The organism is Kitasatospora sp. GAS204B (genome assembly GCF_029892155.1).
Lineage (GTDB): Bacteria > Actinomycetota > Actinomycetes > Streptomycetales > Streptomycetaceae > Kitasatospora.
The window spans coordinates 279,585-325,163 of sequence record NZ_JARZAG010000007.1 but is presented as its reverse complement, the minus strand read 5'-3'; the positions used below and the strand labels follow the sequence as shown (position 1 = coordinate 325,163).

Genomic DNA, 45,579 nt, shown 5'->3' with positions numbered 1-45,579 from the left:
GGCTCCCAGTAGACGACTGGGTTGATAGGCCGGATGTGGAAGCCTCGTAAGGGGTGGAGCTGACCGGTACTAATAGGCCGAGGGCTTGTCCTCAGTTGCTCGCGTCCACTGTGTTGTTCTGAAACAACGACCCCGTTCCTGGCCAGGGACGGTGCGGTCGATGTGTTTCATAGTGTTTCGGTGGTCATAGCGTGAGGGAAACGCCCGGTTACATTCCGAACCCGGAAGCTAAGCCTCATAGCGCCGATGGTACTGCAGGGGGGACCCTGTGGGAGAGTAGGACGCCGCCGAACAATTCTTCTAGAGAAGCCCTCTTCCTTCGGGAAGGGGGCTTCTCTGCGTTTACCAACCAAACATCTGCTACAGCTGGCGAACTATCCGCCCCAGGGCCGGCCGCTCCCGATAGAGCGCGAGCGCGATGTCGACGAGTGGGATCCGGGGGAGTCCCGCGACGTCCGCGAGTGGAATCCAGGCGGCCAGATCGGTCGAGCCGTCCGCCTCGTTCCGCAGTTCACCACCGGCGATCCGGCCCTGGTAGATGATCCGCAGCCCCTGGAAGTCGCGTGGCGACGGGCCGTTCACCGGATCCGGCGGGTAGATCACCTGGTGCGAGTCGACGCCGAGCAGCCGTTCCAGCTCGACCAGGTAGCCGGTCTCCTCCTCGACCTCGCGGATGGCCGCGTCGTACGGGTCCTCGCCGTGGTCCAGTCCGCCGCCGGGCAGCGTCCACAGCCGCTCACCGTCGTGCGACACCCAGCGCGCGAGCAGGATCCGCTCGTTCTCGATACAGACCGCGTAGGCCGCAGGACGGAATCTTCGTCTGGCATCTGATGACATGTGAGGCAGCGTAGGGTCCGAATCATGGAGATCGCCACGAACATCACCTCCGCTGACACCCTCACCCCCGAGCAGCTCTCCGCTGTGCGGGCCGTGCTGCGAGCCGCCGCCGAGCTGGACGGGCGGGAGGCCGTTTCCGAGGCCGGTCGGCTCCGGCTGCGGACGACGGACCCGCGTCCGGGGATCCGGCACCTGGTGCTGACCGCCGCCGGTGCCCCGGCCGGATACGCACAACTCGAAGGAGCACAGGGGTCGTCGCCCACCACGGTCGAGTTCGCCGTCAGCCCTGACCGGCGCGGGCAGGGCCTGGGACGGCAACTGGCCGACGCCGTCCTCGCGGAAGCCGGCAAGGCCGGCGAAGGCGATGCGCGGCCGGCCGTCGACTTCTGGGCGCACGGCGGCCACCCCGCCGCGCGTCGGCTCGCCGAGCGGTACGGCGCGGAGCTGGTCCGCGAGCTGCGGCAGATGCGCCGCACCGGGCCGGCTCCCGCCGAGGTGCCCTTCCCCGCCGGGGTCACGCTGCGGACCTTCCGTCCCGGCGTGGACGACGAGGCCTGGCTGCGGCTCAACGCGCTCGCCTTCGCCCACCATCCCGAGCAGGGCTCCTGGACCGCGGGTGACCTCGCCGAGCGGATCGCCGAGCCGTGGTTCGACCCGAACGGTTTCTTCCTCGCGGTGCGCGCGGCGGAGTCCGGCGAGGAGCGGGTGGTCGGTTTCCACTGGACCAAGGTGCACCCGGCCACCGCCACCGAGCCCGAGCTGGGCGAGGTCTACGTGGTCGGCGTGGACCCGGCCGAGCAGGGCAACGGCCTGGGCCGGGCACTGACCGCGGCCGGTCTGCGGCATCTCGCGCAGGACCGCGGCCTGCCGACCGTGCTGCTTTACGTCGACGCCGACAACACGGCCGCCGTGCGGGTCTACGAACGAGTCGGATTCACCGTCCACGAGGTAGACCTGATGTATCGGGTCACCGAAGGCAAGCAGGTGGGGTAGCAGGCCGCAGGGCCGACCGCCTCAGCTTTCCTCCTGGCCATGCGGTGTTTACCGTGGATTCAATTGCCGCCGCGAAGATCACAGGATGACGTCCGTAGTGTCTCGCTCTCGCAGCGTGGGCCACATCGCCGGGGCCGGTCGGCTATCGACCGCCCCGAGCGGTCGGCTCCGTCCGCCGTGTCCGGCGGAGAGCGCAGCGGCTGAGTCGATCAGATGCCCGGATGTCCGTCGCTGGAGGAGCTGGAAACCATGACCGTCCCCCGCCCGGTCGCGGCCGAAGAGCCCGCAGCGTCCGACCCGTCAGGAGTGCCCACGATGCCCGAGTCCGCTGGTGTGCCGACGCCGTCCCGCCTGACCAAGGCGCTGGGGGTGGCCCTCGACCAGTTTCCCGACGCGTCCGGTGCCGACGAGCTGGAGGAGTTGCCGCAGGGCCGTTTCCTGGATCGGGAGCGCAGCTGGCTGGCGTTCAACGAGCGGGTGCTGGAACTCGCGGAGGACCCGGAGATCCCGCTGCTGGAGCGGACCAAGTTCCTGGCGATCTTCGCCAGCAACCTGGACGAGTTCTTCATGGTCCGGGTGGCCGGCCTCAAGCGTCGGATCGCCACTGGGGTCGCCCAGCGCAGCGCGTCGGGGCTGCAGCCGCGCGAGGTGCTCGATCTGATCTGGACCAGGTCGCGTGAGCTGATGGCGCGGCACGCGGCCGCGTTCCAGCAGGAGGTGCTGCCGGATCTGGCGGCCGAGGGCATCGAGCTGGTGCGCTGGGCGGAGCTGACCGACAAGGAGCAGGCCCGGCTGCACACCCTGTTCCGGGCGCAGATCTTCCCGGTGCTCACGCCGCTGGCGGTGGACCCGGCGCATCCGTTCCCGTACATATCGGGCCTGAGCCTGAATCTGGCGGTGGTGGTGCGCAACCCGGTCTCGGGTCACAAGCACTTCGCCCGGGTGAAGGTTCCGCAGTCGCTGATGCGCTTCCTGGAGGCCTCGCCGCAGCGGTACGTGCCGCTGGAGGACGTGATGGGCGCCCACCTGGAGGAGCTGTTCCCCGGGATGGAGGTGCTGGCCCACCACGCCTTCCGGGTGACCCGCAACGAGGATCTCGAGGTGGAGGAGGACGACACCGAGAACATCCTCAAGGCGCTGGAGAAGGAGCTCATGCGCCGCCGGTTCGGCCCGCCGGTCCGCCTCGAGGTGGAGGAGTCGATCGACCCCTATATCCTCGACCTGCTGGTGCGCGAGCTGAACATCACCGAGGCCGAGGTGTTCCCGCTGCCCGGGCCGCTGGACCTGACCGGGCTGTTCGGGATCGCCGGGCTGGACCGCCCGGAGCTGAAGTACTCCAAGTTCGTGGCCGGCACCGCGCGCGGGCTGACCGATGTCGAGTCGGCCTCGCAGCCGGACATCTTCGCCGCGATGCGCGAGCGCGACGTGCTGCTGCACCACCCGTACGACAGCTTCTCCACCTCGGTGCAGGCCTTCCTGGAGCAGGCCGCGGCCGACCCGCACGTGCTGGCGATCAAGCAGACGCTGTACCGCACCTCGGGCGACTCGCCGATCGTGGACGCGCTGATCGACGCGGCCGAGTCCGGCAAGCAGGTGCTGGTGCTGGTGGAGATCAAGGCGCGCTTCGACGAGCAGGCCAACATCAAGTGGGCCCGCAAGCTGGAGGAGGCGGGCTGCCATGTGGTGTACGGGCTGATCGGCCTGAAGACGCACTCCAAGCTCTCGCTGGTGGTGCGCCAGGAGGGCGAGACGCTGCGCCGCTACGCGCACGTCGGCACCGGCAACTACCACCCGAAGACGGCCAGGCTCTACGAGGACCTGGGGTTGTTGACGGCGGACCCGCAGGTCGGCGCCGACCTCTCCGACCTCTTCAACCGGCTCTCCGGCTACTCGCGCCGCGAGTCCTACCGGCGCCTGCTGACCGCGCCGCGCGGCCTGCGGGACGGGCTGATCGCGCGGATCCAGAACGAGGTCGCGGGCCACCACGAGGGCCGGCCGGCCTACGTGAAGCTGAAGCTGAACTCGATCGTCGACGAGCAGGTGATCGACGCGCTCTACCGGGCCGCGCAGGCGGGGGTGCCGGTGGACGTCCTGGTGCGCGGGATCTGTGCGATCCGTCCGGGAGTGGCCGGGCTGAGCGAGAACATCCGGGTGCGCAGCATCCTGGGGCGCTTCCTGGAGCACTCCCGGATCTTCGTCTTCGGCAACGGCGGCGACCCCGAAGTCTGGTTCGGCAGTGCGGATATGATGCACCGTAACCTGGACCGGCGGATCGAGGCGCTGGTGCGGGTGGCCGATCCGGCCCACCGCGCGGAGCTGTCCGGGCTGATCGACCTCGGCATGGCGGACGACACCGCGTCCTGGCATCTGGGGCCGGACGGGATCTGGTCCAGACGCAGCCATGACGCCGACGGTCACCGGCTGCGGGACATCCAGGAACTGCTCATCGATTCGCGCCAGCGGCGCCGGAGCGTCACCAGTTCGCTCTGACCATCCGACTGCTCCTGATCATCCGTCGCCTGCCCTGGGGGAACGGGGAGTACCCACGACATGACTGACGCGCCCATGACGACCTCGGCGTCCACCGCGACCGCCGAGGAGGTTCTCTCCCGCTATCTCACCGAGCAGGCGGGGCTGTTCCTGCGCGCCCTGCCGCAGGCCGTGGGGGAGGCGGGGGCCCGGCCCGGCGCGCTGCCCTCGTTGAACTCGTCCGGCACCAGTGCCGGGACCGGCGAGCTGCTGCGCGCGGTGCGGCGGGTCGGCGGCGCGCTGCACACCTTCGGGGTGCTCTTCGAGCCCGGCTGGGCGCAGGAGTCGCGCACCGAGCTGCGCTGGCTGCTGGGTCTGCTGGCCCAGGAGCCGGCCTTCGTGCGCAGATCGGCCCGCCTGCTGGCGGCGCTCGACACGCTCAGCGCCACCGGGCTCGGTGGCGAGTCGCGCGGCCCGGGGATGCTGGCCGGGCACCAGGGGGCGCCGAAGGCGCGGGCGCTGCTGGACCGGCAGCTGACCCTGGCCAGGACCCGGGCGCACAGTTCGGTGCTGCAGGAGCTGCGCTCGTCGCGGCTGCACGCGCTGGCGGATCGGATGACCTTGCTGGTGGGGGAGGTGCCGTTGCTGGCGCCGGCGCGCGGCCGGGCCGGCGAGGTGCTGCCGGCACAGGCGGCGGGGGCGTTCGGTGCGCTGGGGCAGGTGGTGCAGGCGCTGCCGCTGCACCGGGCGGCGACCGCGTACCAGGGGGACGCGCTGCACCGGTTGGCGGTGACTCCCGCGGTGATTCCAGCGGTGACCTCCGGGGTGACTCCCGCGATGGAGGCGTCGGTGCCGGTCCAGGGGCGGACGGGCGGCGCCGGAGACGCGGACGGGGCCCTGGCGGCGGACGACGCGCCGTGGCACCGGGTGCGGGTGCTGGTGAAGCGGGCCCGGTACGCGCTGGAGGTGTGCGGGCGGCCGGGACTCGAACTGGACGTGCTGGACCAGGTGCTGGACCGGCACCAGGAGGCGGCGGACGCGGCGGTGACGGTGGCCACGGCGGCGCGCACGCCGCGGATCACCCCGGCGACGGCGTACGTGCTGGGGGTGGTGCATGCTGATCAGCGATTGGAGGTCGAGGCGGCCAGGTACGCCTTCGGTCAGCAGTGGCCGACCCTCCCGCACCACGGATGGCATGAATGGGCGAGCGCCTGAGGGCGGAGCGGCAGCCGGATCCCCGCCGGGCGGACCCGAGGACGTCGGCGTCGGCCGAGCCGGGCGGGTCGTTGGCCCGTCGGCAGCTGCGGGAGGCGAAGAAGCACGGGCCGCGGACCGGCTCCGGGCACACGGTGGCGCCTGACTCGGCGGCGGCGGACGGTTCTGTGTCCGGGCCCGGGCCCGGCGGCGGTTCGGCGGGCCGGGTCGGCACGGTGCTGGCGGCGGGCGCGGTGCTGTGGCGGCCAGGTGGGCCGCGGCGGGACGGTTCGGGGGAGCGCAAGCCGCGGATCGCCTTGATCCACCGGCCCAAGTACGACGACTGGAGCCTGCCGAAGGGCAAGTTGCGGGCGGGCGAGACGCCGTGGCAGGCGGCGCTGCGCGAGGTGGAGGAGGAGACCGGGCTGGTCTGCCGGCTGCTGGCGCCGTTGCCCGCGCAGTACTACCTGGCGCAGGGGCGGCCCAAGGAGGTGCGGTACTGGGCGGCGGTGCCGGTGCGCGGGGAGTTCCGGCCGAACCGGGAGGTGGACCGGATGAAGTGGCTGAAGCCGGCCAAGGCGCGGGCCAAGCTGACCCATGCCCGGGACCGGGAGCTGATCGACGCGCTGCTCGCCCAGCTCGGGTGGCCGGCGGGCTGACCCGTCGCCGGTGTCGGCTGACGCACCATCAGCAACGCCGGATGTTCGCCCCGGTGACGACTGGCAGCCAGTTGATCACGTGTCTTGGTCTTATCCTTGCCGTGATGCAACCGTGACTACCAGCCCATGTTTCCTGGCATCCGTCCGAGGTTCACTCTCCGTTCATTTGCGACCGGCTGACGTGTCACCTGGTCCGCTTAGCTTCGGTCCTACCGGAGGGCCAGCGAGGCCCCGGACCAACAGCAAGGCCCGCAGGTCCGAACGTCGGATACGCGCGGGTTGTGCCAAAGAAAGGGACACCCCTGTGAAGCTCCAGCGGAACGGCCGCACCAAGGCCCTCGCGATCGGTGCCGTGGCGCTCGTCAGCACGCTGTCGCTCGCGGCCTGCGGCTCCGACAACAACAGTGCCAAGACCACCTCCTCCGCCTCGGGCGCCTCCAGCGCCGCGGCGATCACCTGTGCCTCGAAGCAGGCCCCGCTGCAGGGCGCCGGCTCGACCGCCCAGGGCAACGCGGTCGACGTCTGGAAGGCCGCCTACGGCACGGCCTGCTCCGGCACCCAGGTCAGCTACAACGGTGTCGGCTCCGGCGCCGGTGTCGCGCAGTTCAACCAGGGCAAGGTCGCCTTCGCGGGCTCGGACTTCGCGCTGAAGGCCACCGACGTCGCCGCCTCCAAGGCGGTCTGCCAGAACGGTGGCCAGGCCATCGACCTGCCGATGGTGGCCGGTCTGGTCACCCTGGTCTACAACGTCGACGGTGTGAACAACCTGATCCTGGACGGCCCGACCTCCGCCAAGATCTTCGACGGTCAGATCACCAAGTGGAACGACCCGGCGATCGCCGCGCTCAACCCGGGCGTGACCCTGCCGGCCGACGCGATCCAGACCTTCCACCGGTCGGACGACTCGGGCACCAGCTACAACCTGACCTCGTACTTCGCGAAGACCTCGGGCGGCGCCTGGTCCTACCCGGCCAGCAAGACCTGGGCGGGCAAGGGCGGCCAGTCGGCCACCGGCAGCGCCGGTGTCGCGGCCCAGATCAAGCAGGTCAAGGACTCGATCGGCTACGTCGAGCTGTCCTACGCGCAGAACAACAGCCTGAAGACCGCCAGCATCAACACCGGTGCCGCCAAGGCCGTCGACGCCACCGCCGCCAACGCCGCCATCACGCTGGGCAACTCCACCGTGGTCGGCACCGGCAACGACCTGGCGCTGCAGCTCGACTACGGCACCAAGGCCGACAACGCCTACCCGATCGTCCTGGTGACCTACGAGATCGCCTGCGACAAGGGCAACGCCCCGGCCACCCTGGACAGCCTGAAGTCCTTCTTCACCTACATCGCCAGCAACGGCGGCCAGCAGGCCATCGCCGACAAGGGCTACGTCCCGCTGCCGACCCCGGTCGCCAGCAAGGTGCAGGCCGCCATCGGCAACCTGAGCTGATCCGCTCCACAGCTTGACCGGTCGGCGGTCCCATGACGGGGGGACGGGATCGCCGACCGGATGTCTCCACCGCACCACCTCACCACCGATTCGTCCGGGGCACCGCCGCCATGGTGCCGCCCGCCCGCCGGGCAGCACCGCCAGACCGGAGTTAGAACTTCATGACTTCCTCCCCACCGCCCGACTTCTCCGAGAAGTCCGGGCCCCCCGCTTCCACCGGGGTCCGTCCACCCGCTTCCACCGGCCGATCCGGGCAGAGCTCCCTCAAGGGCAACAGCCGCCTGGGCGACAGCGTGTTCTTCGGCCTCTCGGCCGGCTCCGGGATCCTGCTGCTGGTCATCATGGCCGCGATCGCGGGCTTCCTGCTGTTCCGCAGCGGGATCGCGATCAGCAAGGACCACACGAACTTCCTCACCACCTTCGGCTGGGACCCCGACAACATCCTGAAGCCCAGCTTCGGTATCGCGGTCCTGGCCTTCGGCACGATCGTCAGCGCGGCCATCGCGATGCTGATCGCGGTCCCGATCGCGACCGGCATCGCGCTGTTCATCTCGCACTACGCGCCGCGCCGGATCGCCCAGCCGTTCGCCTACCTGGTGGACCTGCTGGCCGCGGTGCCCAGCATCATCTACGGCCTGTGGGGCGCGCTCTTCCTGGTGCCGCACCTGAACGGGCTGATGAGCTGGCTGAACGAGTACCTCGGCTGGACCTACATCTTCAAGACCACCGACCCCGGCGCCCCGGCCCGCAGCCTGTTCACCGTGGGGATCCTGCTGGCGATCATGGTCCTGCCGATCATCACCGCGGTCAGCCGCGAGGTGTTCCGCCAGGTCCCGCGGGCCCACGAGGAGGCCGCGCTGGCCCTCGGCGCGACCCGCTGGGAGATGATCCGCACCGCCGTCCTGCCGTTCGGCCGTCCCGGCATCATCTCGGCCTCCATGCTGGGCCTGGGCCGCGCGCTCGGCGAGACGATCGCGGTGGCCACGGTGCTCTCCTCCAGCAGCGTGCTGTCGCTGCACATCCTGGACGCGGGCGGTGGCACCTTCGCGCAGAACATCGCGCTGAAGTTCGGCGAGGCCGGCCCGCTCGGCAAGGACGCGCTGATGGCCGCCGGCATGGTGCTGTTCGTGATCACGCTGCTGGTGAACGGTGCGGCACGGCTGATCATCGCCCGCCGCAAGGAGTACTCGGGAGCCAACGCATGACCACCGCGCCTTCCGTAGCGGACCGCACGCCGGTCCCCCAGCTCAACCACACGCTCACCGCGGCCCGGCTGCCGCGCTGGGCCCCGGCCGGGGTCGCGGCGCTGTCCATCGTGCTCGGCTGCGCGATCGGCGCCGGCGCCGGTCTGGCCAGCCACCTGCAGTGGGGGCTGCTCGCCGCCCTGCTCTTCGTGGCGATCAGCTTCGGGCTCGCGGCCCGGGTCGAGGGCGTCCGGCAGGCCAAGGACCGGATCGCCACCTCGCTGATCTGGGTGGCCTTCATCCTGGCGGTCATCCCGCTGGTCTCGCTGATGGTCTACACGATCCAGCAGGGCGCCGGCGTGGTGAACGGCGACTTCCTGACTCACTCCATGCGTGGTGTGGTGGCCTCCTCGGGCCCCGGCGGCGGTATCTACCACGCGCTGCTCGGCACCCTGCAGCAGATCGGCCTGGCCACCGCGATCGCCGCCCCGATCGGCCTGCTCACCGCGGTCTACCTGGTCGAGTACGGCCGCGGGCCGCTGGCCAAGATCGTCACCTTCTTCGTCGACGTGATGACGGGTATCCCGTCCATCGTCGCCGGTCTGTTCATCCTCTCCGTCTGGAACATCGGGCTCGGCTTCCAGTACTCCGGCTTCTCGGGCAGCCTCGCGCTGGCGATCCTGATGATGCCGGTGGTCGTCCGGTCCACCGAGGAGATGCTCAAGCTCGTCCCGAACGAGCTGCGCGAGGCCTCGTACGCGCTCGGTGTGCCGAAGTGGAAGACCATCCTGCGGATCGTCCTCCCGACCGCCATCGGTGGCATCACCACCGGCGTGATGCTGGCGATCGCCCGCATCGCCGGTGAGACCGCTCCGGTCATGATGCTGGTGGGCGTCTGGGACTCGATCAACAGCAATCCGTTCGTCGGACCGCAGGAGTCGTTGCCGGTCTTCATCTGGCAGCAGTACTCCCAGGTCAACAACCAGTACGGGTACGCCCGTGCCTGGGGTGCCGCGCTGGTGCTGATCGCTCTGGTGATGGGTCTCAACCTGATCGCCCGGGGCATCGCAAGCTGGCGCTCGCCCAAGGCCGGGCGCTGACCGACCGACTGACGTACGAACAGACGAGAGAAGAAGAAAGATCATGGCTAAGCGCATCGACGTCAGCGGACTGTCGGCCTACTACGGCGGAACCAAGGCCATCGAGGACATCTCGATGACCGTCGAGCCCCGCTCGGTGACGGCGTTCATCGGCCCCTCCGGCTGCGGCAAGTCCACCTTCCTGCGCACCCTCAACCGGATGCACGAGGTGATCCCGGGCGCCCGGGTCGAGGGCAAGGTCCTGCTGGACGACGAGAACCTCTACGGTGCCGGCGTCGACCCGGTGGCGGTGCGGCGCACCGTCGGAATGGTCTTCCAGCGGCCGAACCCGTTCCCGACCATGTCGATCTACGAGAACGTGGTCGCCGGGCTCAAGCTCGCGGGTGTGAAGAAGAAGGCCGTGCTGGACGGCGTGGTGGAGAGCTCGCTCAAGGGCGCCAACCTGTGGAACGAGGTCAAGGACCGGCTGAACAAGCCGGGCGCCGGCCTCTCCGGTGGCCAGCAGCAGCGGCTCTGCATCGCCCGCGCGATCGCGGTCGAGCCGCAGGTGCTGCTGATGGACGAGCCCTGCTCCGCGCTGGACCCGATCTCCACGCTGGCGATCGAGGACCTGATCGGCGAGCTCAAGGAGCGGTTCACGATCGTCATCGTGACCCACAACATGCAGCAGGCGGCCCGTGTCTCCGACCGCACCGCCTTCTTCAACCTGGCCGGCGTGGGCCAGCCGGGCAAGCTGATCGAGCTGGACGACACCCAGCGGATCTTCTCGAACCCGTCGGTGCAGGCGACCGAGGACTACATCTCCGGCCGCTTCGGCTAGACCGTCCGGTCGGATCGAGCTGCTCCACGGCGCTGCATGGCGGTGCCGCCGCGGAGTATGAGAGGGCCCGCCCCCCGGGAAGTGGGGGGCGGGCCCTCGTCTTTTCGTTCTGCTGTCTTTCGCTCTGCGGTCTTTTCGTTCTGCGCGTCAGCTGACGATCGCCCAGGTGACGCCGTAGACGGCCGCGGCGACCAGGGCCGCGGCCGGCATGGTGATGAACCAGCCCAGCACGATGTTCTTGGCCACGCCCCAGCGCACCGCGCGGATCCGCTTGGTCGCGCCGACACCCATGATCGAGGCGGTGATCACGTGGGTGGTGGAGATCGGCGCCTTGAAGACGTAGGACGTGATGTACATGATCGTCGCCGAGGTGGACTCGGCGGCGAAGCCCTGTGGCGGGTCCAGCTCGATGATCTTGCGGCCCAGGGTCCGCATGATCCGCCAGCCGCCCGCGTAGGTGCCCAGCGACAGCATGGCGGCGCAGGAGAGCTTGACCCAGATCGGAATGCCGTTGCCGCTCTGGTGACCCGAGATGGTCAGCGCCAGCACCACGACGCCCATCGTCTTCTGGGCGTCCTGCAGACCGTGGGCCAGCGCCATCGCGGCGGCCGAGGCGGTCTGCGCGACCCGGAAGTTGCGCTTGGCCTTGTGCGGGTTGGCGCGGCGGAAGAGCCAGAGGATGCCCAGCATCACCAGGTAGCCGGCCAGCAGGCCGACGATCGGCGAGACCACCATCGGGATGATCACCTTGTCGACCACCCCGCTCCAGATCACCCCGGTGCCGGCGGCCAGCGCCGCCCCGACCAGGCCGCCGAAGAGCGCGTGCGAGGAGGAGGACGGCAGGCCGAAGTACCAGGTGACCAGGTTCCAGGCGATCGCGCCGACCAGCGCGCCGAAGAGGACCGTCATCCCCTGGCTGCCCTGCGGGGTGTCGATCAGCCCCTTGGAGACGGTCTGCGCCACGCCGCTGCCGAGGAAGGCACCGGCCAGGTTCATCACCGCGGCCATCGCCAGCGCGGCCTTCGGGGTCAGTGCCCGGGTGGAGACCGAGGTGGCGATCGCGTTCGCCGAGTCGTGGAAGCCGTTGGTGTAGGTGAAGAAGAAGGCGACGCCGACGACGCAGATGAGTGCTGCCATGTCCACGCTGGTCAGGACTCCTTGACCGCGATGGTCTCCACCGTGTTGGCGACATGCTCGAACGCGTCGGCGGCCTCCTCCAGCACGTCGACCACCTGCTTCAGCTTGAGCACCTCGATCGCCTCGTACTGGCCGCTGAACAGGTGGGCCAGCAGCTTGCGGTGGATCTGGTCCGCCTGGTTCTCCAGCCGGTTGATCTCGATCCAGTACTCGTTCAGCCCGGACATGCTGCGCAGGTTCGGCATCGCCGCGGCGGTCAGCTCGGCGGCCCGGGCCAGCACCTCGATCTGCTGCTCGACACCCGCGGGCAGGGTCTGGATGTCGTAGAGGACGACCAGGTCGACGGCCTCCTCCATGAAGTCCATGATGTCGTCCAGCGAGGAGGCCAGGCTGTAGATGTCCTCACGGTCGAACGGCGTGATGAACGAGGAGTTGAGCTGGTGGAAGATCGCGTGGGTGGTGTCGTCCCCGGCGTGCTCGGCGGCGCGCATGCGCTCGACGATCTCCGCCCGGGACGAGACGTCTGAGCCCAGCAGTTCCAGCAGGAGCTTCGATCCGACGACCAGGTTCTCCGCGGCTGCGGCGAACATGTCGTAGAAGCTCGTCTCCTTCGGGGTCAGGCTAAAACGCACGGAAATCTCCGATGAGCGGGGAGTGGACTGAATGATGCTAGGTGCTCTGCGTCGGCATTGTGCAAACGGGGTGTGCGGCGGGGAACCGGATACTCCTCTTCCGGCCACTGGCCGAGCGGTACCCGTTCGGGCCCCGTACGTCGGCGGGCGGTCGTGAGGTCTCAGTCTGACGGAAGCTCGAAGGGATTGCCCCCGGCTTCGGCCCGGTGATCGTGATCCGCCGCCCGGACGGGGTAACCCCATGGGCGGCCGCGGTGCGGGACACTGGGGTCTGTCTGACAATTCCCGTCGGGCGCGGACGAGAACGGGGCAGGCCCGATGACCACCAGCAGCAGCACGGACGGCAGCGCCGTCGCGGCCGGCAACCACGGCCCGCACGGGTACAGCTCGCACAAGGCGGACCATCTCAAGCGGCTGCGCCGGATCGAGGGTCAGGCCCGGGGGCTGCAACGGATGGTGGAGGAGGACGTCTACTGCATCGACATCCTCACCCAGGTCTCGGCCAGCACCAAGGCGCTGCAGTCCTTCGCGCTGGCGCTGCTGGAGGAGCACATCAAGCACTGCGTGGCGGCCGCCGTCGAGGAGGGCGGCCCGGCGATGGACGAGAAGGTGGCCGAGGCGATGGCGGCGATCAGTCGGCTGCTGCGGAGCTGACCGGGGCGCCGCCGTGGCCGGCCGCGGCCTCGGGCGCCCGGCTCGGGTGCAGCAGCACCTCGTCGATCCGGGCGGTGGGCAGCCGGTCGCCGGCGCTGGCCGTCGCCGCGATCATCAGCTCGCCGGCCAGCTCGATCTCGTCGAGGGCCGCGCTCTCGTGGCCGCCTGTGCGATCCGCGCGATCCGCCCGATCTGTTCGATCCGCTCGATCCGCCGAGGACGACATCCTGCACCACCCCTTCACCACCCGTACGCCGGGGCGGCAGCCACCCTCCCCCGGCCTTCGGCCGGGAGGCGCCCCCATCCAGCCTAGAGAGTGCCGGGCCCGGTCCCCATGGCACGGACGGGCCATCTCTGTCGCCGAAACGGGTGGCTGCCGGCGCGGAGCCGAGGTGGCCGTCACTTCGTCGGCGAGCCGGACTCCGTCATCTCGACCACGTCGGCGGCGGGCGGCTCGCTGAGCTGGACCGGCTTGCCGAAGTCGCTGAAGGTCAGTGAGGAGGTGACCTTCACCTGGTCCTTGGCGTCCTTGGAGCCGGCCACCCCGGCGAAGGTGAAGAACTCGGTCACCTTGTTCAGCCGCCCCTGGGCGTCCAGCCAGGCCTCGAACGGGACGTCCTTGACGGTGAAGGTGGCGGCCGCCATCCGCAGGCCGTACGCCCCCTGGCCGCCGGTGGCGTCGGCGGCCTTCGCCAGGTCGAGAGTGCCCTTGTAGTGCTTGAGCGGCACGCCGTTCAGCGTCTCGTCGCCGACCACCGAGGCCTGCTGGACACCGCGCAGGGCCGCGGCGGCGGTGGCCGGGTCGGTGGCGCCGTTGCTGATCAGGTTGCCGTCGGCGAGCTGGCGCACGTCCAGCTTGACCCACTTGCCCGCAGGCACCTTGGCGCCGCTGTTCTGCAGGAAGACGATGCCCGGCTCGACCACCTCGACCACCTTGCCGGTGGTGGCCGCCCCGGGCGGCACCTGCACCTCCAGGCGGCCGATCCGCTTGCCGTAGTCGTACGAGCCGCTGCCGGAGAAGTCGGCCTGCTTCGCGCCCGACTCGGTGGTCAGCTGGGTGGCGGCCTGCACCGAGCCGGTCCGCCCGGTGATGTCGGCGGCGTTGCGCACGGCCGTCAGCGGGTCGTCGGCGAGCTTGTCGGCCACCGGGCTCTGGCTCGCCGTCCCGGCGGGGCTCGCGTCGGCGGAGCCGCCGGAGGCGCCGCCGCAGGCCGACAGCGTGGCGGCCAGCAGGGCGGCGGCCGCCACCGGGCCGAGCAGGCGGGCGGAGCGGGCCGCCGTCGTGCTGAACGTCGGTGTGCTGTTCGTCGTCGTGCTGTTCGTCGTCATGGTGATCTCAACCCCCAGGGTGATCCGGTCCCCGACGGGCCGGACGACCGGCGGGCCGCCGCCCCTGGGTGGGCGGGGCCGGTACTGGCGAAAACGACCGGCCGTCGCGCGGGTTACGGCAGTGACGGCGCGCGGCGGCCGGTGCGCGCCGGGGATAGGGGTCGGGAGTTACCGTTAACAACGTGTATACGGAGCCGTCGGCCCACGCCGACTCCCGCGATGAACACGAAGACGGGCCCGCCGCGCACCGGGTGGCGGTCGCCGAGCGAGGGTCCTTCGCGTACGCCTCCTGTGACTGCGGCTGGTTCGCGCCGGCCCGGCGCTCGCGCGATCGGGCGCGGCGGGACGCGGGCGAGCATCAGGCGGGGGCGGGCTCGGCGTAGCGTTCGCCGCGGGGCGCCGGCCGGGGCCGGATCAGGCGGCGAGATCGGAATCGGCGGTGGTGGCGCGTTCCGGGCCGGGCAGCGGGCGATCGAGCGCCCGGGCGCCGCGCCGACGGCGCCCGCCGCGCGGGTTGCCGTACGGGCCGGCCGTGATCAGCGGCGCGGCCGCCGTGCGGGCCAGCGCGTGGCACAGCGGCACCAGGACGGCCATCGCCAGCGGGGCCAGCAGCAGCACCACGGCGGTGGCGAGGGCGTAGCCGCCCAGCACGTCGGTCGGATAGTGCACGCCCATGAAGATCCGGCAGAAGCCCTGCAGCGCCGCCAAGGTGCCGGCCAGTGCCCCCAGCCGCCGGTCGACCAGGAAGAGCGCCACGGCCACCGCCATCGACATGGTGGCGTGGTCACTGACGAAGGAGTGGGTGCCGGCCTTGCCGGCCACCAGCACGTCCAGGCCCGGGTGGTTCAGGAACGGGCGGGGCCGGTTCACGATGGCGGCGATCGGCAGGTTGGCCAGTTCGGCCAGGGCCACCGCGAGCGGGACCCAGAGCACCCCGGCCACCGCCGCGGGCGCGGCCGGCCGGTGGCGGGCCCGCAGCCAGGCGACGGCGCACAGGGTGAACAGGCCGAGCAGGATGCCGTACTCGCCGATCCAGGAGACCAGGCCGTCGAGCCAGCCGGGGGAGGCCTTGGCCCAGCCGTTGACGGTGTAGAGCAGTTCGAGGTCCGGGTTGCTGGTGTCGGCAAGCAGCGTCGACACGCCGTACCTCCTGTGCGCCGCGTGGTCGGTGGGTGGCCCTGTGCATAACGAGCCGGGCGGAGCACAGCGTTCCATGGCAGGCGGGTGTTACGGAAACTTGACGTGAGCCGGGCGGATCTGGTGGGCCGTCAGGCGGCCTTCCCCGGCCTGGTGGTGCTGGCGCCGGTGGGCAGGGCGGCCGCGGCGGCGGGTGGCGCGGGGTTCGAAGCGGGGGCGCCGGGCGGCGGAGTGGTCGGGGTGGCGGTCGACTGGGCCGGGCCGTTCGCGCCGGGGTCGGAGCCGCCGGTGATGTTGCCGTTGCCGTTGTTGTCGCGGACCGGTACGGCGGCGGCGCCGTCCTGGGTGACCCGGGTGGCGCCGATGTACTCCTTCTGATCGATGGAGTCGTAGCGGATCACCGCGCCGGTGTGCGGGGCGTTGATCATGTAGCCGCCGCCGACGTAGATGCCGACGTGGTGGATGGTGCGCGGGTCGCTCAGGTCGGTGGCGAAGAAGACCAGGTCGCCGGGGCGCAGTTGGTCGCGCGAGGGGTGCGGTCCGGCGTACCACTGGTCGTTGGCCACCCGGGGCAGCGTGATGCCGACCGAGGCGTAGGCGGCCACGGTCAGGCCGGAGCAGTCGAACTCGTAGTTCTGCGAGGCGAGTCCGTCGCCGCCCCACAGGTAGGGCGTGCCGAGCTTGGTCTGGGCGAAGTAGATCGCGCCGGAGGCCTGCGGGGAGACGGCGACCGTGCTGGTGGGTGCGGTGAAGCTGGCCTCCAGCGCCTTGATCGAGCGGACGTACCCCTGGGTCTCGGTGTAGCCGGGCACCCCGCCGGCGCTGATCACCGCGTAGGGGCCGGCGTTGTAGGCGGCGAGCAGGTTGGCCTGCGGGTCGCCGGGGACGTTGGCGGTGTCCTTGGCCAGCGCGCAGTCGTAGTTGGCGGCCGAGGCGATGGCGTCCGCCGGGTTCCAGATGTCGACCTTGCCGTCACCGTCGCCGTCCACTCCGTAGATCGCCCAGGTGCTCGGCAGGAACTGGGCCAGGCCAAGCGCCCCGGCACCACTGCGGGCTGACGGATCGAAGCCGCTCTCCTGGTAGAGCTGGGCGGCCAGCATCGGCGGGGAGATCTGCGGGCACTTGCCGCCGGCCTGCTGGATCAGGCCCTGATAGGCGGCCGGAACGGTCCCCGGGGCGAGCGCCAGGCCCGAGCCGCCGGCCTGCACGGTGCCGCCGGCGGCGTATGTTCCGACGCCGACCAGCAGCAGGAAGCCGAATGCAACAGCTCCCCCCGCGATCGCCGCGCGACCGCCTTTCCGGAGTACCATCAGCACCATCCCGATGCAGTGTCAGAGTGCTTGTGCCCCAGTGGATCCTGGGCCGGAGCCTCCGGCGCGACACGGGCCCGCATATGCCCCCCGCACGCGCCAGGGCGATCGGCCGACACCCCTGCCAGTCTTCTGCAAGGCGTTGCTCGGCGCAATCATCGGAGATACAAAGAGTGAGCGCTATCCTTCGTACGGTGGACATACTGACGTACATGTCCCGAGCCGCGCGACCAATCTGCAAGAAGTAGCCAAGTCGACATCAGATCCGGCCAAGAATAGGCCTCAGCCCTTCGCGCTCCTGAGGTGATGGGCCTTCAATTGCCTGATCGGGCGGTGAGACAGGAATGCACGTGAGTGACACAGCGAGCAGTGTGGGTGGCGTCGTGAACGGATACGCGGGGGGCTTGCTGGCAGACCCGAGCCCGAGTCCGGCCCCGAAGGGCAGCATCGACACCATCATCGGGGGAATCGCCCCGGACTGGGGCCCGTTCTCCACCCTCGGTTCGGAGGCCCGGATCATGGTGGAGGTCGTGATGGCGGTCGCCATTCTGGCCTGCCTGGCGATCGCGGTCTGGGGGGCGGCGAAGCAGCGGATCGGAGCCACCGCGATGCGCGACACCTTCAGCGCCGAGCAGGGCAAGGGGCTGATCATCGCCGGCCTGACCGGCGTGTTCATCATCGGATCCCTGGGCACTCTGTTCACCATTGTGTACGGCATGTCCATCTGACGGTCAGACAGTCATACCGGAAGTCTTCCGACAGTCGTACCGGTAACCGTGCCGGTCGGTCAGAATCGGAGAGTCAGAACTGGACGGCCGACCTGCGGTCAGCCAGGTCGGCCGCCGCCGGGTGTCCCGGAACGTAACGCTGGAGCCCACCGCCGGCTCCCCTGTCCCAGGAGGGCCGCCGTGCCGTTGCCCGACGACCAGCCGCACACCCGTACGCGGCTGCCGGTCGGCGAACAGTCCTCCCCGTATCCGGCGGGCCGTCAGCCCCGGCCGCTGCGCACCCTGCTGACGGTGCTGCTGGTGGTCACCCTGCTGGTGGTCGCGATCGCCATCGCCAACCGCGGCAAGCCCGACCCCTCGGCGAGCGGCGGCCACCAGGCCCCCCCGCCGCCCGGGGCGAGCGCGCCCACCGCGCCCAGCGGCACCCAGCCGGTCAGCACCACCAGCAACGGGATCGCCACCGGCTACCCCGACACCGAACAGGGCGCCCAGTCGGCGGCGGCCAACTACGCGGTCGCGCTGGGCAGCACCGACATGTTCCGGGCCGACGGACGGCGCGGCGTGTTCGCCACCATCGCCGACCCGGCCACCGCCGACGCGCTGCGCGGCCGGCTGGACCAGCAGCTCACCGCGGCCGTGCTGAGCGGCTACGGCCTGGACGCCCAGGGCCAGCCGCCCAAGGGGCTCACCTTCGTCAGCCGCACGGTGCCGATCGGCACCCACACGGACGGCTACACGGCCGACAGCACCAAGGCGATGGTCTGGTGCACGGGGTTGGAGGGGCTGGCCGGGACCTCCTCGACCAAGCCGGTGTCCGCGAACTGGTTCACGCTCACGCTGAGCCTGCGCTGGACCGGCGGCGACTGGAAGCTCACCGACTTCGCCACCCAGAACGGCCCCGCTCCCGTCCCAGCCGACCAACAGGCCGCCAGTGCCGACGAGATCACCGGCGCCGTCCAGCAGTTCGGAGGCTTCCGCTATGCCCGCTGACGGTCTGCAAGGCTCCCTCCTGCGCCGGACCGGGCGGCTGGGGAGCGCGGTGCTGCTGGTGCAGCTGGGCGGGCTGCTGCTGGCGCAGCGCGCCTTCGCGGCGCCGTCGCCTTCGGGGGCGGCCTCGGGGAGCCCCAGCCCGGCGCCCTCGCCCTCCAACGGCAACTGCCCCAACCTGCCGATGGCCGGCGATGGGATCCTGTGTGCCAACAGCCCTGGTGGCTCGCTCCCCGGCACCTCCACCGTGGGCTCCGTCACCGACCCCCTCGGCTCGCTCGCCAAGGGCTGCGCCCAGGCCGCCGCCTGGGTGGTGCGCAGCCTGTCCGGCCAGATAGACGGCACCACCCAGGTCGACTTCACCAACGCCAGCTTCCTGCAGCAGTACGCCGTGGTCTTCGCCGGCGCCACCGTGGTCACCCTGGTGCTGTGGCTGCTCGCGGTGACCAAGCGCGCGGTGCGCGGGGTGCCGCTGACCCAGGCCTTCTCGGAGGCGATCGGCTTCCTCTGGCTGACCGTGGTGGCCTCCGCCTTCACCCCGCTGATCCTCTACACCGTGACCGGCGCCACCGACAGCCTGACCGCCGCCATCGCCTCGGGGACCAAGTCGGACACCAAGGGCTATCTCGGCGGGCTCGCCGACACCCTGGAGCACGGCACGATCGGCGGCGGTCCGCTGATCCTGATCCTGGTCTCGCTGGTCGCGGTGCTGGCCGCCGCGGTGCTCTGGATCGAACTGCTGATCCGGGCCGCGATGCTCTACGTGGGAGCGCTGCTGGGCACCGCGGTCTACGCCGGCCTGGTGGACAAGCAGTTGTGGAAGCACGTGCGCCGCTGGGCGGGCCTGATGGCCGCGATCGACCTCGCCAAACCGGTGATCGTGATCATCCTGGGCCTGGCCAGCGCGGTGGCCAGTGGCGCCGGAGCCTCGGACGACTTCGCCCGGGTGCTCTCGGGCCTGGCGATCCTCTTCCTGTCGATCTTCGCCAGCACCGCCATCTACCGCTTCGTGCCCGGCTTCGGTGACGAGATGGTGCACCTGCGCCAGGCCCGGGCGAGCGCGGTGTCGGCCGGCTCGGCGATGATCAACGGTCCGGCCAACCTGGTGAAGCAGGGCATCTCGACGCACGGCTCGCGCGGCGGCGCCGAGGGAGGGGGCGGCGGGGGTGGTGGCGCCGGTGGCGGCTCGGCCGCGGCCGGGATCGCCGCGCACGCCTCGCGCACCCCGGCGCCACCGGCCCAGCCGCCCGCCCAGGCCCCAGCACAGAACCCAGCGAAGGGAGGGTGACGCACCTTGAGCAGCGAGCTCGGCCAGTACGGGGGGCAGTACGCCCAGAGTTATGTCCACCAGCGCCGCACCTATCTGATCGGCAAGGCCCGACCGAACGCGCCGATCGGGCGCAACCGGGAGTCGGGGGAGATCCTGCTGATCATCTTCGGCGCCTTCCTGGGCATGCTCTGGGGCCTGCTGATGCCGATCCTGGCGCTGCGGATCGCCGGCCTGGTCGGCTTCCCGCTGCTGGCGATCGCCGCCGTCTACGTCCCCTACCGGCGCCGGACCTTCTACAAGTGGGTCGAGATCAACCGCAGCTACCGGCGCACCGTGCGCAGCGGGCGGGCCGTGTGGCAGTCCACCGCGATGGACGCCGGCACCCGTCTTGACGGCCGCGAGATCGAGGTCGGCCCGCCGCCGGGGGTGGGCCGGCTGCGCTGGCTGAGCGCGCCGTTCGGGCCGGACGAGGTCGCGGTGCTGATGCACCTGGAGCGGCGCACGGTCACCGCCGCGATCGAGATCGAGGGCCCGGGCGTGGGCCTGCGCGACTCCGAGGACCAGGAGGCGCTGGTCGACCGCTTCGGCACGCTGCTCAAGCATGTCGCCAACGGGGACGGGTTCGTGACCCGGCTGCAGATCCTGGCCCGCACCCTGCCCGCCGATCCGGACGCGCACGCCAAGGACGTCGAGCGGCGCGGCGATCACGACGCGCCGCGCTGGCTGCAGGACTCCTACGACCAGCTGCAGTCGATGGTCTCCACCTCCTCCGAGCAGCACCGGGCCTACCTGGTCGCCTGCATGCAGTACAACCGCGACCTGGCCGCCGAGGCGCACGCGATGGGCCGCAGCGCCTACGACAAGCGGGACGCCGACCAGGCGAACCGCGACGACGAGGGCCTGGCGGCCGTGATGGCACGTGAACTGACCGACATCTGCGCCCGGTTGGCCGAGGCCGACATCCGGGTGCGGCAGCCGCTGGGCCAGGCCAGGCTCTCCTCGCTGCTGCACTCGATGTACGACCCGGACCACCCGATCGACCACCTCCAGGCGATGAGCCGGCGCAACGCCTGGCCGGCCGAGCTGGACGCCACCCACCCGCAGTACTTGACCGCCAAGACCCGCGAGTCCGCCACCCGCGCGCCCTGGTGCCACGCCACCGCCTGGATCAAGGAGTGGCCGCTCACCCCGGTGGGCGTCAACTTCCTGGCCCCGCTGCTGGTCCACACCCCCGACGTGATCCGCACGGTGGCCGTCACCATGGACCTGGAGCCCACGGACGTGGCGATCGAGCGGATGCTCACCGAGAAGACCAACGACGAGGCCGAGTCCAGCCGGGCCGCCAAGATGAACCGCACGGTCGACCCGCGCGACCTGGCCCACACCGGCCGGGTCGACCAGCGCGGCGACGACCTGGCCTCCGGCGCCGCCGGGGTCAACCTGGTCGGCTACATCACCGTCTCCTCGCGCAGCCCCGAGGCGCTGGCCCGCGACAAGCGGACCATCCGGGCCTCGGCCGGCAAGAGCTACCTCAAGCTGGAGTGGTGCGACCGCGAGCACCACCGGGCGTTCGTCAACACCCTGCCGTTCGCCACCGGCATCCGCCGCTGACCCGCACTGGAGGCCCCCCTTGGCGATTGGCAATCTCACCGACGCCTTCACCAGCCTGATGTTCGGCAAGGTGGAGACCGCCCGGCTGCCGGTGCGCACCTCCACCGGCCAGGCCCAGGCGGTCTACCTGCCCACCGCCGCACCGGGCCTGGGCGACTCCGGGGTGATCATCGGGCGCGAGGTCTACAGCGGCAAGGGGTACGTCTACGACCCGTTCCAGCTCTACGGCCAGCAGCTGCCCGCCCCGCACTGGCTGGTCCTCGGCGAGTCCGGCAACGGCAAGTCGGCGCTGGAGAAGACCTACGTGCTGCGCCAGTTGAGGTTCCGCGACCGCCAGGTGGTGGTGCTGGACGCGCAGGGCGAGGACGGCGTCGGCGAGTGGAACCTGATCGCCAACGCGCTGGGCATAAAGTCGGTGCGTCTGGACCCGATGGCGGCCCGGGACGGCGGGGTGAAACTCAACCCGCTGGACCCGGCGATCACCACCACGGGCCAGCTGTCGCTGCTGCGCACCATCATCGAGGTGGCGATGGGGCGCGGGCTCGAGGAGCGGGCCGGCTTCGCGCTGAAGGCCGCGCACGCCCATGTGCGGGCCACGGTGACGGACCGTCAGCCGATCCTCGGCGACATCATCGACACGCTGCGCCGCCCGGACCTCTCCTCGGTCGAGTCGCTGGGCGTCGAGCCGCAGGAGGTGCAGTCCTGGGGCCTGGACGTGGCCCTGGTGCTCGACCGGCTGGTCGACGGCGACCTGCGCGGCATGTTCGACGCCTCGACCACGGACGGCATCGACCTGGACGCCCCGCTGATCGTCTTCGACCTCTCGCACATCGACCGCAACTCGATCGCGATGCCGATCCTGATGGCCATCGTCGGCGTCTGGCTGGAGCACACCTGGATCCGCCCCGACCGGAAGAAGCGCATCTTCCTGGTCGAGGAGGCCTGGCACATCATCAACAGCCCGTTCGTCGCCCAGCTCTTCCAGCGGCTGCTCAAGTTCGGCCGCCGGCTCGGCCTGTCCTTCGTCGCGGTGGTCCACCACCTGTCGGACGTGGTGGACGGGGCGGCGGCGAAGGAGGCCTCGGCGATCCTCAAGATGGCCTCCACCAGGACCATCTACATGCAGAAGGCCGACGAGGCCAGGGCCACCGGACGGGTGCTGGGCCTGCCCCGGTGGGCGGTGGAGATCATCCCGACCCTCTCCCCGGGCATCGCGGTCTGGGACGTCAACGGCAACGTCCAGGTGGTCAAGCACATCATCACCGACGCCGAGCGCCCACTTGTCTACACCGACCGCGCGATGACCGAGGACGCGGTCGCGGAGCGGATCCGGGCGGAACGTCAGCTCGCGGCGGAGCCGGGGGTCTGACGTTCCGCCCGGGCCGCGAGATGGGGGTCCCCCCGGCCGAAGGCTGGGGGAGGATCCGGGCGGAGCGGCAGCTGGAGTCCGAGCCCGGGGTCTGACCCGGCCGCCCTCAGTCCCTGGGCAGCACCGGCGGCACGGCGTCCGGCTGCTCGGGCACGCCGGGCAGCCGGACCACCGCGAGGGCACCGGGGCCGCCGTCCTGCGCCGCTCCGAGGGCGACCTGGCCGCCGGAGTCCTGGATGGTCTGCGCCACGATCGACAGGCCGAGCCCGGAGCCCGGGAGTTGGCGCGAGGAGGGCGAGCGCCAGAACCGGTCGAAGACGTACTGCAGCTCGTCGGCCGGAATGCCGGGCCCGTGGTCGCGCACGGTGAGCCGGCCCTCGTGCAGCGCGACGTCGACGGCCCCGCCGGGCGGGCTGTACTTGACCGCGTTGTCCAGCAGGTTCATCACCGCCCGCTCCAGTGCGGCGGCGTCCGCCCGGACGTACCAGGGATCGAGCTCGACGTTGAAGGTCAGCCCGGGGCCACGGAGTTTGCCACGCTCGACGGCCCGCACCACGATGTCGTGGAACGCCACGGTGGCCACGTTCTGCCCCGGGCGCGGGGAGTCGGGACGGGAGAGTTGCAGCAGGTCGCCGATCAGCACGGTGAGCTCCTGCATCTGGGCCTTCATGCTGTGCAGCAGCTTGGTCTTGGTCGCGGGGGGCAGCGGCCGGCCGGTGTCGTCGCTGCGGATCATCAGGTCGACGTTGGTGCGCAGCGAGGTGAGCGGCGTGCGCAGCTCGTGCCCGGCGTCGGCGATCAGCCGGGTCTGCCGCTCGCGGGAGTTGGCGAGGGCGGTGCTCATCGAGTTGAAGGAGCCGGAGAGCCGGGCGATCTCGTCGTTGCCGTGCACGGGGATGGTGGTTCCGACCTCCTCGGTGCGGGCGATGTGCTCGACAGCGTCGGTGAGGTCGTGCACGGGGCGCAGCGCGGCCCGCGCGACCAGGCGGCCGGTGATACCGGCCAGGGCGACGCCGCCGACGGCGACGCCGCCGAGGATCAGGGCCAGTTGCTGCAGGGAGGCTTCGACGCTCTTCACGGGCAGCGCGGTGAGCAGGACGTAGACGTTCTGCGCGGAGTCCTGGACGGCGCTGACCCGGACCTCGACCGGTGTACCGTCCACGAAGGTTCCGGAGCGGTAGCTGACCTGATCGCTGCCGAAGCTGACGGCATCCTGGTCGCCTGGTGCGAGCTGGATGCCCTTGGTGGAGCCGGGAGTGAGGCAGACCTGCGAGTCGACCGGCGAGTAGATCTCGGAGCTGGACTGCTCGGCGCGCGGCGGTCGTTTGGCGGCCACACTGCCGCGATGCGGCGGGTGCTGCTCGACCGCGGTCTGCGCGGCCGCCGGCGTGGGTCCGCAGTTCGTCGGGCCGACCGGGGTGACGACGTCCAGCGGGCTGGCCGCCAGGTTCGCCCTGACCTGCTGGTACAGCCGCTGGCTGACCAGGAACCAGCACGCCAGCGCCGACAGCGCGATCACCACGGCCACGGCCGCCGCCGTGAGTATCGCCAGCCGACTGCGCAAGGTTCTCCCGTGGTACCACCTCGCCACGCGTCCCCGCCCCCGTTGCCATGCCACTCTCGTCATCGCCCTCAGTTCGCTATCGCCGTCGCTCAGCCGGTCGTGCCGCTGGGTGCCCGCAGCGCGTAGCCGACCCCGCGCACGGTCTGGATGAGGCGCGGCATGCCGCCCTGCTCGGTCTTCCTGCGCAGGTACATCACGTACACGTCCAGCGAGTTCGACGACGGCTCGAAGTCGAAGCCCCAGACCGCCTTGAGGATCTGCTCCCGGGTGAGCACCTGGCGCGGGTGCGCCAGGAACATCTCCAGCAGCATGAACTCGGTGCGGGTGAGCTCCACGGGGCGCCCTTCGCGGGTGACCTCGCGGGTGGCGGTGTTCATCCGCAGGTCGGCGAAGGCCAGCACCTCGGAGTCGTCCTCGACGGCGGTCGCCCGGGCGGCGGCCTCGGTCGCCAGCGCGTTGCGGCGCAGCAACGCGCGGATCCGGGCGAGGAGTTCGTCGAGTTCGAAGGGCTTGGCGAGGTAGTCGTCCGCGCCGACGTCGAGGCCGGTGACCCGGTCCCCGACGGCGTCGCGGGCGGTGAGCATCAGGACGGGGGCGGTGTCCCCGCGCGAGCGCATCCGGCGCACCGCGGTGAGGCCGTCCATCCGGGGCATCATGATGTCGAGCAGCACCAGGTCGGGCTGGTCGCGTTCGACGGCCTCCAGCGCCTCGTAGCCGTCCGTAGCGGTGGTGACCTCGTAGCCCTCGAAGGCGAGGCTGCTCTCCAGGGCGTCCCGCAGTGCGGGTTCGTCGTCGACCACGAGCAGGCGGGCGGTGGCCGGCTGCTCGGCAGGGGTGCGGTCGTCGGCGGGGGGAGTCATCGGCGGTGTGGCCCTCTCTGGGTCCGGAAGGGGTCTTGCCATTGTGCGGTGTTCGGCGGGCCGAACCGTGGACTACAGCGTCTGACCGGCCTGCATCTTCGGCAGCACCTGCTTGACGGCGTTGATCGGGATGGCGAAGCCGAGGCCGACGCTGCCCGCCTGGCTGCTGCTGGTGGAGCCGCTGCCGCTGCCGGAGTACATCGCGGAGTCGATGCCGATCACCTGGCCGGCCGAGTTGATCAGCGGACCGCCGGAGTTGCCCGGGTTGAGTGCGGCGTCGGTCTGCAGGGCCGAGTAGGTGGCGGTGTCCGAGGCGGTGGCGGTGCTGGAACGACCGCCGTAGCCCGGGAAGTAGGGGTAGCCGAAGCCGCCGTTGCCGCGCGTGCTGCCCTCGTCGACCTGGACGGTGACCTGGCGGTTCTTGGCGCTGATGATGCCGGAGGTGACGGTGCCGGTCAGGCCGTCGGGGTTGCCGATGGCCACCACGGAGTCGCCGACCGCCATCGCGTCGGAGTCGCCGAGGGTGGCGGTGGGCAGGCCACTGGCTCCGCTCGCGGTGATCACCGCCACGTCCAGCGACTTGTCGCTTCCGGTGATGCTGCCCGAGGTCTTGGTGCCGTTCTGGTAGGTGACGGTGATCGTGCCACCGCCGCCCACGGCGCTGGAGATCACGTGGTAGTTGGTGAGGATCTGCCCGTTCGCGGTGAGGACCACGCCGGTGCCGGTCGAGGTGCCGCTGTTCGACTGGACGTCGATCTGCACCACGCTGGGCGAGACGGCGGCGGCGATCGCGGCCACGTCGCTGCCGTCGCTCTTCGCGGAGACGGGGCTGACCAGCGTCGTGGAGCCGGCGGAGGTGCTGTGCCGGGCATCGGCGACCGCGCCGCCGGCCAGCCCGCCGAGCACGGCGGCGACCGCGGCGACGGCGGTGACCAGGGCGAGCCGGCCGCGCAGGAACCCGGTGCGGGCCCGGTGCGCGGGGCTGCCCGGCTCGGGCTGCTCGCCGACCACGGTGGGCGGCGGGCCGTAGTAGGGGGGCTCGCCGCCGGCCGAGGCGGCCGGGGTGCCGGCGGCGTAGGCGCCCTGGGTGTAGTCGAAGTGGGCCACGGCCGGGGCCGGCGCCATCGGGTGTTCCTGGTGAGCGGTGGGTGCTCCGGCCGGCTTCGGCGGGAGGCTGGACCCCGACTCATCTGCGGTGGTGCGGTACTGGTCGCTCATGGATCAAACCGTCCGCCCGGCGGATGAAGAACCCATGAGAGTCCGGTCAGAACGGACAGAGAAGCCCGTTGACTTCTCATAAAGGGCGGCTACTCTGCCGCCCACCCACGGGTCACCGCGGGGCACCGTCGCAGCCGCAGGAGCGTCGCACCACGAGGCGGGACGGGAACCGGCGCACCCGCTCGGTTTCGGAGCCCGGCACCATCAGCGAGTCGTCCAGCACCAGGTCCACCGCCGCGCGCGCCATCGCCTCGCGCTCGCTGGCCACCGTGGTGAGCGGCGGGTCGGCCAGCGCGGCCTCGGGGATGTCGTCGAAACCCGCCACCGCCAGGTCCTGCGGGACCCGCAGGCCCACCTCGCGGGCGGCCCGCAGCACGCCGATCGCCTGGTCGTCGGTGGAGCAGAAGATGGCCGGCGGGCGGTGCTCCGAGCGCAGCAGCTCCAGCGCCACCTCGTAGGCGCCGTAGCGGTGGAAGGGGGCGTCGATCAGGTGCTGGTCGACGGGCAGCCGGTGTCCCTCCATCGCCCGCTGCCAGCCCTCGACGTGGTCGATCACCGGGTCGCCGGGCGCGGGGGTGTCCACCGGGCCGCCGAAGCAGGCGACGTACGGGTGGCCGTGCACCTCCAGCAGGTGGCGCACCACCAGCTCCGCGCCGCCCACGTCGTCGGTGACCACCGAGACGTCGTCGATCGCGTCGGGCCGGCGGTGCAGCAGCACCACCTTGGCGCCCTCCATCGCGGCGAACTCCTTGGCGGCGCGCTGCGGGGCGCCCTGGCTCACCAGGATCAGGCCGGAGACCCGCATGCCGAGGAAGGCCTGGATGTAGTGCATCTCGCGGTCGTCGGCGTAGTCCGAGTTGCCCATCAGCACGAGCTTGCCGCGGTCGGAGGCGGCGCGTTCGACCGCGTGTGCCATCTCGGCGAAGAACGGCTGGCGGGCGTCCGGCACGATCATGCCGATCAGGTTGGTCCGCCGGGAGGCCATCGCCTGCGCGACGCTGTTCGGCCGATAGCCGAGTTGCTCGATCGCGGCGAGCACCCGCTCCTTGGTCGCGGGCGCGACAGGTCGCGGTCCGTCGTTGATGACATAGCTGACGACCGCGGTCGAGGTCCCAGCCAGTCGGGCTACATCGTCGCGCGTCACCTTGGCCACAGCGGGAGTCTACGCGTGTTTGTCCAGCCCTGGCCGGTGGGCCCGGTCACGTTGCCGGGCCCGCGCAGGTCAGCTGGGCGGGCCGCCGCCGACCACCTGCTCGGCGCCCGTCCGCTCGGCGCCAGTCCGCTCGGCCGGCTCGCTCTGGCCCGCGCCGCGCTCGGCCTTGTCGCCCTGCGAGGGGATCACGAAGCGGTAGCCGACGTTGCGTACGGTGCCGATCAGCTGTTCGTGCTCGACGCCGAGCTTGGCCCGCAGCCGCCGGACGTGGACGTCCACCGTGCGGGTGCCGCCGAAGTAGTCGTAGCCCCAGACCTCCTGCAGCAGCTGGGCCCGGGTGAAGACCCGGCCCGGGTGCTGGGCGAGGTACTTGAGCAGCTCGAACTCCTTGAAGGTGAGGTCGAGCACCCGGCCCTTGATCTTGGCCGAGTAGGTCGCCTCGTCCACCGACAGGTCGCCGTTGCGGATCTCCATCGGGCTGTCGTCCACCTGGGCCTGCTGCTGGCGGCCCATCGCGAGCCGCAGCCGGGCCTCCACCTCGGCCGGCCCGGCGGTGTCCAGCAGGACGTCGTCGACGCCCCACTCGGCGGTGACGGCGGCCAGCCCGCCCTCGGTGACCACCAGGATCAGCGGGGAGCTGACGCCGGTGGACCGCAGCAACTGGCACAGGCTGCGGATCTGTGGCAGGTCACGCCGGCCGTCGACCAGTATCACGTCGGCGCTGGGGGTGTCGACCAGCGCCGACCCCTCGGCCGGGGCCACCCGCACCTGGTGCAGCAGCAGCCCGAGGGCCGGCAGCACCTCCGCGGAGGGCTGCAGTGCGTTGGTGAGCAGGAGGAGAGAACTCATATCCCGGGTCGTCCTCTTTTCGTCTCCGCGGACCGGGGGCCGGCACCTCGTCGTGCGGCCACTGGTACGGGTGGGCTACCACTCGCAAGGACGTCCGGATCGGAGTCCTGAAAGCACAAAAGGACCCGGGGGCGACTCTGCCCGGATCCCTTAGCGATCGAGAATAGCTCAACAGAGCTGGCCGGCGCAGGGGTCAGGACACGTGATCCTTTTCGCATCCGGCCCCGTGCGCCCCGGGTACGCCTGCTCTGGCCTGCGGGATTCCCGCCTGGTCCGGGGCCGGGGCGATGATGGAGCACGGCAGCGACCGGCACACGTATGTGTACACCTTCGAGAAGGGGCCGCCATGACCGCGACCACCGAACCGACCACCTTGGTGGCCGGGACCATCCGCTACTGGGCCGCCGCCAAGGCCGAGGCGGGCGTCGCCGAGGAGCCGTACCGGGCGGCCAGCCTGGCCGAGGCGCTGGCGCAGGCCGCGGCGCGGCACGCCGACCGTCCGACCTTCGTCCGCCTGCTGGGCATCTGTTCCTACCTGGTGGACAGCGAGCCGGTCGGCGGCCGGGACCGCACCCGGGTGCCGCTGACCGAGGGCGGCACCATCGAGGTGCTGCCGCCTTTCGCGGGCGGCTGACCGGACCGGGTGCGGGCGGCCGACCGGACCCCGGTGCTCAGCTGCCGGATGCCCGTTCGGAACCATGGTCCGCGCCGGATCGTCGTTACGGCGGTAGGACGAGCGAGGACGGGGAGAGAGTTCGATGCGGACCTGGATCAAAGCGGCCGTCGCCGTCCTGGTGCCGGCGGGGCTGCTGGTCGGCGCCGACCGGATCGCGGTGGTGGTCGCGCAGGGGCAGGCGGCCGACCGGCTGGCGGGGCGGCAGGGCATCACCGGCAAGCCCTCGGTCTCGATCGACGACCTCCCCTTCCTGACCGACCTGATCAGCCGGAAGGTCGGCAGCGTCCACCTGTCGGGCGCCGGCGTTCAGCTGTCCGGCGGCGGCAGCAGCTTCCAACTGGAGTCCTTCTCGGCCGACCTGAAGGGCGTTCAGCTCTCCGGCGACTACAAGTCGGCGACCATCGACTCGGGCACCGGCACCGGGCGGGTCAGCTACCAGGAGGTGCACAGCCTGCTCGGCCTCGACCAGAGCGTCACGCTCGGCTACGGGGGCCCGGGCCTGGTGAAGGTGACCGGGGTGATGTTCGGGCAGAAGCTCAGCACCACGGTGAAGCTGCGCACGAACGGCGACACGGTCGAGGTGGACAGCGTGGGCGCGCTGCCCGGGGTGGGCGCCCTGCCGGGTGTCGGGCAGCTGGTCAACTCGGCGATCGGCTCGCACACCTTCACCCTCCAGGGCGGCATGCCGGTCGGCCTGCGGCTGCAGCAGGTCGCCCCGCAGCCCGACGGTCTGGCCCTCACCTTCCAGGGCAGCCACGTCCAGCTGATCGGCTGACCCAGGGTCCGAAATCCCACTATTCGAACATATTGGTCTCGCCATTCGATACGCTGGTGACAGGGGCGGTCCCGGCTCCCTAGCATCGTCCTCATGAAGCGACAGGCGGACCTCACGAAGCGGCGGGCGGTAGACCTCTGCCGCGTGGCTGCCTGCCTGTGTCGCATGCGCTGACCGGCGGCCCGGTCCGGCAGAATCGACTCGCCGCCACGCCCGCACCCTTGGCCTGACCAGGCATTCTCGCCTGCGGCCGGATTTCTCCCCAGCTTGCCCGGCAGTACCGGCTTCCCCGCCCCGTCCCACTATCCGGACAGATTTTCGGACAAGTGGCCCGGATGGCCGGACCGTGACCGGCCGGGCCCTCACCTTCCGCCAACCGCCCCCGGATGGAGACAGAACATGAGCCGCAGCGACGTGCTGGTCGATGCCGACTGGGTCCAGGCCCACCTGGACGACCCGAAGGTCGTCGTCGTCGAGGTGGACGAGGACACCTCCGCGTACGACAAGAACCACATCAAGAACGCCGTTCGGATCGACTGGAAGAAGGACCTCCAGGACCCGGTCCGCCGCGACTTCGTCGACCAGGCCGGCTTCGAGGCGCTGCTCAGCGCCAAGGGCATCGCCAACGACGACACCGTCGTCCTCTACGGCGGCAACAACAACTGGTTCGCCTCCTACGCGTTCTGGTACTTCAAGCTCTACGGCCACGGCGACGTCCGCCTGCTGGACGGCGGCCGCAAGAAGTGGGAGCTGGACTCCCGCGACCTGGTCGACGGCTCCGAGGTCCCCGACCGCGCGGCCACCGCCTACAAGGCGCAGGCCCAGAACAGCGCGATCCGCGCCTTCCGCGACGACGTGGTCGCCGCGATCGGCAACAAGAACCTGGTCGACGTGCGCTCGCCCGACGAGTTCTCCGGCCGCCTACTCGCCCCCGCCCACCTGCCGCAGGAGCAGTCGCAGCGCCCCGGCCACGTGCCGAGCGCCCGCAACATCCCGTGGTCGAAGAACGCCAACGACGACGGCACCTTCAAGTCGGACGACGAGCTGCGCGCGCTCTACGCGCAGGAGGGCGTGGACCTGGCCCAGGACACCATCGCCTACTGCCGGATCGGCGAGCGCTCCGCGCTCACCTGGTTCGTGCTGCACGAGCTGCTCGGCCAGCAGAACGTCAAGAACTACGACGGTTCGTGGACCGAGTACGGCAGCCTGGTGGGCGTGCCGATCGAGATCGGCGCCTGAGCGGCACCGCGCCGTACCGAGAAGCAAGGAGACCGAGACATGTGTGGTGCGAAGGCCGGCGGCCCGGACCTGGCAGGAGTTGACGTGGCGAACGAGACGATCATCCAGGGTTCGGTGACCCGCGACGGTGAGCCGGTCAACGGCTACGTGCGCCTGCTGGACGCGGGCGGCGAGTTCACCGCCGAGGTGCCCACCTCGGCCACGGGGCAGTTCCGCTTCTTCGCGGCCCCCGGCAGCTGGACCGTGCGTGCGCTGGTGCCGGGCGCGACCGTGGACCGCAAGGTGGTCGCCTCCCAGGGCGCCCTGACCGAGGTCCCGATCGCGGTCTGACCCCGTTCGGGAAAGAAGCGCTGAGCCCCTGCCCGTCGGCGGGGGCTCAGCGCTTTACTGGGAGGTGTGCAGCAGCGGCGCAGGCATGTCTACTACTTCGCGGCGATGGCGGTCTGCCTCGGGCTCTTCGTCCTGGCCTGGGGCGTCGTGCGGTTCTTCTCGGTGGGCGCGGCGATCGGCATGTGCCTGGTGGCGATGGTCATCCCGCCGCTGGCCGCGATCTTCGCCAACCGGCGCGACCCGGAGGACGACTGGTGGCGGGACCCGCGCTGGGACGACCCCAAGTGGGAGGAGCCGGGGCACGACCGGGACAAGCCGGACCACGAGACCGAGCGGTGAGGCCGGCCTCTTGACGCCCTAGTACACGAGCGCCTGGACGGCGTCGGCCATGATCTCGCTGACGAAGACCTGGGCGCCCGCGATCCGGACTCCCTCGATGGTGTCCGCCTGCTCGATGCCGCGCCGGACCGCGCACTGGGTGCACAGGGTGACCGTGCCGGCTGCCAGGATCGACTCCAGCAGGTCCGGCAGCGGGGCGGCGTGCGGCAGCTCGAACTCCGCGGCCCGCCCGGGCAGGGCGAACCAGGAGGACTCCCCGGTCAGCCAGAGCGAGACCTCGACCCCGCTGGCGACCGCGACGGCGGCGACCGTGAAGGCCTGCGAGCAGCGCTCGGGCGCGTCCGCTCCGGCGGTGACCTTGATGACCAGCTTCTTCGACACGCCGTCAGCTTAGACCGGCCGCGTGGCGGGCCTCACCGTGAAGCGCGTGGTGGGGCCGGATAGACTCGCGCCGTCATCGTCCGTCCGCCGACACCGCACCGGGAGCCCACCGTGAACGGTCTTGAACTCTTCTTCGACATCCTGCTGGGCGTCGTGGCCGTCGTGATCGCCTGGTTCGCCGTCTTCTCCGTGATGAAGCTGTACCAGGGCCAGCGCTGACCTCTCCCGTACCGTAGAGGTAGCCCACCGCCCACGACTGCGATCCAGGACCATGATCGAGATTCCTTCCGACCTCCACAAGGACGTCGTTTCGCTGGCCTTCCTCCTCGGCACCTGGGAGGGAGCGGGCGTCTTCGACTTCCCCGGCCAGGAGAAGTGCAACTTCGGCCAGGAAGTCGTCTTCCGCCACGACGGCCGCCCGTTCCTGGAGTTCCGCTCCCGCAGCTGGGTGCTGGACAACGAGGGCGAGAAGATCCGCCCGCTGGAGACCGAGCACGGCTTCTGGCGGATCACCAGCAACCACCAGGGCACCAGCGGCGAGCGCGAGGTGGAGATCTCCATGGTGCGCGACGACGGCACGGTGGAGATCTGGTACGGCAAGCTGGCCGACGGCAAGCCGCAGATCGACGTGGCCACCGACGCGGTCGCCCGGGTCGAGGGCTCGGCGCCCTACAGCGGTGGCAAGCGGCTCTACGGCTTCGTCAACGACGAGCTGCTCTGGGTCGGCGAGAAGGCGGCGCCCGAGGTGCCGCTGCGCCCCTACATGTCCGCCCAGCTGCGCAAGGTGCTCAGCCCGGCCCAGCTGATCAAGGACATCAACGACCTGCCGGACGACGGGATCGCCTTCTTCCGCTGAGCGGCGGGCGAGCGAGTGGCGAAGGGGTGGCAGCGTGGTGGCGGACACCGGCACCGACTGGAAGGCCGACCTGCGCCGGCGCGGCTACCGCCTCACCCCGCAGCGCCAGCTGGTCCTGGAGGCGGTGGACACGCTCGACCACGCGACCCCGGACGAGATCCTGGCCCAGGTCCGGCTGACCGCCAGCGGGGTGAACATCTCCACCGTCTACCGGACGCTGGAGCTGCTGGAGGAGCTGGGCCTGGTCTCGCACGCCCACCTGGGCCACGGTGCGCCGACCTACCACCTGGCCGGTCGCCACCACCACCTGCACCTGGTCTGCCGGGACTGCGGCAAGGTGCAGGAGACCGGCACCGCGATCGCCGCCCCGCTGATCGAGAGCCTGCGCGTGGAGCACGGTTTCGACACCGACCTCAAGCACTTCGCGATCTTCGGCCGCTGCGCCGACTGCACCGCCGGGGTCGGGCAGCCGCAGTCGTAAGCTGGCGGGCATGAAGAGCCCGCTGCTGTCCCTGCCCGGAGCCGTCCCCGCCGAGGGAGCCGACGAGGGCGTCGCGGCCCACTACGGCGACATCTTCCGCGAGCAGCGGGAGCTGGCGGCCGGCCGGGCCTTCACCGACCTCTCGCACCGCGGTGTGATCACCGTGACCGGCCCCGACCGGCTCGCCTGGCTGCACCTGCTGCTCACCCAGCACGTGAGCGAACTCCCGCCCCAGCACGCGACCGAGGCGCTGATCCTCTCCCCGCACGGGCACGTCGAGCACGCCCTCTACCTGGTCGACGACGGCACCACCACCTGGGCCCACGTCGAGCCGGGCACCCAGCCGGCGCTGCTGGAGTACCTGGAGCGGATGAAGTTCATGTACCGGGTGGAGGTGGCCGACGCCACCGAGCGGTTCGCCGTCGTCCACCTGCCGGCCGGCAACCCCGCCGCCGCGGCCGGCGCCGCCGCAGTGCGCGAACTGCCGTACGGGCGGGACCTGTTCCTGCCGCGCGGCGAACTCGCCGAGCAGGCGAAGGAGTTCGGCAGCCCGGCCGGGATCTGGGGTTACGAGGCGCTGCGGATCGAGGCGCACCGCCCGCGGCTGGGCTTCGAGACCGACCACCGCACCATCCCGCACGAGGTGGACTGGCTGGGCTCCGCCGTGCACCTCAACAAGGGCTGCTACCGCGGCCAGGAGACGGTGGCCCGGGTGCACAACCTGGGCAAGCCGCCGCGCCGGCTGGTCTTCCTGCACCTGGACGGCACCGAGGAGGTGCTGCCCGCGCACGGCACCGAGGTGCGCCTGGCCGCCGAGCCGGAGGGCCGGGCACTGGGCTTCGTCACCTCCGCGGCCCGCCACCACGAGCTGGGCCCGATCGCGCTCGCCCTGGTGAAGCGCAACGTCCCGGTGGACGCCGAACTGCGGGCCGGCGGTGTGCCGGCCGCCCAGGAGGTCGTGGTCGCCCCGTAGCCCCGTAGCCCCGTAGCCCCGCAGCGCTGGAGCGCGCTCCGGGACCTCAGACCTCCAGCAGCACGGTGAACGGCCCGTCGTTCACCAGCGAGACCTTCATGTCCGCCCCGAACCGGCCGGTCTCCACCGTCGCGCCCAGCGCCCGCAGCCGCTCGACCAGCTCGGCCAGCAACGGCTCGGCGACCGGCCCGGGCGCGGCGGCCTGCCAGGTGGGCCGGCGGCCCTTGCGGGCGTCGCCGTAGAGCGTGAACTGGCTGATCACCAGCAGCGGCGCGTCGAGGTCCGAGCAGGACAGCTCGCTCTGCCCACCGTCGAAGAGCCGCAGCGTCCACAGCTTGCGCGCCAGCTCGGCGGCCTGCGTCGCGGTGTCCTGATGCGTCACCCCGACCAGGACGCAGAGCCCCGGACCGCTGATCGCGCCGACCTGTTCCCCGGCCACCGTCACGGCGGCCTCGCTCACCCGCTGTACCACTGCTCGCATGCGGCCATTGTGCCGAGCCGCCGACAGGTCATATCAGCCAGGTCCCGTTCGCCAGGCCGCCGTTCGGGTGCATCTGCGCCGCAGCGGTGCTCGCGGGGTGGCACGATTCCGGAGTCGGCCGTGCCGCCCGTCGCGGACGGCCGTTCGCACCGCTCGCACACCCGTGCCGAGGGCGCTCGCCCGAGCGGGTGGCAGCGGTGCTGGTGGGGAACCCCAGGGGGCGCCGGAGCGTGCCACCAAGGGCAGGGGTGACACGGGTGGGATCTATCCGAGGGCAGGTGGTTGGTCGATGGAGGCGAACGGGGTGCCCGGCAAGCCCGCGGCACCGGAGATGCCGGTGATCGAGGCGCTGGCCCTGGACGAGCTGCGCACGCTGCGCCGGGACGCCCTGGAGCAGGAGGCCGACCTCTCGTACCTGCGCCGGCTGCTGCAGGGCCGGGTGGACATCCTGCGGGCCGAGCTGGACCGCCGCACGCTCGACGTCCGGCTGTGCCCGCCGAAGCCGGACGCCGGCTGGCAGACCCTGCTGCACCGGCTGCCGCAGATCCTCGCCGACGCGCCCTCCAACGTGCGCCAGTCGGCCCGGCACCTGACCCTGGGCACCCCGCGCGGCGAGCAGTACCAGGCGCAGGCGGACGCCCTGATGGGCGACGTGCAGCTGGCCGACCTGGCCGCGCACGCCTCCGCCGAGCTGCTCGCGGCGCTGGACCGGCTCACCGCGCACGAGCGCGAGGTCTCCGGGCGCCGCCAGCTGCTGCAACGCACGGCGGACGGCTGCGGGGCGGAGATCACCCGGCGGTACCGTGAAGGGGAAGCGCGGGTCGACGACCTGCTGGCCGGCGGCCCGCTGCCCGACTGAGAACCAGCGGGCGACGGCGGCCGGCTCCCACCCTCCTGCTCCGGAAGGCTGCCACCGATGCCAGACTCCGCCGCCCTGTCGCCCGTCCTCGCCGAGGTCGTCCGCTCAGGCTTCACCGAGGGGTACCACCGCGGTTCCCTGGTGGTGCTCGCGCCCGACGGCTCGATCGAGTTCGCGCTGGGCGACCCCGAGCGGCCGATCTTCCCGCGCTCCTGCAACAAGCCCTTCCAGGCGGTGGCCACGCTGCGGGCGGGGCTGCCGATCGAGGGCGAGCTGCTGGCCCTGGCGGCCGCCAGCCACTCCGGAGAATCGTTTCACCTGGACGGGGTGCGGACCATCCTGTCCGGCGCGGGCCTGGGCGCCGACGCCCTGCAGACCCCGCCGGACCTGCCGCTGGACCCGACCGAGGCCGAGGCGTACCTGGCCGGCGGCGGCCGCCGGGAGCCGCTGGTGATGAACTGCTCGGGCAAGCACGCCGCCTGGCTGGCCGCCAGCCTGGCCAACGGCTGGCAGACCGAGAGCTACCTGGACCCGGAGCACCCGATCCAGCGGCTGGCCCACGAGGCCCTGGAGGAGGCGAGCGGCGAGTCGATAGCCGCCGCCGGCACGGACGGCTGCGGCGCCCCGCTGCTGGCCGTCTCGCTGGTGGGCCTGGCCCGCGGCTACCGCGCGCTGCTGCGGGCCCCCGAGGGCAGCGCGCCGCGACTGGTCGCCGACGCGATGCGCGCCCACCCCGAGTACGTGGCCGGCACCCGCCGCCCGGACACCTGGCTGATGCGGGCGATCCCGGGCACCCTCTCCAAGATGGGCGCGGAGGCCGTGCAGGCGGTGGCGCTGCCGGACGGCCGGGCGCTGGCCTTCAAGATCGACGACGGCGCGGGCCGGGCGCTCGGCCCGGTGCTCGCCGCGCTGCTGCGCCGGCTGGGGTACACCGACCAGGTGCTGGACCGGATCGGCGGCGCCCCGCTCTACGGCGGCGCCGAGGTGGTCGGCGAGATCCGCGCCGTGGTCTGAGCACGCTGAGACTGATCCCTCACCTTCGCCCTCGGTCGCTCGACCGAGGGCGGAGGTTAAGCATCACGCTCAGTGCGCGTCGCCGGACTCCGCCAGGCGCTTGACCGAAGCGGTGATCTCGGTCTCGGCCTCGACGCGGCCGACCCACTCGGCACCCTCGACCGACTTGCCGGGCTCCAGGTCCTTGTAGACCTCGAAGAAGTGCTGGATCTCCAGGCGGTCGAACTCCGAGACGTGGTGGATGTCCCGCAGGTGCTCCCAGCGCGGGTCGGTGGCCGGGACGCAGAGCAGCTTGTCGTCGCCGCCCGCCTCGTCGGTCATCTTGAACATGCCGATCGCGCGGCACTTGATCAGGCAGCCGGGGAAGGTCGGCTCGTCCAGGATGACCAGGGCGTCCAGCGGGTCGCCGTCCTCGCCGAGAGTGCCCTCGACGAAGCCGTAGTCGGCCGGGTAGCGGGTCGAGGTGAAGAGCATCCGGTCAAGACGAAGACGACCGGACTCGTGGTCGACCTCGTACTTGTTGCGCGAGCCCTTCGGGATCTCGATGGTGACGTCGAACTCCAACGGTTCCTCCAAGGTAGGGACTGACAGAATCCAAGTGTCTCCTACGGGAGGGAGTGCTGTGGAAAGGGGCTGGGCTGTGGCAGGCACGGGGACTCGCAGAAGTCTGGGAGCAACGGTGGTGGCGGGGCTGACGGGGTTCGCCCTGCTGGCGGGAGGGGGCCCGGCGCACCCGCAGGCGCCGGACGGGGCCACCGCGCCGTCACCCGCCCCACCAGTGCTCGTTCCGGCCCTCACTGGCGGCACCGACGCCCTGCCCACCGCTGCCGGCCTGCAGGCCGCGCTCGGCCAGCTCACCTCGGACAAGGCGCTGGGCACGCTCACCTTCGCGATCAGCGACGGCGTCACCGGCAAGCTGCTGCTGGGCTCGGGCGAGACCACCCCGTCCACCCCGGCCTCCACCACCAAGCTGGCCACCTCGGTGGCCGCGCTCAGCCTGCTGCCCCCGGACACCCGGTTGACCACCAAGGTGGTGCACGGCGCCGCCCCGGCCGACATCGTGCTGGTCGGCGGCGGCGACCCGACGCTGACGGGCCTGACGGTGGATCAGATCCGGATCGGCGGTGCCCCGGTGGACCCGGACTCGGCCCCCGCCTCGCTGCCGGACCTGGCCAGGCAGACCGCCGCCGCGCTGAAGGCGGCCGGGGTGGCCACCGTCCACCTCGGGTACGACACCTCGCTGTACACCGGCCCGGCCGCGCACAAGTACAACGACGGCTACAACATCGGGCCGATGTCGTCGCTGATGATCGACGAGGGCCGGGTGGTCGCCACCCAGGACATCGACGCCCCGGCCCGGGTCCCCGACCCGGCCGCCCAGGCGGCCGCCAAGTTCGCCGACCTGCTCGGCGCCCAGGGCGTGACGGTGGACGGCAAGCCGGCCCAGGCCCAGGCCGCGGCGAACGCGGCGCCGATCGCCCAGGTGCAGTCGCCGATCCTGCCCCGCCTGGTGGAGCGGCTGCTGACCAACTCCGACAACACGCTGGCTGAGGCGGTGGCCCGGCAGGTGGCACTCGCCCAGCACCTGCCGGTCGGCTACGACGGCGCGGCACAGGCGATCACCAAGACGCTCGCCGGGCTCGGCCTGCCGATGGCGGGCGTGCAGCTGAACGACGGCAGCGGCCTGAACGTGAACAACACCATCCCGCCGATCGTGCTGTCCGACCTGCTCACGCTGGCCGCCTCGGCCGACCACCCGCAGCTGCGCGCGGTGCTGACCGGACTGCCGATCGCCGCGCTGACCGGAACGCTCGACAAGCGCTTCGTCCAGGCCCAGGGCTCGGCCGACGGCGCCGGCGTGGTGCGGGCCAAGACCGGCACCCTGAGCGGTGTCAACACGCTGGCCGGCACCGTGGTGGACGCCGACGGGCGGCTGCTCGCCTTCGCGCTGATGACCAGGACCAACGTCGACGCGAACGCCGCCCGGGCCGCGATGGACCGGATCGTGGCCAAGCTGGTCCTGTGCGGGTGCAAGTAGCCGAGCCTGTCCGGAAGGGGTGGGGCCCGGGCGCCGCAGCACGTACCGTGAGGACATGACGAGCGCGAGCGGCGGTGCTGACATGGTCGACTGGAATCTCGCGGTCGCGACGGCGACCCGGCTGGCCCGGCCGGGGCCGCAGGTCAGCCGCGAGGAGGCCCGCACCGTGGTCGCGGAGCTGCGCCGGCACGCGCTGACCGCCGAGGACGCGGTGCGCGGGTACACCGGCATGCGCGCGTCCCGGCTGGCCACCGACGGGGCCGCGCCGGTCCTGGTGGTGGACCGCGCCGGCTGGGTGCGCGCCAATGTGGCGGGCTTTCGCACGGTGATCCGCCCGCTGACCCAGAAGCTCGCCGCCAGGCGCTCCGAGACCTCCGGTGGTGCGGTGCTCGGCGCGGTCGGCGAGAAGCTCACCGGCGTCGAGGTGGGCGCGGTGCTGGCGCTGCTCTCCGGCAAGGTGCTCGGCCAGTACGAGACCTTCGCCGCCGACGAGGAGCCGCTGCCGATCACCGCACCCGACAGCCCGGCCGGACTCTTCGAGCGGCCGGGGGCCGGCACGGGCCGGCCTGGTCCGGGGCGGCTGCTGCTGGTGGCGCCGAACATCGTCCAGGTGGAGCGGGAGCTGGACGTCGACCCGCACGACTTCCGGCTCTGGGTCTGCCTGCACGAGGAGACCCACCGCACCCAGTTCAGCGCGGTGCCCTGGCTGCGCGACCACGTGCAGTCCGAGGTGCAGGCCTTCCTGGCCGCGGCCGACGTCGAGCCGATGGCGCTGCTGGAGCGGCTGCGCGAGGCGCTGATGCCGGGCGAGCGCCCGCCGAGCGGCGCCGGCAGCCTGCTGGACGTGGTGCAGACCGCGGGCCAGCGCGAGATCCTCGCCCGGTTGACCGCGGTGATGTCGCTGCTGGAGGGCCACGCGGACGTGGTGATGGACGGGGTGGGCCCGGCCGTGGTGCCGAGCGTGGCGGAGATCCGGGAGAAGTTCCAGCGCCGCCGCGACCGGGGCGCCAGCCGGCTCGACCTGATGCTGCGCAAGCTGCTCGGGATGGACGCCAAGCTGCGCCAGTACCAGGACGGCGCGGTCTTCGTGCGCGGGGTGCTGGACCGGATCGGGATGGACGGTTTCAACCGGGTCTGGACCTCGCCGAACACCCTGCCCACCAAGGACGAGATCCACGACCCGGCCGCCTGGGTGGCGCGCGTCGGACGCCAGTCCCAGCCGAAACCCCCGGACGAGTGAGGGGGCGGGGCGGCGGAACGTTTCTGCATTCACCCGTCCGTGGGACGGTGGTCGTACCGGTGGCGCCGGTGGCCTGGGCGTGCCCCGGTTTCTGCGACTATCTGTGAGCGTTCGGTCACCCATCCAGTCTGAGGAGTTGCTCCACCGTGGGCCCACACCCCGCTGTCGCGGCGATACGCCTGGCCGTCCGCCGCGCTCTGATGGACCTGGCGGCCGAGGCCGCCGTCCCGATCCCGGCCGCCGCGCTGCGCGGCGTCGCCACCCCGATCCCCGTGCCGGCCGCCGCCGTCGCCCTCGCCGGCGCCTCCCCGGGCCCGGCCACCGTGCTGATCGGCAACGCCCGCCGCCACCCCTCCGGGCTGCCCCGTACCCCCGCCGCCCCCGGCTCGCCACTGGTCCTGGTCGCCGTCTCCGGCGGTGCGGACTCCATGGCGCTCGCCACCGCCACCGCCTTCGAGGCCCCCAAGCTCGGCCTGCGGGTCGGCGCGGTCACCGTCGACCACGGGCTGCAGGACGGCTCCGCCGACCGCGCCCGCCAGGTCGCCGAGCGGCTGCGCGCGCTCGGCCTGGACCCGGTGGAGGCGGTCCCGGTGCGGGTCGGCCGGCAGGGCGGCCCCGAGGCGGCGGCCCGCGACGCCCGCTACGCCGCACTGGACGAGGCCGCCGAGCGCCACCAGGCGCTGGCCGTCTTCCTCGGCCACACCCGCGACGACCAGGCCGAGACGGTGCTGCTGGGCCTGGCCCGCGGCTCCGGGGCCCGCTCGCTGGCCGGCATGCCCGCGCAGAAGGGCCGCTACCGCCGCCCGCTGCTCGATCTGGACCGCGCCGCCACCCGCCAGGCCTGCGCCGCGCAGTCCATCCAGGTCTGGGACGACCCGCACAACCTCGACCCCGCCTACACCCGCGCTCGGGTCCGCCATGAGGTGCTCCCGGTGCTGGAGAAGCACCTGGGCGCCGGCGTGGTCGAGGCGCTGGCCCGCACCGCCCGGCTGTTCCGCGACGACGCGGACGCCCTGGACCAGTGGGCGGTCCGCGCCGAGCAGCGGCTCTACCGTCCCGACCAGGGCGAGCTGCCGGTGGCCGCGCTCGCCGAGCTGCCCGCGGCGGTGCGCCGCCGGGTGCTGCGCCGGGTCGCGCTGCGCACCGGCTCGCCCGCCGGCGACCTGTTCGCCCGCCATCTGGAGACGGTGGACCTGCTGGTCACCGGCTGGCGCGGCCAGGGGCCGCTCCAGCTACCCGGGGGCGTCGAGGTCACCCGTAGGTGTGGCAACCTGGTGTTTCGGCGGCAGGACGACTGACCGTCGACACAGGACCACAAACCCTTGAGGACGTACTCCCGGTGGACGACAAGGACATGGGCGCCGATCTGGCGAAGGTGCTCATCAGCAAGGACGAGATCGACGCGAAGCTGCTGGAGCTGGCGGAGCGGATCGACCGGGACTACGCCGGGAAGGACCTCCTGATCGTCGGCGTCCTCAAGGGCGCGGTGATGGTGATGGCCGACCTCGCCCGGGCGCTGCACTCGCAGGTCACCATGGACTGGATGGCGGTCTCCTCCTACGGCATGGGTACCAAGTCCTCCGGTGTGGTGCGTATCCTCAAGGATCTGGACACCGACATCGCCGGGCGCGACGTGCTGATCGTCGAGGACATCATCGACTCCGGGCTGACCCTGTCCTGGCTGCTGGGCAACCTGGGCTCGCGTGGCCCGGCCTCGCTGGAGGTCTGCGCGCTGCTGCGCAAGCCGGACGCGGCCAAGGTCGAGATCGACGTCAAGTACGTCGGCTTCGACATCCCCAACGAGTTCGTGGTCGGCTACGGATTGGACTACGCGGAGAAGCTCCGCAACCTCCCGTTCATCGGTACGCTCGCCCCACACGTCTACGGCGGCTGAACCGGAACCCGGGCTCCCGGGGAACACCTCACCGGCTTCGCCCGTTGGAGTCGGCGGAACCCACAACTGGACAGGACCGTACCGCCGTGCTTCCACAGAGCGGGGCACGACTGCTGTACGGTCAAATTACCTGCTCGTCGTACCACAGCGGCGATGGCGAGCGAGTGCATACGCACATACCAGATGCACCGGCGGCCGAAAGACCGGCCGGTGCCGTTGAGTGGCAGGAGGGACGGGGCGGCAACGCCCCGCATGGATGGACGTCAAGCGATACTTCCGCGCGCCGATCGCATGGATCCTCCTGGCAGTCGTCGCCGTCATTGTGCTGATGAACGTCGTTTCGGACTCGAACGGCTACAAGACGGTGGACACCGGCCAGGTGGTGGCGGCGATCAACGCTGGCCAGGTCCAGCAGGCCCAGCTCACCACTGGTGACTCGAACACGATCAAGATCCAGCTGAAGGACGGCGCCACGCTGCCGGTCGGCAGCTCCGGCAAGGCGCCCTCGGGCACCAAGTTCCAGGCCTCCTACATCGGCGACCAGGGCAAGGACCTGGCCGAGACGATGTCCTCGGCCCAGGGCAAGATGCCGCCGCAGGGCTACACCGTCAGCCCCGAGAAGACCTCGACCTTCGTCAGCCTGCTCGAGTCGATGCTGCCGATCGTGATCATCGTGGTGGTCTTCCTCTTCCTGATGAACCAGATGCAGGGTGGCGGCTCCCGGGTCATGCAGTTCGGCAAGTCCAAGGCCAAGCTGCTCACCAAGGACACCCCGAAGACCACCTTCGCCGACGTCGCCGGTGCCGACGAGGCCGTCGAGGAACTCCACGAGATCAAGGAGTTCCTGCAGGAGCCGGCCAAGTTCCAGGCGGTCGGTGCCAAGATCCCCAAGGGCGTGCTGCTCTACGGCCCGCCCGGCACCGGCAAGACCCTGCTCGCCCGCGCGGTCGCGGGTGAGGCGGGCGTGCCCTTCTACTCGATCTCCGGTTCCGACTTCGTCGAGATGTTCGTCGGTGTCGGTGCCTCCCGAGTGCGTGACCTCTTCGAGCAGGCCAAGGCGAACGCCCCGGCGATCGTCTTCGTCGACGAGATCGACGCGGTCGGCCGCCACCGCGGCGCCGGCCTCGGCGGTGGTCACGACGAGCGCGAGCAGACCCTCAACCAGCTGCTGGTCGAGATGGACGGCTTCGACGTGAAGGGCGGCGTGATCCTCATCGCCGCCACCAACCGCCCGGACATCCTGGACCCGGCGCTGCTGCGCCCGGGCCGCTTCGACCGGCAGATCGCCGTCGAGCGCCCCGACCTGCAGGGCCGCCTGGACATCCTCAAGGTGCACCAGAAGGGCAAGCCGGTCGCACCGGACGTCGACCTCAAGGCCGTCGCCAAGCGCACTCCCGGCTTCACCGGCGCGGACCTGGCGAACGTCCTCAACGAGGCCGCGCTGCTGACCGCCCGTTCCGACAAGAAGCTGGTCGACAACGTCACCCTGGACGAGGCGATCGACCGCGTGGTGGCCGGCCCGCAGAAGCGCACCCGGATCATGTCGGAGAAGGAAAAGAAGATCACCGCGTACCACGAGGGCGGCCACGCCCTGGTCGCGGCGGCCTGCCCCAACAGCGACCCGGTGCACAAGATCACCATCCTGTCCCGCGGCCGGGCGCTCGGCTACACCATGGTGTTGCCGGAGGAGGACAAGTACTCCACCACCCGCAACGAGATGCTCGACCAGCTGGCCTACATGCTGGGCGGGCGTGCGGCGGAGGAGCTGGTCTTCCACGACCCGACCACCGGCGCGTCGAACGACATCGAGAAGGCCACGGCCACGGCCCGCGCGATGGTCACCCAGTACGGCATGACCGAGCGGCTGGGCGCGATCAAGTTCGGCTCCGACAACGCCGAGCCGTTCCTGGGTCGTGAGATGGGCCACCAGCGCGACTACTCGGAAGAGGTCGCCGGGCTGGTGGACGAGGAGGTCAAGAAGCTGATCGAGAACGCGCACAACGAGGCCTGGGAGATCCTGGTCGAGAACCGCGACGTGCTCGACAACCTGGTTCTGGAGCTCCTTGAGAAGGAGACCCTGAACAAGGAGCAGATCGCCGAGATCTTCGCCCCCGTGGTGAAGCGCCCGGCCCGCCCCGCCTGGACCGGCTCGGCTCGGCGCACCCCGTCGACCCGCCCGCCGGTGCAGTCCCCGAAGGAGCTGGCGCTGACCAACGGCGCCGCCGCCTCCGTCGATGCCGCCCCGGTGGACATCATCAAGCTCCCGCCGCTGGGCGGGGACAGCGCGACCGAGCTCTGACCGGCCGGTAGGTCGATCGGCGTTCGGAATGGATGCCGCGTTTCCAGGGTTTGTACCCTGGAGGCGCGGCATTCGTGCTGCTCAGGCTCGTTCACCTTTCCAGCTACTTGCGAGGCCCGCATGATCGACCCGGTGACGCTCGACGGACAGCCCGCCGTTGGCACCTTCGACCAGAAGCGTGCCGAGAACGCGGTGCGGGAGCTGCTGATCGCGGTCGGTGAGGACCCGGACCGCGAGGGGCTGCTGGAGACCCCGGCCCGGGTGGCCCGGGCCTACAAGGAGATATTCGCCGGGCTCTGGCAGCAGCCCGAGGAGGTGCTGTCCACCACCTTCGACCTCGGCCACGACGAGATGGTGCTGGTCAAGGACATCGAGGTGTTCTCCACCTGCGAGCACCACCTGGTTCCGTTCCAGGGCGTCGCGCACGTCGGCTACATCCCGTCCACCAGCGGCAAGATCACCGGCCTGTCCAAGCTGGCCCGGCTGGTCGACGTCTTCGCCCGCCGTCCCCAGGTGCAGGAGCGGCTGACCAGCCAGGTCGCCGACTCGCTGATGCGGATCCTGGAGCCGCGCGGCGCCATCGTGGTGATCGAGTGCGAGCACATGTGCATGTCGATGCGCGGTATCCGCAAGCCCGGCGCCAAGACCATCACCTCGGCGGTCCGCGGCCAGCTGCGCGATCCCGCCACCCGCAACGAGGCGATGAGCCTGATCATCGCCCGCTGACCACCCGCCAGCGGGTGTCGCGGCCGTCAGCCGATCGGTTCCCGGTCCGGCGCCGCCGCCAGGTGGTTGCCGCTCCACTCCAGCGCGGCGGGCAGCTCCCGGCGCCAGGTGTCGAAGGTGTGCCCGCCGTCGGGCAGGAAGAGCGAGTCGACGGTGAACTCCGGGTGGGCGGTGCTGACCGGCGCGGCGGTGGCCAGGAACTGCCGGGTGGCCGCGTAGTCGTCCTCGGTCCTGGTGCTGACCACCAGCAGCGCCGCGTGCGGCACCGGCGCGTTGTGCAGCCGCCAGTTCAGGTCGTAGCCCTGGGCCAGCTGCTGGTTGCCGCTGAACAGGTCGCCGGTGCCCCAGTCCGCGGCCACCTGGTAGTCCGCGTGCAGCGCGGCCGCCGAGGCGTAGCTGCCGGGGTCGCGCATCGCCAGGCGCAGCGCGCAGCTGCCGCCGGTGGAGTAGCCGAACACGCCCCAGGAGCCGGG

At 71.3% G+C, this 45,579-nt stretch carries 46 protein-coding genes and 2 rRNA genes (1 of these 48 cut by a window edge); 32 read left to right on the top strand and 16 right to left on the bottom strand.

What is annotated here, in order from left to right; all coding sequences use genetic code 11:
- A 23S ribosomal RNA gene (locus tag P3T41_RS12860) occupies positions 1-93 on the top strand; the annotation flags it as partial.
- Positions 94-176: 83 nt separating this feature from the next.
- A 5S ribosomal RNA gene (rrf, locus tag P3T41_RS12855) occupies positions 177-293 on the top strand.
- 67 nt (positions 294-360) lie between these two features.
- On the opposite strand, the gene P3T41_RS12850 is transcribed toward rrf, so the two are convergent.
- Entirely contained in the window at positions 361-837 is a 477-nt protein-coding gene (locus tag P3T41_RS12850; RefSeq protein ID WP_280689866.1) for an NUDIX hydrolase, read from the bottom strand.
- A gap of 24 nt (positions 838-861) precedes the next feature.
- Here P3T41_RS12850 and mshD point away from each other — a divergent pair, with 24 nt between their 5' ends.
- From mshD to pstB, 8 genes are all read left to right on the top strand, one after another.
- The gene (mshD, locus tag P3T41_RS12845; RefSeq protein WP_280689864.1) at positions 862-1,830 is read left to right on the top strand and encodes a mycothiol synthase; all 969 of its coding nucleotides are present in this window, start codon (positions 862-864) and stop codon (positions 1,828-1,830) included.
- A gap of 249 nt (positions 1,831-2,079) precedes the next feature.
- Positions 2,080-4,320 carry an RNA degradosome polyphosphate kinase gene (locus tag P3T41_RS12840; protein WP_280689862.1) on the top strand — a complete coding sequence of 747 codons (2,241 nt, stop codon included), beginning with the start codon at positions 2,080-2,082 and terminating at the stop codon, positions 4,318-4,320.
- A gap of 60 nt (positions 4,321-4,380) precedes the next feature.
- On the top strand, positions 4,381-5,514 hold the full coding sequence (locus P3T41_RS12835; RefSeq protein ID WP_280689861.1) for a CHAD domain-containing protein: 1,134 nt from the start codon (positions 4,381-4,383) through the stop codon (positions 5,512-5,514).
- 233 nt (positions 5,515-5,747) lie between these two features.
- Positions 5,748-6,152 (top strand): NUDIX hydrolase, encoded by a 405-nt coding sequence (locus P3T41_RS12830; protein ID WP_280689897.1) that lies wholly within the window; start codon positions 5,748-5,750, stop codon positions 6,150-6,152.
- Between the two features lie 304 nt (positions 6,153-6,456).
- The gene (gene pstS / locus P3T41_RS12825; protein ID WP_280689859.1) at positions 6,457-7,593 is read left to right on the top strand and encodes a phosphate ABC transporter substrate-binding protein PstS; all 1,137 of its coding nucleotides are present in this window, start codon (positions 6,457-6,459) and stop codon (positions 7,591-7,593) included.
- Positions 7,594-7,754: 161 nt separating this feature from the next.
- Positions 7,755-8,798: a phosphate ABC transporter permease subunit PstC gene (pstC, locus tag P3T41_RS12820; protein ID WP_280689858.1), complete on the top strand. Its 1,044-nt coding sequence runs from the start codon at positions 7,755-7,757 to the stop codon at positions 8,796-8,798.
- The gene (pstA, locus tag P3T41_RS12815) at positions 8,795-9,877 is read left to right on the top strand and encodes a phosphate ABC transporter permease PstA (protein WP_280689857.1); all 1,083 of its coding nucleotides are present in this window, start codon (positions 8,795-8,797) and stop codon (positions 9,875-9,877) included. The genes pstC and pstA overlap by 4 nt, the downstream gene beginning before the upstream one ends.
- Positions 9,878-9,920: 43 nt before the next feature.
- A complete protein-coding gene (gene pstB, locus P3T41_RS12810; RefSeq protein ID WP_280689856.1) occupies positions 9,921-10,697 on the top strand; it encodes a phosphate ABC transporter ATP-binding protein PstB in 777 nt (258 codons plus the stop codon).
- A 147-nt stretch (positions 10,698-10,844) separates the two neighbouring features.
- Here pstB and P3T41_RS12805 read toward each other — a convergent pair whose 3' ends face one another.
- Together P3T41_RS12805 and P3T41_RS12800 are read right to left on the bottom strand one after the other, a co-directional pair.
- A complete protein-coding gene (locus P3T41_RS12805) occupies positions 10,845-11,840 on the bottom strand; it encodes an inorganic phosphate transporter (RefSeq protein ID WP_280689854.1) in 996 nt (331 codons plus the stop codon).
- Between the two features lie 5 nt (positions 11,841-11,845).
- Positions 11,846-12,466, bottom strand: coding sequence for a DUF47 family protein (locus P3T41_RS12800; protein WP_280689853.1), 621 nt, complete (start codon positions 12,464-12,466; stop codon positions 11,846-11,848).
- A 318-nt stretch (positions 12,467-12,784) separates the two neighbouring features.
- Between P3T41_RS12800 and P3T41_RS12795 the strand changes: the two genes are divergently transcribed.
- Positions 12,785-13,120, top strand: coding sequence for a metal-sensitive transcriptional regulator (locus P3T41_RS12795; RefSeq protein WP_280689852.1), 336 nt, complete (start codon positions 12,785-12,787; stop codon positions 13,118-13,120).
- Here the strand turns inward: P3T41_RS12795 and P3T41_RS12790 are convergent.
- The 4 genes from P3T41_RS12790 to P3T41_RS12775 all read right to left on the bottom strand — a co-directional run bounded on the left by P3T41_RS12790 (position 13,098) and on the right by P3T41_RS12775 (position 16,896).
- Positions 13,098-13,346 (bottom strand): hypothetical protein, encoded by a 249-nt coding sequence (locus tag P3T41_RS12790; protein WP_280689851.1) that lies wholly within the window; start codon positions 13,344-13,346, stop codon positions 13,098-13,100. The two genes, P3T41_RS12795 and P3T41_RS12790, sit on opposite strands and share 23 nt — an antisense overlap.
- 173 nt (positions 13,347-13,519) lie before the next feature.
- Positions 13,520-14,449: a hypothetical protein gene (locus P3T41_RS12785; protein WP_280689850.1), complete on the bottom strand. Its 930-nt coding sequence runs from the start codon at positions 14,447-14,449 to the stop codon at positions 13,520-13,522.
- Between the two features lie 414 nt (positions 14,450-14,863).
- Complete coding sequence (locus tag P3T41_RS12780; RefSeq protein ID WP_280689849.1) at positions 14,864-15,589, bottom strand: phosphatase PAP2 family protein; 726 nt, start codon at positions 15,587-15,589, stop codon at positions 14,864-14,866.
- A gap of 128 nt (positions 15,590-15,717) precedes the next feature.
- The gene (locus P3T41_RS12775; protein ID WP_280689848.1) at positions 15,718-16,896 is read right to left on the bottom strand and encodes a bifunctional lytic transglycosylase/C40 family peptidase; all 1,179 of its coding nucleotides are present in this window, start codon (positions 16,894-16,896) and stop codon (positions 15,718-15,720) included.
- Positions 16,897-17,303: 407 nt separating this feature from the next.
- Between P3T41_RS12775 and P3T41_RS12770 the strand changes: the two genes are divergently transcribed.
- The 5 genes from P3T41_RS12770 to P3T41_RS12750 all read left to right on the top strand — a co-directional run bounded on the left by P3T41_RS12770 (position 17,304) and on the right by P3T41_RS12750 (position 22,861).
- Entirely contained in the window at positions 17,304-17,624 is a 321-nt protein-coding gene (locus P3T41_RS12770; protein WP_280689896.1) for a hypothetical protein, read from the top strand.
- A gap of 180 nt (positions 17,625-17,804) precedes the next feature.
- Entirely contained in the window at positions 17,805-18,614 is an 810-nt protein-coding gene (locus P3T41_RS12765; protein WP_280689847.1) for a hypothetical protein, read from the top strand.
- Positions 18,604-19,899: a hypothetical protein gene (locus P3T41_RS12760; protein ID WP_280689845.1), complete on the top strand. Its 1,296-nt coding sequence runs from the start codon at positions 18,604-18,606 to the stop codon at positions 19,897-19,899. Before P3T41_RS12765 ends, P3T41_RS12760 begins: the two co-directional genes overlap by 11 nt.
- A 6-nt stretch (positions 19,900-19,905) precedes the next feature.
- Positions 19,906-21,492, top strand: a complete 1,587-nt coding sequence (locus P3T41_RS12755) for an SCO6880 family protein (RefSeq protein WP_280689843.1) — start codon at positions 19,906-19,908, stop codon at positions 21,490-21,492.
- Between the two features lie 58 nt (positions 21,493-21,550).
- A complete protein-coding gene (locus tag P3T41_RS12750; protein WP_280689895.1) occupies positions 21,551-22,861 on the top strand; it encodes an ATP-binding protein in 1,311 nt (436 codons plus the stop codon).
- A 106-nt stretch (positions 22,862-22,967) separates the two neighbouring features.
- Here P3T41_RS12750 and P3T41_RS12745 read toward each other — a convergent pair whose 3' ends face one another.
- From P3T41_RS12745 to P3T41_RS12725, 5 genes are all read right to left on the bottom strand, one after another.
- A complete protein-coding gene (locus tag P3T41_RS12745; protein WP_280689842.1) occupies positions 22,968-24,425 on the bottom strand; it encodes a HAMP domain-containing sensor histidine kinase in 1,458 nt (485 codons plus the stop codon).
- A gap of 89 nt (positions 24,426-24,514) precedes the next feature.
- A complete protein-coding gene (locus P3T41_RS12740; RefSeq protein ID WP_280689841.1) occupies positions 24,515-25,285 on the bottom strand; it encodes a response regulator transcription factor in 771 nt (256 codons plus the stop codon).
- Between the two features lie 72 nt (positions 25,286-25,357).
- Positions 25,358-26,503 carry a trypsin-like peptidase domain-containing protein gene (locus tag P3T41_RS12735; protein ID WP_280689840.1) on the bottom strand — a complete coding sequence of 382 codons (1,146 nt, stop codon included), beginning with the start codon at positions 26,501-26,503 and terminating at the stop codon, positions 25,358-25,360.
- A gap of 112 nt (positions 26,504-26,615) precedes the next feature.
- Complete coding sequence (locus P3T41_RS12730) at positions 26,616-27,656, bottom strand: LacI family DNA-binding transcriptional regulator (RefSeq protein WP_280689839.1); 1,041 nt, start codon at positions 27,654-27,656, stop codon at positions 26,616-26,618.
- Positions 27,657-27,725: 69 nt separating this feature from the next.
- On the bottom strand, positions 27,726-28,505 hold the full coding sequence (locus tag P3T41_RS12725) for a response regulator transcription factor (protein ID WP_280689838.1): 780 nt from the start codon (positions 28,503-28,505) through the stop codon (positions 27,726-27,728).
- Between the two features lie 346 nt (positions 28,506-28,851).
- Between P3T41_RS12725 and P3T41_RS12720 the strand changes: the two genes are divergently transcribed.
- The 5 genes from P3T41_RS12720 (at position 28,852) to P3T41_RS12700 (ending at position 31,864) form a co-directional block, all read left to right on the top strand.
- Positions 28,852-29,139, top strand: coding sequence for a MoaD/ThiS family protein (locus tag P3T41_RS12720; protein WP_280689837.1), 288 nt, complete (start codon positions 28,852-28,854; stop codon positions 29,137-29,139).
- 124 nt (positions 29,140-29,263) lie between these two features.
- Positions 29,264-29,956 (top strand): DUF2993 domain-containing protein, encoded by a 693-nt coding sequence (locus P3T41_RS12715; RefSeq protein WP_280689835.1) that lies wholly within the window; start codon positions 29,264-29,266, stop codon positions 29,954-29,956.
- 399 nt (positions 29,957-30,355) lie between these two features.
- Positions 30,356-31,195, top strand: a complete 840-nt coding sequence (locus tag P3T41_RS12710; RefSeq protein ID WP_280689834.1) for a sulfurtransferase — start codon at positions 30,356-30,358, stop codon at positions 31,193-31,195.
- Between the two features lie 39 nt (positions 31,196-31,234).
- Positions 31,235-31,525: a DUF1416 domain-containing protein gene (locus P3T41_RS12705; RefSeq protein WP_266294945.1), complete on the top strand. Its 291-nt coding sequence runs from the start codon at positions 31,235-31,237 to the stop codon at positions 31,523-31,525.
- A gap of 66 nt (positions 31,526-31,591) precedes the next feature.
- A complete protein-coding gene (locus P3T41_RS12700; RefSeq protein ID WP_280689833.1) occupies positions 31,592-31,864 on the top strand; it encodes a DUF3099 domain-containing protein in 273 nt (90 codons plus the stop codon).
- Positions 31,865-31,882: 18 nt separating this feature from the next.
- Here P3T41_RS12700 and P3T41_RS12695 read toward each other — a convergent pair whose 3' ends face one another.
- Positions 31,883-32,245, bottom strand: a complete 363-nt coding sequence (locus P3T41_RS12695) for a DsrE family protein (RefSeq protein ID WP_280689831.1) — start codon at positions 32,243-32,245, stop codon at positions 31,883-31,885.
- A 271-nt stretch (positions 32,246-32,516) separates the two neighbouring features.
- Between P3T41_RS12695 and P3T41_RS12690 the strand changes: the two genes are divergently transcribed.
- Genes P3T41_RS12690 through P3T41_RS12680 form a run of 3 tightly spaced genes read left to right on the top strand, consistent with a single transcriptional unit; the run spans position 32,517 to position 34,555 of the window.
- Positions 32,517-33,101, top strand: a complete 585-nt coding sequence (locus P3T41_RS12690) for an FABP family protein (RefSeq protein WP_280689830.1) — start codon at positions 32,517-32,519, stop codon at positions 33,099-33,101.
- Positions 33,102-33,135: 34 nt separating this feature from the next.
- On the top strand, positions 33,136-33,582 hold the full coding sequence (locus tag P3T41_RS12685; protein WP_280689829.1) for a Fur family transcriptional regulator: 447 nt from the start codon (positions 33,136-33,138) through the stop codon (positions 33,580-33,582).
- 10 nt (positions 33,583-33,592) lie between these two features.
- Positions 33,593-34,555, top strand: coding sequence for a glycine cleavage T C-terminal barrel domain-containing protein (locus P3T41_RS12680; protein WP_280689828.1), 963 nt, complete (start codon positions 33,593-33,595; stop codon positions 34,553-34,555).
- 46 nt (positions 34,556-34,601) lie between these two features.
- On the opposite strand, the gene dtd is transcribed toward P3T41_RS12680, so the two are convergent.
- Positions 34,602-35,036 carry a D-aminoacyl-tRNA deacylase gene (gene dtd, locus P3T41_RS12675; RefSeq protein WP_280689826.1) on the bottom strand — a complete coding sequence of 145 codons (435 nt, stop codon included), beginning with the start codon at positions 35,034-35,036 and terminating at the stop codon, positions 34,602-34,604.
- Positions 35,037-35,325: 289 nt separating this feature from the next.
- Here dtd and P3T41_RS12670 point away from each other — a divergent pair, with 289 nt between their 5' ends.
- A complete protein-coding gene (locus P3T41_RS12670) occupies positions 35,326-35,895 on the top strand; it encodes an ABC transporter substrate-binding protein (RefSeq protein WP_280689825.1) in 570 nt (189 codons plus the stop codon).
- 57 nt (positions 35,896-35,952) lie between these two features.
- Complete coding sequence (locus P3T41_RS12665; RefSeq protein WP_280689824.1) at positions 35,953-36,909, top strand: asparaginase; 957 nt, start codon at positions 35,953-35,955, stop codon at positions 36,907-36,909.
- Positions 36,910-36,978: 69 nt separating this feature from the next.
- Here the strand turns inward: P3T41_RS12665 and P3T41_RS12660 are convergent, their stop codons facing one another.
- Positions 36,979-37,473: an inorganic diphosphatase gene (locus tag P3T41_RS12660; protein WP_280689822.1), complete on the bottom strand. Its 495-nt coding sequence runs from the start codon at positions 37,471-37,473 to the stop codon at positions 36,979-36,981.
- A 118-nt stretch (positions 37,474-37,591) separates the two neighbouring features.
- Between P3T41_RS12660 and dacB the strand changes: the two genes are divergently transcribed.
- The 6 genes from dacB to folE all read left to right on the top strand — a co-directional run bounded on the left by dacB (position 37,592) and on the right by folE (position 45,106).
- Positions 37,592-38,947 (top strand): D-alanyl-D-alanine carboxypeptidase/D-alanyl-D-alanine-endopeptidase, encoded by a 1,356-nt coding sequence (dacB, locus tag P3T41_RS12655; protein ID WP_280689820.1) that lies wholly within the window; start codon positions 37,592-37,594, stop codon positions 38,945-38,947.
- A 55-nt stretch (positions 38,948-39,002) separates the two neighbouring features.
- Positions 39,003-40,187 carry a zinc-dependent metalloprotease gene (locus tag P3T41_RS12650; RefSeq protein WP_280689818.1) on the top strand — a complete coding sequence of 395 codons (1,185 nt, stop codon included), beginning with the start codon at positions 39,003-39,005 and terminating at the stop codon, positions 40,185-40,187.
- 146 nt (positions 40,188-40,333) lie between these two features.
- The gene (tilS, locus tag P3T41_RS12645) at positions 40,334-41,485 is read left to right on the top strand and encodes a tRNA lysidine(34) synthetase TilS (RefSeq protein WP_280689817.1); all 1,152 of its coding nucleotides are present in this window, start codon (positions 40,334-40,336) and stop codon (positions 41,483-41,485) included.
- Positions 41,486-41,526: 41 nt separating this feature from the next.
- Positions 41,527-42,081, top strand: a complete 555-nt coding sequence (hpt, locus tag P3T41_RS12640; RefSeq protein WP_280689815.1) for a hypoxanthine phosphoribosyltransferase — start codon at positions 41,527-41,529, stop codon at positions 42,079-42,081.
- 256 nt (positions 42,082-42,337) lie between these two features.
- Entirely contained in the window at positions 42,338-44,380 is a 2,043-nt protein-coding gene (ftsH, locus tag P3T41_RS12635; RefSeq protein WP_280689814.1) for an ATP-dependent zinc metalloprotease FtsH, read from the top strand.
- A 120-nt stretch (positions 44,381-44,500) separates the two neighbouring features.
- The gene (folE, locus tag P3T41_RS12630; protein WP_280689812.1) at positions 44,501-45,106 is read left to right on the top strand and encodes a GTP cyclohydrolase I FolE; all 606 of its coding nucleotides are present in this window, start codon (positions 44,501-44,503) and stop codon (positions 45,104-45,106) included.
- Between the two features lie 26 nt (positions 45,107-45,132).
- On the opposite strand, the gene P3T41_RS12625 is transcribed toward folE, so the two are convergent.
- Positions 45,133-45,579: the 3' end of an alpha/beta hydrolase-fold protein gene (locus P3T41_RS12625; RefSeq protein WP_280689810.1), read on the bottom strand. Its footprint extends 738 nt past the window's final position; only the last 447 of its 1,185 coding nucleotides appear in the window; the start codon falls outside the window, past its right edge; it ends in the stop codon at positions 45,133-45,135.

What these genes read in the sequence shown, in the direction of transcription:
- P3T41_RS12850 (WP_280689866.1), bottom strand. Translation starts at nt 837, where the DNA reads ATGTCATCAGATGCCAGACGAAGATTCCGTCCTGCGGCCTACGCGGTC.
- mshD (WP_280689864.1), top strand. Translation starts at nt 862, where the DNA reads ATGGAGATCGCCACGAACATCACCTCCGCTGACACCCTCACCCCCGAG.
- P3T41_RS12840 (WP_280689862.1), top strand. Translation starts at nt 2,080, where the DNA reads ATGACCGTCCCCCGCCCGGTCGCGGCCGAAGAGCCCGCAGCGTCCGAC.
- P3T41_RS12835 (WP_280689861.1), top strand. Translation starts at nt 4,381, where the DNA reads ATGACTGACGCGCCCATGACGACCTCGGCGTCCACCGCGACCGCCGAG.
- pstC (WP_280689858.1), top strand. Translation starts at nt 7,755, where the DNA reads ATGACTTCCTCCCCACCGCCCGACTTCTCCGAGAAGTCCGGGCCCCCC.
- pstA (WP_280689857.1), top strand. Translation starts at nt 8,795, where the DNA reads ATGACCACCGCGCCTTCCGTAGCGGACCGCACGCCGGTCCCCCAGCTC.
- pstB (WP_280689856.1), top strand. Translation starts at nt 9,921, where the DNA reads ATGGCTAAGCGCATCGACGTCAGCGGACTGTCGGCCTACTACGGCGGA.
- P3T41_RS12795 (WP_280689852.1), top strand. Translation starts at nt 12,785, where the DNA reads ATGACCACCAGCAGCAGCACGGACGGCAGCGCCGTCGCGGCCGGCAAC.
- P3T41_RS12790 (WP_280689851.1), bottom strand. Translation starts at nt 13,346, where the DNA reads ATGTCGTCCTCGGCGGATCGAGCGGATCGAACAGATCGGGCGGATCGC.
- P3T41_RS12785 (WP_280689850.1), bottom strand. Translation starts at nt 14,449, where the DNA reads ATGACGACGAACAGCACGACGACGAACAGCACACCGACGTTCAGCACG.
- P3T41_RS12775 (WP_280689848.1), bottom strand. Translation starts at nt 16,896, where the DNA reads ATGGTACTCCGGAAAGGCGGTCGCGCGGCGATCGCGGGGGGAGCTGTT.
- P3T41_RS12760 (WP_280689845.1), top strand. Translation starts at nt 18,604, where the DNA reads ATGCCCGCTGACGGTCTGCAAGGCTCCCTCCTGCGCCGGACCGGGCGG.
- P3T41_RS12750 (WP_280689895.1), top strand. Translation starts at nt 21,551, where the DNA reads ATGTTCGGCAAGGTGGAGACCGCCCGGCTGCCGGTGCGCACCTCCACC.
- P3T41_RS12740 (WP_280689841.1), bottom strand. Translation starts at nt 25,285, where the DNA reads ATGACTCCCCCCGCCGACGACCGCACCCCTGCCGAGCAGCCGGCCACC.
- P3T41_RS12735 (WP_280689840.1), bottom strand. Translation starts at nt 26,503, where the DNA reads ATGAGCGACCAGTACCGCACCACCGCAGATGAGTCGGGGTCCAGCCTC.
- P3T41_RS12725 (WP_280689838.1), bottom strand. Translation starts at nt 28,505, where the DNA reads ATGAGTTCTCTCCTCCTGCTCACCAACGCACTGCAGCCCTCCGCGGAG.
- P3T41_RS12720 (WP_280689837.1), top strand. Translation starts at nt 28,852, where the DNA reads ATGACCGCGACCACCGAACCGACCACCTTGGTGGCCGGGACCATCCGC.
- P3T41_RS12715 (WP_280689835.1), top strand. Translation starts at nt 29,264, where the DNA reads ATGCGGACCTGGATCAAAGCGGCCGTCGCCGTCCTGGTGCCGGCGGGG.
- P3T41_RS12710 (WP_280689834.1), top strand. Translation starts at nt 30,356, where the DNA reads ATGAGCCGCAGCGACGTGCTGGTCGATGCCGACTGGGTCCAGGCCCAC.
- P3T41_RS12705 (WP_266294945.1), top strand. Translation starts at nt 31,235, where the DNA reads ATGTGTGGTGCGAAGGCCGGCGGCCCGGACCTGGCAGGAGTTGACGTG.
- P3T41_RS12690 (WP_280689830.1), top strand. Translation starts at nt 32,517, where the DNA reads ATGATCGAGATTCCTTCCGACCTCCACAAGGACGTCGTTTCGCTGGCC.
- P3T41_RS12680 (WP_280689828.1), top strand. Translation starts at nt 33,593, where the DNA reads ATGAAGAGCCCGCTGCTGTCCCTGCCCGGAGCCGTCCCCGCCGAGGGA.
- dtd (WP_280689826.1), bottom strand. Translation starts at nt 35,036, where the DNA reads ATGCGAGCAGTGGTACAGCGGGTGAGCGAGGCCGCCGTGACGGTGGCC.
- P3T41_RS12670 (WP_280689825.1), top strand. Translation starts at nt 35,326, where the DNA reads ATGGAGGCGAACGGGGTGCCCGGCAAGCCCGCGGCACCGGAGATGCCG.
- P3T41_RS12665 (WP_280689824.1), top strand. Translation starts at nt 35,953, where the DNA reads ATGCCAGACTCCGCCGCCCTGTCGCCCGTCCTCGCCGAGGTCGTCCGC.
- P3T41_RS12650 (WP_280689818.1), top strand. Translation starts at nt 39,003, where the DNA reads ATGACGAGCGCGAGCGGCGGTGCTGACATGGTCGACTGGAATCTCGCG.
- ftsH (WP_280689814.1), top strand. Translation starts at nt 42,338, where the DNA reads ATGGACGTCAAGCGATACTTCCGCGCGCCGATCGCATGGATCCTCCTG.
- folE (WP_280689812.1), top strand. Translation starts at nt 44,501, where the DNA reads ATGATCGACCCGGTGACGCTCGACGGACAGCCCGCCGTTGGCACCTTC.